Genomic DNA, 55,848 nt, shown 5'->3' on the forward strand with positions numbered 1-55,848 from the left:
GCCCTGTGCCATAGTCACCCCCAAGCACGGCCGGCTGCGGGCTTTCCGCAGCGCTGCCCCCTCCACCACCACCGGCCCCGCCGAACGGGCCGGACCATGTCAGATGAGGATCCCAGACCATGGCCTCCCGTCGTTCCTTCCTGGCCGGCGCCGCGGCGCTTTCCGCCGCCCCGCTGCTGCCTTCCGCCCCCGCCATCGCCCAGGGCAGCGCGGCGCACACGCTGCGCTTCATCCCCCAGGCCGACGTGACCGTGCTGGACCCGCTGAGCACCACCTCCTACGCGGTGCGCAACCACGGCCATCTCTGCTGGGACACGCTCTACGGCCTGGACATCGACTTCCGCCCGCAGCCGCAGCTGGCCGAGGGCCATGTGGTCGAGGATGACGGCAAGCGCTGGACCTTCACGCTGCGCGACGGCCCGACCTTCCACGATGGCGAGAAGATCCGCGCCAGCGACGCCGTCGCCTCGATCAAGCGCTGGATGACCCGCGACACCCATGGCCAGACGCTCGCCGCGCGCCTCGACGAGATCAGCGTCATCGACGACCGCCGCTTCGTGCTGCGCCTCAAGCGCCCCTTCGGCGCCATGCTCGACGCGCTGGGCAAGTCCTCCTCCTATCCCTGCTTCATCTATCCGGAGCGCTTCGCCAGCACCCCGGCGACGACCCCGCTGAAGGAGGTGGTGGGCAGCGGCCCCTACCGCTTCGTCGCCAATGAATGGCAGTCGGGCAGCCAGGTGGTCTACCAGAAGTACGACCGCTACTCGCCGACGCCGGTCGGCGCGCCGGGCGTCACCGCCGGGCCGAAGATCGCCGGCTTCGAGCGGCTGGAATGGCGCATCATCATGGACCCGGCGACGGCCGGCGCCGCGCTGCAGTCCGGCGAGATCGACTGGTGGGAGCGGGTCGCGCCCGACCTGCGCGACGTGCTGGGCCGCCGCCGCGACGTGGTGGTCGACCGCGTCGAGACCAATGGCACCGTCGCCATGCTGCGCCCCAACCACCTGACCGCGCCCTTCAACGACCCGGCGGTGCGCCGCGCCATCTGGCCGGCCCTGACCCAGTCGGACTTCATGAGCTCGATCTTCAGCGATCGCAGCCTGTGGAAGGACGGGCTGGGCGCCTTCCCGATCGACACCACCTTCGCCAGCGACGAGGGCATGTCGGCCATCACCAGCCCGCGCAACCTGGAAGCCGCGCGCAAGGCCCTGGCCGCCACCGGCAAAGCCGGCGCCAGGACCGTGGTGCTGCATCCGGGCGACCAGATCAACAACAGCGCCCTGACCACGGTCGCCACCGACATGCTGAAGAAGGTCGGGCTGGCGGCCGAGGACGCCGTCTCCGACTGGGGCACCATGCTGCAGCGCCGCGCCAAGAAGGAGCCGCTGGAGCAGGGCGGCTGGAGCGCCGTGGTGGTGCTGTTCGGCGGCGAGGACCTGGCCAATCCGGGCGGCCATCCGCTGCTGCGCACCAACGGCCAGGATGCCTGGTTCGGCTGGCCCAGCAGCAGCGAGATCGAGGGCCTGCGCGACGCCTGGTTCGAGGCGCCGACCGTCGACGCGCAGAAGGAAATCTGCCGCAAGATCCAGGCGAAGTTCTTCGAGGAGGTGCCTTACTTCCCGCTCGGCCAGTACTTCGTCGACAGCGCCTATCGCCGCAACCTGAAGGTCGAGCGCCGCGGCCTGTCGCTGCCGCTGAACGCCCGCCGCGAGGCTTGACGTCAAGGGGGGGAGCCTCGTTGGGCTCCCCCTTCCGCTACCGCGTCTCGATGCCCCAGAAGGTCGGAAAGCCGGGCTGCGGGTCGGAAAGGCGGCTGCCGCGATAGGCGGTGCGCGCCATCAGCTGCCCCAGCGGCAGATAGGGCAGGTCTTCGAAAGCCTGCCGCTGCATCTCCGCCGCCAGCGTCTTCTGCTCGGCTTCCTCGCCGCTGCGCATCCACTGGTCGCGCAAGGCCTCCAGCGCTGGGCTCTGCGGCCAGCCGCGTCCCTGGCCATTCGCCCGGATCGAGGCGTTCACCGCCGGATCCAGCTGGTCCAGCCCCGACCAGAACGTGCAGAAGACACTCCAGCCGCCCTGCTCGACCGGCTCCGGACGGTTGATCCGCGACAGGGTCGAGCCCCAGTCCAGCGCCTGGTAATCCACGTTGAAGCCGATGCGCTGGAGCAGGTCGGCCGCCACATCGGCCAGCGCCTTCAGGGTTGGCAGGTCGGTCGGCGCCAGCACGACGATGCGCTGGCCCGTGTAGCCGGCCTCCGCCAGCGCCCGCTTCGCCGCGGCCAGGTCGCGCGGGCCGGTCAGCGCCGCCATGCCGGCATCGCTCGCCATCGGCGTGCCGGGGCAGAAGAAGCCGACGCCGCCATGCCAGGAATCCGGCGCGTCGCCGGCGCTGGCCTGCATGAAATCCGATTGCGCCAGCGCCGGCAGGATCGCCCGCCGCACCGCCGGATTGTCGAAGGGCGGCTGCCGGTGGTTCAGCCGCATGCAGCCGATGAAGCCGGTGCGCTCCATCACCGCCACGCGGATCTGCCGGTCGCGCGCCAGCAGCGGCAGCTGGTCGAAGGTCGGCGCCTCCCACCAGTCGACCTCGCCGGCCCTGAGCGCCGAGGCCGCCGTCGCCGGATCGGGCAGCACCTGCCATTCGATGCGCTCGATCGACGCGCGCTTGCCGCCGGCGGTGAAGCTGGGCGGCTCCTGCCGGGGCTGATAGGCTTCGTTGCGGGCATAGGCGACGCGGGCGCCGGCCAGGCGTTCCTCGGCCAGGAAGCGGAAGGGGCCGCTGCCGACCATCTCGCGCACCTGCTGGAAGGGGTCGGTCTGCGCCAGCCGCTCCGGCATGATGACGCAGACCGGCGAGCCCGGTTTTCCGAGAGCGTAGCGCAGCAGCGGGAACTTCTCTTTCAGCCGGAACACGATGCTGCGGTCGTCGGCCGCCTCCAGCGACGCCGTCGCCGCCAGCAGCGACTGCCCCAGCCCGTCCCGCGCGCCCCAACGCCGGATCGAGGCGACGCAGTCCCGCGCCAGCACCGGCGCGCCGTCATGGAAGCGCAGCCCCTCGCGGAGCGTCAGCCGCCAGGTCAGCCCATCGGCCTCGACGCTGTCGCCCGCGACCATCTGCGGCCGGATGCGGTACTCGGCATCCATGCCATAGAGCGTGTCGAAGACCATCAGCGCGTGGTTGCGCGTCACATAGGCGCTGGTCCAGACCGGGTCGAGCACCGCCAGATCCGCCTGCGGCACGAAGCGCAGCGGCGTCGCGGCCCGCGCCAGGCGCGGCGCCGCGAGGCTGAGGGGCGCGGCCAGGACCAGGCGACGGGAAAGGCTCATGGCAAGCGGGCTCCTTCAGGCGGACGTCTTGCCGCCATCAATCCCGCTGCGCCCACCCCTTGTCAAAGCGCGGCCGCCGCCGCCGCCGGCGCCCCGATAAAAAATGCGTGGAGGCACCACGTTTACCACTGTGAAAGGAAGCTCCCGCAATAGTGAGCCCACGCCAAACACGGCGCCACCAACGCCACCGCAGGACGCAGCCATGACCCTCTCCCTCGCCCCCGCCGCCACCGCCGCCCGCGCCAACGAAGCCGCTGCCTTCGAGAAGGTGCTGGGCCTGCTGACGGCGGCGCATCGCGGCGGCGAGGCCGCCCGGGCCCAGGCGCTGCGGATGAACGACAAGCTCTGGCAGGCGATCCTGCAGGCGGTGGCCCGCGCCGACAGCGCGCTCGCTCTGCCGATGCGCCAGGGCCTGGCGGCGCTGGGTGTCGCCGTGCTGCGCGAGCAGGGCCGCGCCCAGCCCAACCTGGACCTGCTGGTCGCCATCAACCAGCGCGTCCTGGCCGGCCTCGCCACCCGCCACTGATTTCTTCCCGACGACCGTCCTGCACCTGGCCCCGGGGCATCGCCTCGGGGCCTTTTTCATGCCCGCAGCCCGGCCCTGACAGAAAACCGATAAGAACTGCGTGGAGGCACCACGTTTACCACCGCGAAAGGAAGCTCCCGCAATAGTGAGCCCACGCCGAACGTGGCGCCGAACCCGAAACGCAGGACGCCGCCATGACCCTCTCCCTCGCCCCCGCCGCCATCGCCGTCCGCGCCAAGGAGGCCGCTGCCTTCGAGAAGGTGCTGGGCCTGCTGACGGCGGCGCATCGCGGCGGCGAGGCCGCCCGGGCCCAGGCCCTGCGGATGAACGACAAGCTCTGGCAGGCGATCCTGCAGGCGGTGGCCCGCGCCGACAGCGCGCTCGCCTTGCCGATGCGCCAGGGCCTGGCGGCGCTGGGTGTCGCCGTGCTGCGCGAGCAGGGCCGCGCCCAGCCCAACCTCGACCTGCTGGTGGCCATCAATCAGCGTGTCCTGGCCGGCCTCGCCACCCGCCACTGAGACCATTCCGGCGGGCGCCATGGAACCAAAGGCCCCGCCCGAGCATTGCCGTCTCGCCCCCAGCAGGGCTCAGCGCGGGACCCCGGACATGCTCACCCTCATCGACAAGGCCATGCTGGCCAGCCGCCATATCCTGACGGTCTTCTTCCTGGGCCTGGTGGTCGCCCTCGGCCTCTACGCGCTGCGCTTCGTCACCAAGCTCTGGGAATTCGCCAGCCGGCTGTTCACCATGGCCGAGAATGACGACCTGCTCGAGCTGCTGCACCTGGCGGATTCCGCGCTGGTCGCCTCGATGGTCGCGATGGTCGCCATCTCCTCCTATGACAGCCTGGTCTCGCGGCTGAAGGAGGATGCGGCCGCCGAGCGGATGCATTGGGTGGGCGGGCTCGACACCGGCGACCTGAAGCTGAAGCTGGCCACCAGCATCGTCGCCATCTCCTCCATCCAGCTGCTGCAGATGTTCCTGCGCCCCGGCGGCTATGACGACCGGGAGACGATGTGGGCCCTGGTCATCCACGGCACCTTCCTGGCCGGCGCCCTGACGCTCGGCCTGCTGGAGCGGCTCGGCGCCGGCAAGGCGGCCGCCGCGCATGGCGACCGCAAGGAAGTGCACGACCCGGCGTCGAAAGAAGACCGCCAGGAAAAGGAATAGGGCGCCCGGCTCAGGGCAGCAGCAGGAAGGGCGCGCCGGAGTCGCGGCACACTTCCCGCACCTCCTCGATCAGCGTCGGCGTCATCGGGATGCCGGAGACGCTGCGCTCGGCGAAGGCGGCATATTCCGGGTCGCCCGGCACCAGCACCTTCTGCGCCGCATCCGCCGGGGTGGTGGCGCGCATCCGGTCGGTCAGCCCGTCGAGCTCGGCGCGGAAATCGCCGGCGTCGCGGAACGCCCCCGGGTCGATCACCAGGAAGAAGTGGCCGGTGATGCGGTCCTCGGCCGAGGCGCCGGTCAGCGTGGCGCAGAGAATTTCCACCATCAGCGCCAGGCCGTAGCCCTTGTGGCCGCCCAGCGTCCGCGTGCCGCCCAGCGGCGCCAGCAGCTTGGTCTCGGCGGCGATGGCCGAATCCTGCTCGGGTGTGCCCTCGGTGGTCAGCGCCCAGCCTTCCGGCAGCCGCTTGCCGGCGCGCCGCGCGATCGAGACCTTGCCGTAAGCCACCGTCGTCGTCGCCATGTCGAGCGAGACCGGCGGATGCCGCTGCCCCGGCGCCGAGAAGGCGATCGGATTGGTGCCCAGCTGCGGCTGCCGGCCGAAGACCGGCACCAGGAAGGGGGTGAAGGCATTGGTCAGCGACAGGCCGATCAGCCCTTCATAGGCCGCCATCTGCGCGTAGTAGCCCGCCGCGCCATAGTGGTTGGAGCCGCAGACGCCGACCACGCCGACGCCGGTGTCCTTCGCCTTGGCGATGGCCAGCCGCATCGCCAGCAGCGCCGCGGTGTGGCCGATGCTGTGATGCGCATCGACCAGCGCGGTGGACGGCCGCTCCTGCCGGATGCTGGGCACCGCGCGGGGGTCGAGCTCGCCGCTGGCGAAGAAGCGCTGGTAGTGCGGCAGCATGCCGATGCCATGCGAATCGACGCCGCGCAGGTCGGTGTCGACCATGACCTCGGCGGCCTCCTCGGCGGCCGGCAGGGCCATGCCCCATTGGGTGAAGACGGCGACGATCTGCCGGCGCAGCAGCGGCGCGGCGATCAACGGCAGGTGCTCCATGGCGCGGACCCCTTTTTTCCAGACCTTGACCGCATTCATCGGCCCGAAGCGGGGACCTGTCCATGCCACCACTGCTGCCATCTGCTATTGCAGATAGGTGTCGCAAACTGCTATGGCGGATGCCATGTCCAGCGCCCATGCCGTCGCCGCCTTCGCCTCCGAGGAAATCCTCTCTTTGGCCGAGCGGGCCTATCGGCGGCTGCGCGACGCCATCGTCGACGGCTCGCTGCCCGGCGGCGGCCGCGTCTCGGAACGCTCGCTGGCGCTGTCGCTGGGCATTTCCGCCCAGCCGGTGCGCGAGGCGCTGCGCCGGCTGGAGGCCGAGGGCATGGTCATCACCAGCCCGCGCCGCGGCACGCTGGTCGCCGAATTCGGCCCCGAGCGCCTGGCCGAGATGGGGCTGGTGCGCATCGCCCTCGAGGGCGCCGCCGCGGCGCTGGCCGCCCGCCGCGCGACGCCCGCCGATATCGCGGCCCTGCGCCGGCAATTGAACGAAATGGCGCCGGCGACGGCGGCCGGCGACATCGTCGCCTTGGCCGAGGCCAATGAGCGCTTCCACGACCTGGTCAACGCCATCGCCGGCAACAGCCTGGTGGTGCGCTCGCTGGAGGCGATCCGCGCCTATGACCATTTCGGCCGGCTGCGCGCGCTGCGCAGCTCGCCGCGCGAGCCGGCGGTGGCGTTCCGCGAGCATGCCGGCATCGTCGCCGCCATCCGCCGCGGCGCGCCGAAGCAGGCGGAGGCGCGGATGCGCGCCCATGTCGAACGATCCCTGGTGGCCAGCGGCATCATCCGCGCCGACGGCACCAGCGATCCCATCAACCCGAAGGAAACGACGCCATGACCACCGAGATCTCGCCGACGCTGCGAAAGGCCCTGGGCGGCATTTCCGGCATCCTGGTCACCCCCTTCAACGCCGATGAATCGCTGGCCCTGCCGAAGCTGAAGCCGGTGATCGACCGCGCGGTGAAGGCCGGCGTGCATGTGCTGGTGGCCAATGGCAACACCAGCGAGTTCTACGGCATGACCACGGCCGAGGCCGAGGCCGCCGTCCACGCCGCCGCCGAGCAGGTGGCCGGGCGCGTGCCGCTGCTGGCCGGCGTCGGCCGCAGCATCAACGACGCCGTGGCCCTCGCCCGCGCCTCGCGCGCCGCCGGCGCCAGCGCGCTGATGGTGCACCAGCCCCCCGACCCCTTCGTCAGCCCGCGCGGCATTTTGTCATACGTCCAGCGCATCGCGGAGGCGGGCCAGGGCTTGCCGGTCGTGCTGTATCTTCGCGACGACGGCATCGGCAATGACAATATCATCGCCCTCTGCCAGATCCCTGGCGTCGTGGGCGTGAAGTGGGCGGCGCCGACGCCGCTGCGGCTGGGCGAAATCATCCGCGCCACCCGCGGCAGCGGCATCGCCTGGATCGGTGGCCTGGCCGAGACCTGGGCGCCGCCTTTCTATGCCGTCGGCGCCCGCGGCTACACCTCCGGCCTGATCAATGTCTGGCCCGAGCACAGCGTCGCCATCCACACCGCGCTGGAGGCCGGCGACTATCCCCGCGCCGCGCAGCTGATCGAGACCATGTCCGCCTTCGAGGCGCTGCGCGCCGAGGAGCGCAACGGCACCAATGTCTCCGTCGTCAAGGCGGCGCTGCAGATGCTGGGCGATGATTGCGGCCCGACCCGGCCGCCCTCGGCCTGGCCGCTGACGCCGAAGGCCGAGGCCGAGCTGCGCCGCCGCCTGACCGAATGGGGCCTGATCCGCCCCCTCGCCGCCGAATAGTTTTGCCGGTTTGCCGGGCGGCCGATGGCCGCCCGGCGCGTTCCGCCGTGCCGTGCCGTGCCCGCCCAAGAACGAAGAATCACGGGAAGAAAACGATGGAAAGAATGACACGCCGCGCGGCGCTCGCCGCGCCCCTGGCGCTGGCTGCCCTGTCCTCCGCCCGCGCCCAAGCCCAGACCCAGGCGCCCTGGCCCAGCGCCTCGGTCCGCATCATCGTGCCCTATTCCCCCGGCGGCGCCTCCGACATCGCGGCGCGGCTGCTGGGCGAGCGGCTGACCCCGCTCTGGGGCCAGTCGGTGGTGGTGGAGAACCGCACCGGCGCCAATGGCATCATCGGCACCGACGTGGTGGCGAAATCCGCCCCCGACGGGCTGAACCTGGCCTTCGTCTCGGTCAACCACGCGGTGAACGCCGCGCTCTACACGACGCCCTTCGACACGCTGAAGGATTTTTCGGTCCTCAGCCTGATCTATTCGGTGCCGCTGGTGCTGGTGGCCGCCGCCGATTTCCCGGCCAACACGGTGTCCGAGCTGATGGCCATGGTGAAGGCCAAGCCCGGCGAGATCACCTTCGCCGGCACCGGCGGCGCCGTGCATCTGGCGGCCGAGATGTTCGCGCATCGCGCCGGCGGGCAGATGACCCAGGTGCCCTATCGCGGCAGCACCGCCGCCCATCCCGACCTGATGGCGCGCCGCGTCGACGTCATGTTCGACACCCTGCCCGCCGTGCTCGGCCATGTGCAGGGCGGCAAGCTGAAGGCCATCGCCATCACCAGCGCCGAGCGCTCCGCGGTGCTGCCGAACCTGCCGACCATCGCCGAATCCGGCCTGCCCGGCTTCGAGGCGGCGACCTGGGGCGCCATCATCGGCCCGGCCCGCCTGCCGCCGGCCATCGCCACGAAGATCTCGACCGACGCCAATGCCCAGCTGCAGGTGCCGGCGATGCGCGAGCGGCTGGTCTCGCTCGGCGCCACGCCGGTCGGCACCACCCCGGAGACCGCCCAGACCTTCGTGCGTGACGAGGTCGCCAAATGGCAGGCCGTCGTCACCCAGGCCGGCATCCAGAAGCAGTAGCTACGAAAGCCCGGCGGCCTGCAGCGCCGCCGCGACTTCTTTCCGCGCCTCGTCTTGCAACGGCAGGATGGGGCGCGGCGGGGCGCGGTCGGTGATGCCCAAAAGCGCCGCCGCCGCATAGACGCAGCGCAGGCTGGTGTGGCGGCGGAACACCGCCCAGAGCGGCTGCAGCCGGTCATCGGCCTGCCGCGCCTCGGCCGCGCGGCCTTCCTTGGCGGCGCGGGTGATCGCCAGGCAGGCCTCGGGGAAGAGGCCGCCAGCGACGCTGTACCAGGCGGCGGCGCCGGCCAGCAGCGCCTCAGCCGCGTGCCAGTCGCCGCTGACGCCGACCGAGAAGTCCTCCGGCACGCCGGATTTCAGCGTCGCCAGATGGGCCGCCACCGCATCGGCCGCCGGCGCCAGCCCCTTCACCGCCACCACCTGCGGCAGCGCGGCCAGCCGCGCCACCAGCGCCGGGCTGAAGCTGAAATGCGTGGTGCCGGGATTGTCGTAGATCACCAGCGGCAGCTCGCTCGCCGCCGCCACCGCCTCGAAATGCGCGAAGACCTCGTCGTCCAGCAGCGGCGTGTAGGAGACCGGCGCCAGCAGCCCGGCCTGGGCGCCGGCGGCGAAGGCGTCGCGGGCCAGCGCCACCGCCTCGTCGGTGCGCAGCGCGCCGATGCCGGCCAGCACCGGGATGCCCTCGGCCATGGCCACCGCCTGCTCGATCGCGCCGCGCCGCTCGGCCCGCGACAGATAGGGGTAGGAGCCGGTGCTGCCCAGCAGCCCGATGGAATCGACGCGCGCCGCCACCAGCCGCGCCAGCAGCCGGCCGAGCCCGGCCTGGTCGACGCGCCCCTCGGGGTCGGCCGGGGTGATGGGGAAGGCGGACAGGCCCTGGAGCAGCATGGCGATGATCTTCCGGTCGGGAATGGCGGGTCGGAAGTGGCATAGCATGTTTTGCGGATTCGCGATAGAAATCTGGTCCAGTCTAGCGCAACCCCGGCAGGCTTGAGGCGCGGGCCTCGGCATGCTGCATTGCAGCGAATTCCCAGCGCCGAGACCTGCCCGATGAAGCCAGTGATCCTGACCGCCATGCCGGTCCCCGCCCGCCTGCTGACCATGCTGGAACCCCATGTCACCGTCCTGCCGCCGCTCTCGGCGCCGGTGCCGGAGGCCGTCCCGCCCGAGGGCCGCGACGCCCGCGTGCTGATCACGCTTGGCGGCATCAAGACCAGCGCCGCGCTGATCGAGGCGCTGCCGCAGCTCGGGCTGATCTGCTGCTACGGCACCGGCTATGAGAGCGTCGACCGGGTCGCTGCCGCCGCGCGCGGCATCAAGGTGACCAATGCGGCGGATGCGAACGCCGCCGCCGTCGCCGAATTCGCCATGGGCCTGGCGCTGGCGGCGACGCGCGACATCCTGCGCGGCGATGCCTGGCTGCGCGCCGGCCACTGGCAGAACAAGGCGATCGAGCGGCTGCCGCTGGCGCGCGGGCTGCTCGGCCGCCGCATCGGCATTTTTGGATTGGGCGCCATCGGCGTCGAGATCGCGACGCGGGCGCGGGCCTTCGGCATGGAGGTCGCCTATCACAACCGCCGCCCGCGCGCCGACCTGCCCTACACCTATATCGACAGCCTGCAGGGCCTGGCGGCATGGTCGGATGTGCTGATGGTCGCTGTCCGCGCCAGCGCCCAGACCGAGCATGCCGTCAGCACCACAGTGCTGGAGGCGCTCGGCCCGGAAGGCGTGCTGGTCAACATTTCTCGGGGTAGCGTGGTCGATGAAGCCGCGCTGATCGCGGCGCTGGACGGGCAGAAAATTGCCGGCGCCGCGCTGGATGTCTTCGAGCACGAGCCGAAGATCCCCGCGCGCCTCACGGAATTCCCGAACGTCGTGCTGACGCCGCATATCGCGGCGCTGGCGGTGACCGCGCAGCACGCCCAGCAGCAGCTGATGGCCGACAATATTTTTGCCTATTTCGCCGGCCAGCAGCTGCTGTCGGAAGTGCCGGCGCCGTAGCGCCGGTTACTTCGGCGCGGCGGCGAGGCCGGCCTGGGCGATGGCCTCGTCATGCTGCGGCGTGTCGGCCGAGACGCCGATGCCGCCCACCACATGCCCGCCCACCGTGATCGGCAGCCCGCCGCGCATCGGCGTGAAGCCGCGCGCGGTGATGACGGCCGGGCGATTGCTGTTGATGGCATCCTCCAGCGCGCCGGTCGGGCGGCGGAACAGGGCCGCGGTGCGCGCCTTGCCCGGGGCCAGCTCGACGCCGGCCGGCACCATCGCCTGGTCCATGCGCAGCAGCAGCAGCGGCAGCCCGGCATCGTCGGTGATGGCGATCACCGCGGGCCAGCCCTCGGCGCGCGCCTTGGCCTCGGCGGCGGCGGCGATGCCGCGCGCGGCCTCCAGCGTCAAATAGGGTTTCTGCGGCAGGTCGGCGGCGAAGGAGGCGGTGGTGGCGAGCGCCAGGGCGGCGCCGAGGGCGAGACGCTTCATCATGGGGAGAACTCCGGCAGGGGTTGGTCGCCCCAAAGCTGGGGAGCGCGGCCGCAACGGTCCATTGCCGGGATGCGTTGAAACAATTAGGCAGGACCTCATGAAGCCCGGCATCGAGCTGCGCCATCTCCGCTATTTCCTCGCGCTCGCCGAGGCGCTGCATTTCACCCGCGCGGCCGCCGGGCTGGGCATCGCGCCGCCGACGCTGTCGGTGCAGATCCGCGAGCTGGAAACCTTCCTCGCCGCCGAGCTGTTCATCCGCGCGCAGCGGAGCGTGCGCCTCACCCCCGCCGGCGAGGCTTTTCGCGCCGAAGCCCAGGCCACGCTGGAACAATTCGAGCGCGCCGAGAGCGTCGGCCGCCGCGCCGGGCGGGGCGAGCTCGGCCGCATCGAGCTCGGCTATGTCGGCTCGGCCGCCTATGCGGGCGTGCTGCAGGACCAGGTGGCGCGCTTCCGCGCCCGCCACCCGGCCGTGGCGCTGAACTGCCGCGAGCATCCGATGGAGGCCCTGCCGCGGCTGATCGACGAAGGCCGGCTCGACATCGCCTTCCTGCGCCCGCCGCTGGCGCTGCCGCCCGGGCTGCGCAGCCACGTCCTGCTGCGCGACGTCTTTTGCATCGCCCTGCCGGAGGCGCATCCGCTGGCCGCCGGCGACGGGCCCATCGCCGCGCGGGCGCTGGCCGCCGAGGGCTTCCTGCTGCCCGAGCAGGCGCTGGGCACCGAGACCATCGGCCGCCGCGGCCGCTTCACCCCGCGCATCCTGGGCCGTCCCGGCAGCCTGATGGAAGTGCTGACGGCGGTGTCGCTCGGCCAGGGGCTGGCGGTGGTGCCGAGCGTGCTGGTGGCGGTGGTGCGCCTGCCCGGCATCCGCTTCCGCCCGCTGGGGGGCGCGGCGATCGCTTCCGAGATCGCCGCCGCCTTCCGCCGCCACGAACGCTCGCCGGCGGCGCGGCTGCTGATCCGCCAGATCGCCGACACACCCGAGCGGAAAGCGCTCCCGCTGGTCTGAGCGGGCGATTCACGCCTGTCGACGATGGCGGCTCCGGCGATCGCGCGCTAGTTCGAGGTGATGTTCGCCGCCCGCACCAGCGGCTCCCATTTCGCCATCTCGGCCGCCAGCCATTGCGCCGCGCTGTCGGGCGTCGTGTCGCTGCGCGGCTCCATGGTCATCTCGTCGACGCGGCGGCGCATGCGCTCGTCGCCCATCACCTTGTTGGCCGCCTGGTTCAGCCGGCGCACGATCGGCGCCGGCGTGCCGGCCGGCGCGAACAGCATGTGCCAGGTATAGGCCTCGTAGCCCGGCAGGCCTGATTCGTTGAAGGTCGGCACATCGGGCAGTTGCGGCATGCGCTTCGCCGAGCTGATCGCCAGCCCCCGCGTGGCGCCGCGCTGCACGCTGGCGACCCCGTCGGAGGCGACGTTGAGCATCATCACCAGGTTGCCGTTCAGCAGGTCCGGCATGGCCGGCGCCGAGCCGCGATAGGGCACGTGGTTGACCTTCAGCCCGCCGGCCTGGTGCAGGAACAGCTCGGTCGCCAGATGCACGGCGCCGCCATTGCCGGAGCTGCCGTAATTATACTTGCCCGGGTCGCGCTGGAACATCTGCACCAGCTCGCGCAGGTTCTCGGCCGGGACTTCCTTGTTGACCATCAGCAGCATCGGGATGACGCCGACCAGCGCCACCGGCTGGAAGTCGCGCACCGGGTCGAAGGGCAGCGTGGCGAAAAGCGGCCGCAGCACCGAATGCGCCACCGTGCTGTAGAGGAAGGTGCTGCCATCCTTCGGCGCCTTGGCCACCGCCTCGGTGCCGACGACGACGCCGGATCCGGTGCGGTTCTCCACCATGAAGCGCTGGTTCAGCTCGGCCGACAGCGCGTCCGCCAGCAGCCGCGCCATGACGTCGGTGGGCCCGCCGGCGGCGAAGGGGCAGACCAGCCGGACCGGCCCGTTCGGCCAGCTGTCCTGCGCGCCGGCGGCGGCCGGCAGCAGCGGCGCGGCGGCCGCGGCGCCCAGCAGGGCACGACGTTGGATCATAGACATGCGCTTCCTCCCCCGATGCTTGCTGCATCTTGCGAGGAAGTCTTCCATCGCTGCCGATCCGGAACAACCCAAAAGCGAAATCAACCAGGGCGTGCCGGCGGGGGATGCCGCACAACCATCCGGTGGGATCGGTCATCGCAGTTCTGTGTGCTGCATGCCGCTTGCGGCGCTGCAGAATATATCCGATGTGCAGCGCCGAACGGAGGCGGGAACAGCGATGATGTCCAGCGTGACAAAGCTGCCTGACCAGAACAGCCGGGTCGGGCGCGAGCCCGGGACGGCCGTGCCTCGGCCTGCGACTGATGGCGCCTCGGGTGGCGGCGCCTCGGGTGGCAGCGTCGTGCTGCGGCAGGCCCGCTTCACCGCCGCGATGATCAGCCGGCTGCGCCGCCGCCTGGGCCTGACCCAGGATGGCTTCGCCGATCGCTACCGCATTCCGCGGCGCCTGCTGCAGCGCTGGGAGGCGGCGGAGCTCGGTCCTGACGGCCAGGCGCTGGCTTATCTGCGCGCCATCGCCCGCGAGCCCGCGGGCTGAGGCATCCCGCGACGCCTGCGACGTAGAGCCTGCTGTCCTCAGCCAGAAGAAGACAGCAGGCCTTGGCGCGGGCGGCTGACCGGTGCCCCCCGCGCCCTCAGGTCAATGGCCGCTCAGCGGCCGCGCGACGGCGGGCGGGCGCCGCCACGGCCGGCACCGCCGCCCGGCGGCGGGCCACGCCGCGCATCGCGGTTGCGGCCCGGCGCGGCCCCGGCCCCGGCATAGCCACCGCCACCCCCGGCGCGCTGCGGCGCGCGATCGCCACGGCCCTGGCCATTGCCGCCGCCATGCGCGGGCTTGGCCGACTGGCCCTGGCGCTGGCCGCCACCGCCATGCGGCGGGCGCGGCCCGCCACGATGGCCGCCGCCGCCCAGCTTCGGCGCCGGCTTGGTCGAGTTCTCCGCCGCCTCGGAATGCCAGGGATGGCTGCTGAAGACGGTGATCGGCTTGCCGATCTCCTTCTCGATGTCGCGCAGCCAGGCGCGCTGATCCTCGTCGCACAGCGAGATGGCCCAGCCGTCGCGCCCGGCCCGCGCGGTGCGGCCGATGCGGTGGACATAGCTGGCCGGCTCGTTCGGCAGGTCGAAGTTGAAGACATGGGTCACTTCGTCGACATCGATGCCGCGCGCGGCGATGTCGGTGGCCACCAGCACCTTGACCTCGCCGGAGCGGAAGCCGTTCAGCGCCGCCTCGCGCCGCGCCTGCGATTTATTGCCGTGGATCGCGGCGGCGACCACGCCGGCCTCGTTCAGCGAGTCGGCGACCTTGTTGGCCTCGTGCTTCATCAGGGTGAAGACGATGGCCTGGCCCACGCTGGGCTGGCCGACCAGGTGCAGCAGCACCTGCTTCTTCGCCGCCGCCTCGACGAACATCACCGTCTGGCGGATGCGCTGCACGGTGGTGCTGGGCGGCGCCACCTCGACCCGCTCGGGGTTGTGCAGCAGCGAGCCGGCCAGCTGGGCCACGGTCGCCGGCATGGTGGCCGAGAACATGATGGTCTGGCGCTGCTGCGGCAGCATGGCGACGATGCGGCGGATGTCGCGCACGAAGCCCATGTCGAGCATGCGGTCGGCCTCGTCCAGCACCAGCACCTCGACCTTGGACAGGTCGCACAGCCCCTGGTTGCAAAGGTCGAGCAGGCGGCCGGGGGCGGCGACCAGCACGTCGACGCCGGCGCGCAGCGCGTCCGCCTGGCGGCCCTGGCCGACGCCGCCGAAGATCACCGTCTTCGACAGCTTCAGGTGGCGGCCATAGCTGGTGAAGCTGTCGCCGATCTGCGTCGCGAGCTCGCGCGTCGGCGCCAGCACCAGGACCCGGGCGCCGAGGCGCGGCGCCGGCTTCTTGTCCTGCATCAGCCGGTGCATGATCGGCAGGGCGAAGGCGGCGGTCTTGCCGGTGCCGGTCTGCGCCAGCCCGACCAGGTCGCGCCCCTGCATCAGATGCGGCAGGGCGGCGGCCTGGATCGGGGTCGGCGTCGCATAGCCTTCCTCGGTCAGGGCACGCTGGATGGGCTCGGCCAGGCCGAAGCCCGTGAAATCGGTCATACGAGAAAAATTCCGGACTGGCGCGCGGAGCGCCGTAGGGGAAGCCGCGCCAGGGGCCGGCCAGGGACGATGGCGGCCCGGGCAGGTGAATGCCGAGGCCGCTGGGCTCGAAGGTTGTAGAGGACGCGCTTCCCTGGGGTCCCGCCGCGCCGGGGGACCTTATGCCATGGGGCCGCCGGGGGTTCGGTCCCGGGGGCACGCAGCGCGCGCGGAGCGCTGCCGGCGCTTCCTTACAGCCAAGCGGGGCGGCTGGTCAAAGCTTCTGCGACCGCAACAGTGTCGGGACCGCCCCATGGCCCTGGCTGGCCCCCCTGTTCTATAGCTGTCACCGTCCGGCAACAGGGGGGCGAGCGGGATGGCGACAGGACGGCAGATGCGGCTGGTGGCCTATCTGAAGACCGGGCCGACTGCGCTGCATGTCGGCGGCTGGCGCCACCCGGAATCGACGCTGGACGACATCCTGTCGCCGCAGCGCTACCAGCAGATCGCCGTGCTGCTGGAGCAGGCCTGCTTCGACGCCTGCTTCTTCGCCGATCTCTTCGGCCTCTACGACCTGCATGGCGGCAGCTTCGATGCCTATCTGCGCCGCGGCGGCCAGATCAGCTTCCTCGACCCCACCGTGGTGCTGCCGGTGATGGCGGCGGCGACGCGGCATATCGGGCTCGGCGCCACGCTGTCGACCAGCTTCCACACCGCCTATCACCTGGCGCGCTGGCTCGGCTCGCTCGACGCCATGAGCGGCGGCCGCGTCGCCTGGAACGTGGTGACCTCGGCCACCGACCTCGAGGCGCAGAATGCCGGCCTCGAGTCCCTCCCCCCGCGGGAGGAGCGCTACGACCGCGCCGACGAGGTGCTGGAGGCCTGCTGCGCGCTGTGGGAAGGCTGGGACCCCGACGCCATGGTGCTGGACAAGGCGGCCGGGGTGCTGGCCGACCCGTCCAAGGTCCGCTACGCGCATTATGCGGGGAAATGGGTGAAGACGCGCGGGCCGCTGTCGATCCCGCGCAGCCCGCAGGGGCGGCCGGTGATCATGCAGGCCGGCAGCAGCGACCGCGGCCGCGACTTCGCCGCCCGCTGGGCCGAGCTGGTCTTCACCACCCAGCGCGACCCCGCCGACATGCGCGCCTTCCGCGACAACCTGCATGGCCGCATGGCCGCGCGCGGCCGGGCGCCGGGCGACTGCGCCATCCTGCCCGGCATTTCCGTGGTCCTCGGCGAGACCGAGAGCATCGCCCGCGAGCGCGCCGACTATCTCAACGGCCTGATCGATCCCGAGCTGAACCTGGCCGCCTCCTCCTCCAGCCTCGGCGCCGACCTGACGAAGCTGCAGGAAGGCGGCAGCCTGGAGGCGCTGCAGGGCAACCAGGGCATGCAGGGCACCCGCGACGTGCTGGAGCAGACGATGAAGGCGGAAGGCCTGACGCTGCGCCAGGCCGCCCAGCGCCGCAACACCGGCCGCGAGATCGTCGGCACCGCCACCCAGGTCGCCGACCGGCTGGAGGCGATCTTCACCAGCGGCGCCTGCGACGGCTTCGTGCTGGCGCCCACCATGTTTCCCGGCATGTTCGAGCAGTTCTGCCGCTCGGTGGTGCCCGAGCTGCAGCGGCGCGGGCTGTTCCGCACCCGCTATCCGGGCACCACGCTGCGCGACACGCTGCGCGGCTGAGCCCGAAGAGGAGAGCGCCATGACCAAGACCTCCCGCCGCCGGCTGCTCGCCGCCGCCGCCGGCCTGCCGATGGCGACCGGCGCCCTGGCGCAGCCGGCCAGCCTGCGCGGCACCACCCTGGTCTTCGCCAGCTGGGGCGGCGCCTATCAGGAGGCGCAGCGCCGCGCCTATTGCGACCCCTTCGCCGCCGAGACCGGGGCGCGGGTGGTGCAGGACGGGCCGATGAACGCCGCGCGCTTCCGCACCATGATCGAGGGCGGCGCGCCGGATTGGGATGTCGCCGACATCACCCTCGATTTCCTCTATGCCGGCGCCAAGGACAATCTGTTCGAGCCGATCGACAAATCGGTCGTCGACACCAGCCGCATCGACCCGAAGTTCGTCCACGCGTTCGGCGTCGGCTGCATCGTCTGGTCCTACAACCTGGCCTTCAACACCCAGACCTTCCCCGGGGCGAAGGCGCCGAAGACATGGGCGGATCTGTTCGACCTGCAGCGCTTCCCCGGCAAGCGCTGCCTGCTGGACAATGCGGTGGCCAATTTCGAGGTGGCGCTGCTGGCCGATGGCGTAGCGCCCGAGGCGCTCTATCCGCTCGACATCGACCGCGCGCTGCGCAAGCTCGACACCATCCGCGCCCAGACCATCTTCTGGTCGACCAACAGCCAGGCGCAGCAGCTTTTCGTCGACGAGGAGGTGGGGCTCGGCCTGATCCTCAACGGCCGCGCCTATGACGCAGCGAAGAAGGGCGCGCCGATCGCCGTCAGCTGGGCGCAGAACATCCAGTCGGTCGACTATCTGGTGGTGCCGCGCGGCGCCAAGCAGAAAGCGGCGGCGATGCGGCTGATCGACACCATGACGCGGGCCGAGAACCAGGCGAAGCTCGCCAATATAATCGCCTATTCGCCGACCAACCCGGCGGCTTTTTCCGCGATCGACCCGGCCATCGCGCCCTGGCTCTGCACCGCGCCGGAGAATGCGCGGCAGGGCTTCGTGGTGAATGCCGAATACTGGCGCGACCACCAGCGCGCCGCCCTCGAACGCTGGACCGCCTGGAAGCTGAAGTGACGACACGACGCCTCGGCCCCTGGCTGCTGCTGGCCCCTGCCCTGCTGGCGCTCTTTGTCGCGTTTGCCCTGCCCGTCGGGATGCTGCTGTCGCGCGCCTTCACCGAGCCGGGCAGCTTTTCCACGCTTTGGGAAAGGCCGGTCTATCTGCAGGTGCTGGGCAACACGCTGCTGATCAGCGCGGTGGCCACGCCGATTGCCCTTCTATTGGGCTTCCCCGTCGCCCATGCCATGGCGCATGGCAGCGCGCGGGTCCGGCGGCTGCTGCTGTTCCTGGTGCTGCTGCCCTTCTGGACCAGCCTGCTGGTGCGCAGCTTCGCCACCATCATCCTGCTGCAGCGGCGCGGGCCGGTGAACGCGCTGCTGCTCAACCTCGGCATCACCGAAGCGCCGCTGCCGCTGCTGCACAACCTGGCCGGGCTGATGATCGGCGCCATCCAGCTGCTGCTGCCCTTCGTCATCCTGCCGCTCTACGCGGTGATGCGGCGGATCGAGCCCGGCTACATGCGCGCCGCCATCAGCCTGGGCGCCGCGCCAGCCCAGGCCTTCTGGCGCGTCTACATGCCGCTCTGCCTGCCCGGGGTGATGACCGGGGGCGCGCTCGTCTTCATCTCGATGCTGGGCTATTTCGTGACGCCGGCGCTGCTCGGCGGGCCGCGCCAGACCATGGTGGCGCAGCTGATCCAGGACCAGGTCGCGCAATTCGGCAACTGGGGCCTGGCCGGCGCGCTGTCGCTGCTGTTGCTGGCGGCGGTCTTCCTGCTGCTCGGTATCGCCTGGCGCGCCACGGCGGCGCGGAGCGTCACGCCATGACCGCCTGGCGCTGGCTGCGCGGCGCCGTCTGCGCTTTGGTCGGCCTCTATCTGCTGGCGCCGCTGCTGGTGGTGCTGGTGATTTCCTTCAGCTCGGGCGCCTTCCTGCGATTTCCGCCGCCCGGCCTGTCGCTGCAATGGTACCGGAACCTCGTCGCCGACCCGGCCTGGCTCGACTCGCTGGCGGTCAGCCTGCAGGTCTTGCTGCCGGCCGCGCTGATCGCGACGGCGCTGGGCACCGCCGCGGCCCTCGCCCTGGTGCGCGGGAAAATCCGCGGCGCCGCGTTTCTCGCAGCCTTCCTGCTGTCGCCGCTGGTGGTGCCGGGCGTCATCACCGCCGCCGGCCTGTTCCTGGCGTTCCGCCTGCTGGGATGGAACGGCACCCTGGCCGGGCTGGTGATCGGCCATGTCGTGCTGACGGTGCCCTATGTCGTGGCCACCGTCGGCGCGGCGCTGCGGGTCATGGACCCGGCGCTGGAACGCGCCGCCGCCGGGCTGGGCGCGCCGCCCTGGATGACCTTCCGCCGCGTCACCCTGCCGCTGCTGGCGCCGGCCGTCGCCTCCAGCCTGCTGTTCGCCATGGTGCTGTCCTTCGACGAGCTGATGGTCTCGCTGTTCAACGGCTCGGCCACCCTGCGCACCGTGCCGGTGCAGATGTGGTCCAACCTGCGCGGCGACTTCGACCCGACCATCGCCGCCATCGCCGCGCTCTGCTTCCTGGTGGCGCTGACGGCGCTGGCGGCGGAAGCGTTGCTGCGCCGGCGCGGCTAAGGGCGTGACCGCCTGCGCCGCGACGGTCCGGAAGGCGGGATCACGCGGCCGGACGAAGGCCGGGGCCGGCACCGCGATTTTGCAGCGCGAGACATCGTTTTTCGCCATTAACAATTGACTGTCCAGCCAGATGAAAGCGAAGCAACACGCTGTGCAAGACAATTCCTTCCGGCGCATTTTCATGCTAGGTCGGTAGTCTTCACACAAAAGTGCGCGCCCCTGCGGGGGCGACGGGACAGGCCGGCGATGATGGTTGAGCGTCTCCCTTCCGGGGGCGAACAGGCGGGCGGGCGGGCCGCGCATTGGCGCAGCCTGCGTCCGGCGGCGCTGCTGCTGGTGGCCAGCCTCGTCGGCACCGCCGCGCTCGGCATCGTCGCACCGCGTCCCGCCGCCACCATGGCCGTCATCGGCGCGCCCTGGTGGGACGCGCCCCGGATGGCGGCCATCGCCATCGCCGCCGGCGCCCGGCTGGTCGATGCCGGCCGCTTCGGCAATGTGCTGATCGTCCGCCGCGGCGAGGGCGAGGACACCGACCTGGCCGCCGCCCTCTACACCGCCGGCGCCTGGCTGGTGCTGGACGCGCCCGGGCCGCGCGGCTGCCTGGCGGGATTTTCCGGATGACCGAGCTCGACCGTCTGCGCGCCGGCTTCGCCCGGCTGCTGGTGCCGATGCTGTGGCTGCATGTGCCGCTGATCTGGCTGGTGGCCGAGATCCTGGGCCGCCCGGTGCTGCCGCCGATGATGGTGGCGGTGGTGCTGGCGGCGACGACGCATCTAGCCTGGCGCAAGCACGGCATCGCGCCCGCCACCCGCTATGTCTCCGCCGTCGCCCTGATGGGCGAGCCGGCGCTGCTGGTCTGGCTGCTGGCCGGGGTCGGCTGGCAGATGGACATGCACATGTACTTCTTCGCCGCCCTCGCCCTGATGATGGCCTGGTGCGATGCCCGCGCCATCCTGGTCGCCGCCTTCGCCATCGCCGCGCACCACCTGGTGCTGAACTACGTCATGCCCTCCGCCGTCTTCGCCCAGGGCGCCGATTTCGGCCGCGTGCTGCTGCATGCCGGCATCGTCGCCTTCCAGACCGCGGTGCTGGTCTGGCTGAGCGAGATGGTCGCCGGCGCCTTCGGCCGCATCGAGGCAATGCAGCGCGAGATCACCCAGCAGAACGAGAACCTGGAGATCCGCGTCGAGCAGCGCACCCGCGAGGCCGAGCAGGCCAATGCGGCGAAAAGCCTGTTCCTGGCCAATATGAGCCACGAGATCCGCACGCCGATGAACGCCATCCTCGGCTTCAGCCACCTGATGCTGCGCACCGGCCTGACCGAGCGGCAGCACGACTATGTCTCGAAGATCCGCGCCGCCTCGGCCACGCTGCTGAACCTGCTGAACGACATCCTCGACTTCTCCAAGATCGAGGCCGGCAAGCTGGCGCTGGAGAGCGCCCCCTTCGACCCGCGCGAGCTGGTCGAGCGCACCATGGGCATCGCCATGGTGCGCGCCCAGGAGAAGGGGCTGGCGCTGCGCTGGGATGTCGATGCCGGGCTGCCGGCGCGGCTGATGGGCGACGAGCTGCGGCTCAGCCAGGTGATGCTGAACCTGGTCAGCAACGCGGTGAAGTTCACCAGCGTCGGCGAGGTCGCGCTGCAGCTGCGGCTGCGCGAGCGGCAGGGCAGCCGGCTGGTGATCGAGGGCATCGTGCGCGACAGCGGCATCGGCATGTCGGCCGAGCAGCAGGCGCGGCTGTTCGAAAGCTTCTCCCAGGCCGACAGCTCGACGACGCGGCGCTTCGGCGGCACCGGCCTCGGCCTCGCCATCAGCCGCCAGCTGGTCGAGCTGATGCAGGGCTCGATCGCGGTGGAGAGCGTGCAGGGCGCCGGCAGCACCTTCACCTTCACCCTGCTGCTGGCCGAGGCCGAGGCGCGCGACGCGCCGCGCGGGCTGAACCCGGAGGCGCTGCGCCGCCTGCGCGTGCTGATCGTCGACGACAACCAGGCCTCGCGCGAGATCCTGCACGGCTATTTCCAGTCCTGGCTGGTCGGCGCCGACCTGGTCGCCTCGGCGCGCGAGGGCATCTCCGCCCTGCAGGCCGCGGTCGCCGAGGGCCACCCCTACGACCTGATGCTGCTCGACTGGAAGATGCCCGGCATGGACGGCATCGAGGCGATGCGGGCGATGCGCGCCATGCTGCCCGAGGCGCAGTGGCCGGCGGTCTTCATGATCTCCGCCTATGGCCAGGACCGCGCCATGGGCGAGGCCGAGGCGGTCGGCATCGCCGGCTTCCTGGCCAAGCCGGTCACCGCCTCCTCGCTGCTCGAGGCGCTGCAGCGGCAGTTCGGCGGCCAGACCCCGGATTCGCTGCCCGGGCCGAAGGGCGAGGCCATCGCCGGCCCGCCGATGGTGGCGCCGTCCCGCCGCGGCGCCCGCGTGCTGCTGGTCGAGGACAACGAGATCAACATGGAGCTGGCCGTCGCCATCCTGGGCGATGGCGGGCTGGTGGTGGAGACCGCCGAGAACGGCCGCATCGCCGTCAACCGCCTGCTGCAGGCCGGCGAGGTCTTCGACGCCGTGCTGATGGACGTGCAGATGCCCGAGCTCGACGGCGTCGCCGCCACCCAGGAGATCCGCGCCGCGCGGCCCGGATCCAGCCTGCCGATCATCGCCATGACCGCGCATGCCTATGCCGCCGAGCGGCAGCGCTGCCTGGAAGCCGGCATGAACGACCATGTCGCCAAGCCGGTCGACCCTTCGGCGCTGATGCGCACGCTGGACCGCTGGATCCGCCTGCCGCTGGTGGCCGGCCCCGGTGGCGCCGGCACGGTCGCCGCGGTCCGCGCGCCGGTGGTGCTGCCCGACAGCCTGCCGCCCTTCGACCTGGCCTCGGCGCTGGCCCGCGTCAACGGCAAGTCGGCCCTGCTGCACAAGCTGATCGGCGATTTCGGGCGGAAGTTCCCCGACGCCATCCCGCAGCTGCGGCAGCAGGCGGCGGACAGGAAATACGCCGAGGCGCGGATCCTGGCGCATACGCTGAAGGGTGTCGCCGGCTCGCTCGGCCTCGCCGAGGTGGCGATGCGCGCCGGCGAGGTCGAGCTGGTGCTGACCACCGGCGAGACGCCGCCGGAAGCGCTGCTGGTGGCGCTCGACGCGGCGCTGCAGCCGGCGCTGGCGGCGGCCGCCTCGCTCGGCATGGCGGCGGTCGCTGCGCCGGCCGCCGCCGCCAGCTTCGACCGCGCGGCCGCGGCCGCCCTGGCCGGCGAGCTGGAGGACCTGCTGGCGCGGCGGAGCCTGCGCGCCCGCCGCGTCTTCGAGGCGCTGGAGGCCGCGCTGCAGGGGCAGGGCGGCGCCGAGATCGGGCCGCTGCGCGACGCGCTCGGCGGGCTCGACTATGCGGCGGCGACCCTGGCTCTCACCGCGCTGGCGGAGAAGCTGGCGCTGGTCAAGGAGAAGACCGCTTGAGGCGTCCGAACATCCTGATCGTCGATGACGAGGTCTCGAACATCGAGATCATCAGCGCCATCCTGGAGGACGATCACGAGGTCTGCTTCGCGACCTCCGGCGAGGAGGCGCTGCAGATCGCCCGCGCCGAGCTGCCCGACCTGATCCTGCTCGACGTGCTGATGCCCGGCCTCGACGGCTACGAGGTCTGCCGCCAGCTCAAGGCCGATGCGGTGCTGTCCGACGTGCCGGTGATCTTCACCACCGCGCTCGGCGACCAGGAGGCCGAGGTGAAGGGCCTCGAGCTCGGCGCCATCGACTATGTCACCAAGCCGGTGGCCCCCGTCATCCTGCGCGCCCGCGTGCGCAACCACCTCGACATGAAGCGGATGCGCGACGAGCTGGCGGAGCTCGCCGTCACCGACGCGCTGACGGGCCTGGGCAACCGCCGCTGCCTGGAGACGCGGCTGGCGCAGGAGGCGGCGCGGCTGGCGGCGCGCGGCGAGATGCTGTCGATCATCATCCTCGATGTCGACTTCTTCAAGCGCTTCAACGACCTCTATGGCCATGCCGAGGGCGATCGCTGCCTGACCATGGTGGCCTCGGCGCTGAACCGCGCCATGCATCGCAGCAGCCACCTGGCGGCGCGCTATGGCGGCGAGGAGTTCGCCTGCATCCTGCCGGGCCTTGGGCATGAAGATGCGATGGAGATGGCGCAGTCGATCCTGACCCGGATCCAGGCGCTGGGCATCCCGCATTCGGCCTCCGACGTCGCGCCGTATGTGACGGTGACGGCGGGCGTGGCCACCGCCGCCTGCCGCGCCGAGGTCGAGCCGCAGCGCTGGATCGTCGCCGCCGACCGGCAGCTCTATGCCGCCAAGGCCGCCGGCCGCAACAACGTGGTCGGCCGCTTCTACGACGCCATGGCCCTGGCGGATCTGTAGGGCCGCCTCAGCCGGCCGCCCGCGGATGCGGCGGCCGGCGCAGGCCCAGATTGTCCCGCAGCGTGCGCCCCTCGTAGACGCTGCGCATCAGCCCGCGCCGCTGCAGCTCCGGCACCACCAGGTCGACGAAGGCGTCGAGGTCGCGCGGCAGCAGGTTGAACATCAGCATGAAGCCGTCGCAGGCGCCGGCCTCGAACCAGGCCTGCATCTGGTCGGCGACCTGGACCGGCGTGCCGCGGATCGTCTTGTTGCCGCGCTCGTAGCGCAGGTAGAGCTGGCGCAGCGTCAGCTTCTCGACGCGGATCATCTGCACGATATGGTTGAAATACGCCTGGTGGAAATTGGCCGAGGCCGGGATGCGCTCCTCCGGGATCGGCTGGTCGAGGTCGAGGCCGGACAGGTCGGCCTCCAGGTCCATCGCCAGCCGGCTGCGCCCGACATCGGGGTGGATCAGCGCCTGCAACTCCGCATGCATGTCCTCCGCCTCCTGCGCGCTGGCGGCAACCAGCACCGGCAGCCCGGCCAGCAGCTTCAGCTGGTCCGGGTCGCGGCCATGCTTCGGCATCCGCCCCTTCAGGTCGCGGTAGAAGCGGACGCCGTCCTCGATCGTCGATTCCGAGCCGAACACCACCTCCGCCGTCTCGGCCGCCAGCTCCTTCCCCGTCTCCGAGGCGCCGGCCTGGATGATCACCGGCCGGCCCTGCGGCGGCCGCGCGATGTTCAGCGCGCCGTTGACGCGGAAATTCGCCCCCTCATGCGCCACGGCATGCTGCTTGGCCGGGTCGAAGAACAGCCCCTGGGCGCGGTCGCGGATGAAGGCGTCATCCTCCCAGCTGTCCCAGAGCTTGCTGACCACCTCGACGAACTCGCGCGCCCGGGCATAGCGGTCGCCATGCGCCGGCAGCTTGTCCAGGCCGAAATTCTTCGCGGCGAAGTCGTTGGCCGAGGTCACCACGTTCCAGGCCGCGCGGCCCCGGCTCAGATGGTCGAGCGAGGCGAATTGCCGGGCGATGTTGTAGGGCTCGCTGAAGCTGGTGCTGGCGGTGCCGCCCAGCCCGATATGCCGCGTCGCCCCCGACAGCGCCGAGAGCAGCGTGATCGGCTCGAAGACATTCATGAACAGCGGCATGCGGCTGAAGGCCGTCAGGTTGCTGGTGCGCGCCGCCGGCGTGTCGGCGATGAAGAACAGGTCGAACAGCCCGCGCTCGGCGGTCTGCGCGATGCGCTGATAATAGTCGATGCTGGTCGAGGCATCGGCCTGGGCCTCGGGATGCAGCCAGGAGGCGACGTGATAGCCGGTCGGATGCACCAGCGTCGCCAGCGCCATCTTCTTGTCGGTTGTCGCCATCGCCCGGGCCCCCGCTGATCGAGCGAGCTTTGTCCCAGGCGGCGGCGGCGCTGTCCAGACGGCGGCGCGGGTCAGCCGCCGGCGAGGAAATCCGTGATCAGCTTCAGGTTCAGCGCCACGATCAGCAGCGCGATGGCCCAGCCCAGCCAGAGCTGCCAGCGCGGCGCCGCCAGCCCGCCCAGCCGCGCCCGGTCCGAGGCGAAGAACATCAGCGGGATCACCGCGAAGGGCAGCTGCAGCGACAGCACCACCTGGCTGAGCACCAGCAGCTGCGCCGTGCCGCTCTCGCCCGAATGCCAGGTCACCAGCACGGCGGGGACGATGGCCACCGACCGCGTCGCCAGCCGCCGCCAGAACGGCGGCAGGCGGAAGCGCAGGAAGCCCTCCATGACGACCTGGCCGGCCAGCGTCGCGGTGACGGTCGCGTTCATCCCGCACAGCAGCAGGGCGACGGCGAAGAACGTCGCCGCCAGCCCGCTGCCCAGCAGCGGCGCCATCAGCTGGTAGGCGTCCTGGATCTCCGCGACCTCGGTGTGGCCGCCGGCATGGAAGGTCGCCGCCGCCAGGATCAGGATCGCCGAATTGACCAGCAGCGCCAGCCCCAGCGCCACGCTGCTGTCGATCGAGGCGAAGCGCACCGCCTCGCGCTTCTCCGCCAGGCTGTCGCCGACATCGCGCGACTGCACCAGCGCCGTGTGCAGGTACAGGTTGTGCGGCATCACCGTGGCGCCGATGATCCCCATGGCGATATAGAGCTGCGCCTTGTCGGTGGCGATCGAGGCCGCCGGCACATAGCCGCGCAGCACCGCGCCCCAGTCGGGATCGGCCAGCGCGATCTGCAGCCCGAAGCAGCCGACGATCAGCAGGATCAGCCCGAAGACCAGCGCCTCCAGCCAGCGCATCCCCTTGTGCTGCAGCCAGAGGATGGCGAAGGCGTCGAGCGCCGTCAGCATCACGCCATAGAGCAGCGGGATGCCGAACAGCAGTTCCAGCGCGATGGCGGTGCCGATCAGCTCGGCCAGGTCCGTGGCGCAGATGGCGATCTCCGCCAGCAGCCACAGCGGATAGGCGATGGGCTTCGGAAAACGCTCGCGGCAGAGCTGCGCCAGGTCGCGCCCGGTGGCGATGCCGACCCGGATGCACAGCGCCTGCAGCAGGATCGCCATCAGCGACGAGGCCAGCGCGACCGAGAGCAGCGTGTAGCCGAAGGCCGAGCCGCCGGCCAGCGCCGTCGCCCAGTTGCCCGGATCCATGTAGCCGACAGCGATCAGATAGCCCGGCCCAATGAAGGCGCCCAGCCGCTTCAGCCAGCCGGCCGCATGCGGCACCCGCACGCTGCGATGCACCTCCGGCAGGCTGCGGACGCCGTCCATGCCGATACTCCGAAAAATGTAGCCTGTGCTATGATACGGGGGAGAGGCTACGGTGCAAGCCTGCCGCCCAGTAAAAGAAAGCGGCGGGGGGAGGTATCCCCCCGCACCCCCTTCTATTTCTGTTCCTTGGCACCCACGGCAAAGGACACCCATGGCTGGCACGCGATACGGCGTCGATCTGCGCGGCATCCAGGGCAACGATGCCCAGGACCTCGCCACGCTGCTCGGCACCACGCCAGAAAAAATGAGCCCGCGCATCGAAGCCCTGCTGCGCGATCCGGCGGCAACGGCGCTCGTCGCCACGGGGTGGAACGGCACGGTCATCGGCGTCGTCGCGCTGCGCTGGGGAAGCGACCTGCTCGCCGATCGCGGCGGCGCCAGCATCACGGCGCTGGTCGTCGCCAGCGACGATCGGCGCAGCGGCATCGGCAGGCTGCTGCTCAAGGCCGCCTCCCAGGCGGCACGCCAGCATGGCTGCGACCAGATCGACATCGCCCTGCCGCCAGACGCCGAGGCCGCGGCCGCCTTCTGCGCGGCCCTCGGCTTCACCCCCGTGGGCCACAGCCTCAGCCGGCCGCTGCGCAAGCGCAGCGACAGCCGCTGAAGGCTACTCCGCCACCCCGCCCAGCTGCGGGAAACGCCTGATCAGGTCAGCGAAGATCGCCTCCAGCTGCGCGCCGGGCGAGGCCCCGCCATGCTCGCCGGCCTCGACCGCGGTGAAGATCGCCTTCTTCACCCAATGCCGCCAGGTGACCGCGGTGCCTGCCAGCAGCCGCGTCAGCACGGCATAGCGCTCGGCGCTCCACACCACCTCGAAGGCGGCGCGGCCGGGCCCATAGTCGAACAGCGCGGCCGCGGTCCGCGGCACGGCGCGCAGCCCGGCGGTCGCCTGCGCATCGACGATGCCGTCGCGCAGCACGACGCCATAGCCCATCTCCGCCTGCGCCTCGGAGACCAGCCCCGCCGCCACGTCGCGCGCCACCAGCGCCGGATCGCGCGCGAAGGCGTCGCCCCAGCCGCCGGCGCCGGGGCCGGTGACGCGGATCACGTCGCCCGGCTGGCACAGCACCACGTCGCGATTGCCGAGCTCCTCCGGCGCCACGCCATCGGGGTTGCGGGTGAAGCGTGAATTGGCCCCTGCCCCGCCGCCGCGCAGCCCCCAGCAGCCGAAGCGCGTGCGGTCGCGGTTGCGCGCGGTGATCATGGTCTGCGGCGCCGAGACCGAGAATTCCATGAACACCGCAGCACCACCGCGCCGCAGCCCGGGCCCGCCGCTGTCGCGCGCCAGGCCATAGCCGTTGAAAAGGACATTGACCTCCGCTTCGTTGATCTCGACGGGCGTGTTCTTCAGGAAGCTGGAATTGGCGCCGCAGCCATCCATGCCGTCATGCGCCGGCTCGCCGCCCGCGCCGCCGCCCACCGGCCCGATGGAGGCCATGATCGGCCGCCCGCGCCGGTCCATGGTGCGGACATTCATGATGGTCATGCCCGCCGCCGGCGAGGCCGGCATCCGCTCCGGCAGCGCCTTGGCGAAGACGCCGAGCGTCGCCACCTGCGTCACCGAGCAGGTCAGGCTGCGCATGCCGACGGCCGCCGGCGGCAGCGGATTGACCACGGTGCCGACCGGCAGCACGGCCGTCGCCACCCGCAGCAAGCCGGCATTCAAGGTCAGGCTGCGATCCAGCGAATAGAGCACATAGCCGAGGCCCACCATCACCAGCACATGCCGCTCGCGCCCGCCGGTCGGCATGTTCAGCGAGGAGACCAGCTGCGGGTCGCTGCCGGTATAGTCGAGCACCAGCTCATCCCCGCGCACGCGCAGCGTGATATGGATGCGGCAGGGCGGGCCGCCTTCGCTGTCCTCGTCGGCGAACTCGCTGTGCTCGTAGTCGCCATCGGGGATGGCCGCGACGATGCGCCGCGCCTGCGCCTCGGCATAGTCGAGCAGGTCGGCGATGCCGTCGCGAAACGCCTGCAGCCCGAAGCGCGCGACGATCTCCTTGACCTTGCGCTCGCCGACGGCCAGCGACGCGATCTGCGCGTTCAGGTCGCCCCAGTTCTGCTCCGGCAGGCGGACATTGACCGCCATCAGCCGCAGCAGCTCCTCGTTGAACACGCCCTCGCGCAGCAGCTTGCAGGGCGGGATGCGCAGGCCTTCCTGCTGGATCTCCGTCAATGTGCGCGACAGGGTGGCGGGCACGGCGCCGCCCATGTCGGTGTTGTGGATATGGCCGGCGACAAAGCAGACCAGCTGCCCCTCGACGAAGACCGGCTTCCAGATATGGATGTCCGGCGTGTGCGTGGCCACCGACCCGCTATAGGGATCGTTGGTGATGCAGACATCGCCTTCGCGATAATCCTCGATCAACCGGATCGCCGGGCCATAGTCCAGCCCGATATACCAGGTGGCGCCCAGCGTCTTCGGCGAGGCGAAGGTCACGCCATCCGGCGTCAGCAGCCCGCAGGAAAAATCCTCGGTCTCCTTGACGAAGGTGGAATGCGCGGTGCGCATCAGCGTGTAGGCCATGGCCTCCGCCGCCGCGGCGGCATAGTCGGCCAGGATCTGCAACGACAGCCGATCGGTCTTCATGCCGCGCGCTCCCCCACCGTGATGCGCAGATTGCCCAGCTCATCCACCCGCACCGTGCAGCCCGGCGGCACCACGGTGGTGCAGTCGTCCTGCGCGATCACCGCGGGTCCTGGGAAAGCATGGCCGGCGCGCAGGTCGCGCCGATGGTGCAGCGGCACGCGCCGCATCGCGCCATCCAGCCAGGCCTCGATGCTGGCCGAGGGCACCGCCTCACCGTCGGCGGCCGGCAGCCGCGGCAGCACCGGCTTCGGCGTGTCGCCCTGCGCCACCAGCCGCAGGTTGATCAGCTGCACCGCCGCCTTGCGGTCTGCATGGCCGAACAGCGCGGCATGGCGGTCGTGGAACGCCTCGCGCAGCGCGGCAAGATTTCCCGCCGCGATCCAGGCCGCCTGCAGCGGCACCTCGATCTCGAAGGATTGCCCCTGGTAGCGCATATCGGCGGTGACCAGGGTGTCGCCCGCGGCGCCTTCGCCCTCCAGCCAGGCGCGGCCCTGCGCCTGCAGCGCGACCAGCGTCTCCTGCAGCACCGGCACCGTGGCTGCATCGAGATCGCTGTAGATGGTCCGGATGAAATCGTTCTTCAGGTCGGCGACCAGGCCGCCCAGCGCGCTGAGCACGCCCGGCGTCGGCGGCACCAGCACCTCCGCCATGCCCAGGCTGCGCGCCAGCATCGGCGCCAGCATCGGACCGGCGCCGCCGAAGGCGATCAGCGTGAACTCGCGCGGATCGATGCCGAAACGCGAGACCAACGCGCTGATGCCCGTATACATGCCGGAGACGCAGATCTGCTGCACCGCCTCGGCCACCGGCTCGATATCGGCGCCGAGCTTCTGCGCCAGCGTCGCGAAAGCCGCGCGTGCCGCGACGATGTCGACGCGCACGGCATTGTAGCCGAGCTCGCTGGCGCCGATCAGGCCGCAGGCGACGAAGCTGTCGGTCACCGTGGGCTTCTGCCCGCCGCGCCCGTAGCAGACCGGCCCCGGGCTGGAGCCGGCGCTCTCCGGCCCGACCTTCAGCACGCCGAGACTATCGACCCAGGCGACCGAGCCGCCGCCCTCGCCGATCGAGCTGACCGAGACGGAGGGTATATAGATCTGGAACTCGCCGATGGTCTCGCCGACGCCATATTGCGGCTGGCCGTCGATGATCAGCGCGACGTCCGCGCTGGTGCCACCGATGTCGAGCGACAGTGCCTTCTTCAAGCCGGCACTGCGGGCAACGAAGGCGGCGCCGATCACGCCGGACGCCGTGCCCGACAGGATCATCTGGATGCAGTCGGCCTTGCCCTGCTCGGCCGCCATGACCCCGCCATTCGACTTGGTGATGCGCGGCTCGGGCGCGACGCCGGCATTCTTCAGCGCCTGCTGCAGCGAGGTCAGGTAGTGGGCGACGCGCGGCTGCACATAACCGCCGACGACGGCCGTCACCGTGCGCTCGTATTCGCGGATGATCGGCCAGGTCTCGCAGGAGAGGAAGACCGGCAGTTCGGGCGCCGCCTCGGCCAGGATCGCCTTGACCGCCTGCTCATGCGCGGGGTTGCGATAGCTGTGCAGCAGCGAGACCACCAGCGCCTCGCAGCCCGTCGCCTGGGCGCGCTGCAACGCCGCCAGCACCGAGGCGCGATCCACGGCGCGAAGCTCCGCACCATCCGGCCCGATGCGGCCGCCGATGCCGAAGACGCGCTCGCGCGGCACCAGCGGGTCCGGCCGGCGCGAGAACAGGTCGTACATGTCGGCGATCTTCAGCCGCGCCAGCTCGAGGACGTCGACAAAGCCCTCGGTGGTGATCAGGCCGAGGCGCAATCCGCGCCGCTGGATCACCGCGTTTACGCCGACCGTGGTGCCATGGGTGAAATAGCTGATCGCCGAGGGCGGAATGCCATGTCGCGCCTCGAGCTGGCGCAGGCCTTCCATCACCTCCTGCCCTGGCTGGTCGGGCCGGCTGAACACCTTCAGCGCGCGGACGCTGCCATCGGCCTCGTCCAGCACAGCGAAGTCGGTGAAAGAGCCGCCGATATCGACGCCGACGCGGATGCCCATCTCAGCCCTCCCCTTCCGGTGACGTGGCAGGAGGAGGTATCGCTGCAGGCATCCGGCAGTCCTTTCGCATCCAGGGCGCGGAACGCTACACCGCGGTTCCGGCGGCGCGCAAGTCGCCGCCGGATCGCGTCAGCGCTGCGGCCAAGGCTGCTCGCCCAGATCCCAGAACAGGCCGGCGGCGATCTCCAGCCCTTCGCGCATCAGCGGCAGCAGCGCATGCTCGTTCGGCGCATGCTGCGAGCAGCCGCTGTAGGAATGCGGGATATAGACGGTGGGCAGGCCCAGCGTGATGGCGAAGCTGTCATTCGGCAGCGAGCCGCCAGCATTGGGGATGATCATCGGCGCCTTGCCCACGCTGCGCTCGATCGAGGCGGCGACCATTGTCGGCCAGGGCCCTTCCGGATCCATCCGCGTCGCCGCCCAGTCGGCGCCTTCCTTGATCTCCACGACCTCGACATCGTCGAAGCCCTGCGCCGCGAGATGCGCGCGAATGGCGGGCACGAAGCTCTCCACCGGACGATCGACGGTGTAGCGGATCTGGCAGCGCGCGAAGGCTTCCGGCGGCACCGCATTGACCGGCGCCAGCGGATTGCCGGTGCTGAAGGCCAGTACCTCGAAGGTGTTCCAGCTGAAGACCTTCTCCGCCGCGGACAGGCCGGGCTCGCCCCACCAATGGTTGATCTCGGGCCCGGTGGCGCCGCCATCGACACGGCATTTCGCCAGCGCCCGGCGGATGCTGTCGGGAATCGCCTCCGGCACCAGGTCGCGCACCAGCACCTTGCCGTCACGATCGATGATGCTGGCCAAAGCATGCGCCAGGCGCACGCCGGGATTGGCCAGCAGCCCGCCCCAATTGCCGGAATGATGCCCGCCTTCGCGGTAGCGCACGCGCAGGTCGAAGCTGATGGCGCCGCGCGTGCCGAGGCTGAGCGTCGGCACCTCCGGCACCAGCCGCGGCCCGTCGGAGGCGATCAGCACATCCGCCGCCAGTTCTTCGCGATGCGCGGCGCAGAACTCGTTGATGCCGGGCGAGCCGACCTCCTCGCTGGTCTCCAGCAGCACCACGACATTGTAGCCGAGCTTGCCGCGGATCTGCCGCACCACATCGAGCGCCGCGAGATTGCCGGTGAACTGGCCTTTGTTGTCGACGATGCCGCGGCCATAAAGGCGCTCGCCGCGCTGCGTCATCACCCAGGGCGACAGGCCTTCGAGCCAGTCGCCGTCCATGCCGAGCACCGTGTCGCCATGGCCATAGGTCAGCAGCGTCGGCAGCGCCGGATCCTCGATGCGGCGGCCGATCAGGAAGGGACCACCCTTCCCCATCGGATTCGCATGCACGCTGCAGGCGAAGCCCATGCGCTCAAGGTCCGGCGCGATTTCCTGCTGCAGATAGGCCCAAAGATGCGGACCGCTCGCAGGGTCCTGGCTGGCGGTCGGATAGGCCACGCGCCGGGCGAGAACCTCCAGCAGCGACCCGTCGTCGAGCAAGGCGCGCGCGGCGGCAATGGCGGCGTCACGGCTCATCTGTCTTCTCCCCCTGTCGGCTTGCGGCGCAGGATCAGCGCGCCGGAGCCATGCATCTCGCCCATCCAGCCGGGCGGCACAAGGGTGGTGGCGTCAAGCTGGGTGACGATGGCGGGGCCGGCGAAGCGATCGCCGGCGCCGAGCGTGGTGCGGTCATACAGCGCCGCCTGCTGCTCGCCATCGGGGAAGCGCACCGCATGCTGGCCGACGGGCTGCGCACCCTTGCCCTCCGGCAGCGTGGTGGTGATGCGGCCGGCCAGGGCGCCGGTGGCCTCCAGCCGCAGCGTCACCAACTCCACTGCCGCATCGGGCAGGTCGAAGCCGTAGAGCGCGCGATGCTGCGCGGCAAAACCCGAGGCTGTCGCTGGCATGTCGCCCGCCCAGGCGACCGCGAGCTCGCCGCCCTGCCCGGCATAGCGCAGCAACGCCATGCGGCGCGTCGCGCGAGCGGCGTCGGGCACTTCTTCCTCGGCGAACCAGGCCAGCGCCTCGGCTTCGAGCCCGGCATAGGCGGCATCGATCGCTTCCAGCGCGGGGGCCGCCGCATTGTGCAGGCTGCGGCTGAACTCCGCCTTCAGGTCAGCGGCGAGCAGGCCCTGAGCGCAAAGCACGCCGGGCGATGACGGCACCAGCACGGTGCGGATGCCGAGAAGATCGGCCAGGGCACAGCCATGCAGCGGACCGGCGCCGCCGAAGGGGACGAGCGCGAAGTCGCGCGGATCGTGGCCGCGCTCGACCGAGACGACGCGCACGGCGCCGACCATGTTGCTGTCGGCGATGGCCAGGATGCCGCGCGCCGCTGCCTCCAGCGACAGGCCGAGCGGTGTCGCGGCATTCTCTTCCAGCGCCTGCGCCGCCGCCGCGACGTCGAGCTGCATGCGACCACCCAGCAGGCTTGGCGGCAGATGGCCGAGCACGACATGCGCATCGGTCACCGTCGCCTGCCGCCCGCCACGGCCATAGCAGGCCGGGCCCGGCGTGGCGCCGGCGCTTTGCGGACCCACGGCCAGCGCGCCGGCCGGCGTGACGCGCGCCAGCGAGCCACCGCCGGCGCCGATCGTCACCATGTCGACCATCGGCAGCGGCAAGGGCCAGTCGCCGACCTTGCCTTTCTGCGTCAACGAAATCTCGCCCGACTTCATCAGGCAGATATCGGCGCTGGTGCCGCCGATATCGACCGTGATGATGTCCGGGAAGCCCGCCGCCGCGGCGATGGCGCGGGCGCCGACGACACCCGCGGCAGGCCCCGACAACGCGGTGACGGCGGGGGCGCGGCGGATGGCGGCGGCACCGGCGACGCCGCCATTCGACTTCATCAGCAGCAGCGGTGCCGCGATCTTCTCCTCCGCCAGCCGCGCTTCCAGCCGGCCGACATAGGTGGAGACCGCGGGCATCACCTGCGCGTTCAGGATGGCAGCCAGGCTGCGCTCATATTCGCGCACCACCGGCAGCACCTCGGTCGAGGCGGTGACAGCGATGTCCGGCAGCGCGGCGCGCAGCGCGGCGGCGACGCGCTGCTCATGCGCCGGGTTGGTGAAGGCATGCAGCAGGCAGACGGCGACGGCCTGCACGCCGATGGCGCGGCAGGCGGCGATGGCGCGCTGCAGGCTGTCCTCGTCGAGCGCGACCAGCACGCTGCCATCGGCTGCGATGCGCTCGGCCACCTCGAAGACATGGGCCGGCGGCACCGGGCGCGCCGGCTTGATCCAGCTATAGAGATTGGCGCTGCGCGGAATGTCCTGGCGGCCGATCTCCAGCACATGGCGGAAGCCGGCGGTGGTGATCAGCGCGGTGGTCGCGCCCTTGCCTTCCAGGATCAGGTTGGTCGCGACCGTCGTGCCATGCAGCACGCGGCCGATGCCATCGGCGGCGCGGCCCGCGGTGTCCAGCACCAGCTTCACGCCGGTGAGGAAAGCCTGCGACGGATCGGCCGGCGTGCTCGGCGTCTTCGCGGTCCAGGCCTCGCCGGTCGCCGCATCCTGCAGGGTGATGTCGGTGAAGGTGCCGCCGATATCGACGGCGACCAGCAGGTCGCGCGGCAGCGTCTCAGTCGAGGACATTGGTGTAGCTCCCGCGATGGAAGGCGAGGGTTGCGGGACGATCGGCGCGCCGCGCCGCGGTGGCCTCGGCATCGACGGCATCGTCGCGCAGGACGACACCATAGTCGCGCGCGGCGGCCTCGGCGCCGACCATGCCGCCGAGCACATCCTGCAGCACCAGCGCGGCCGGACGGTCATAGGGATGGCCGCGACCGCCGCCGCCGCCGGTCTCGATGCGCAGCACATCGCCGCGCTTCAGCCGGTTGCCGTCGGACAGCGGGTTCAGCACCTGCTCGCGCGCCGTTCCGGGATTGACGGTGACGCGGCCGGGGCCGGCGGCCAGCCCGCCATCGGCGCCCCAGGGCGGGTTCTGCACACCGTCGATGCGCACGGCGAGCATGGCCTCGTCGGCCATCACCTCGTATTCGCGCACCACGCCGCAGCCGCCGCGGAAGCGCCCGGCGCCGCCGCTGTCGCGGTTCAGCGCGTAGTGGCGCAACCGCACGGGATATTCCAGCTCGAGGAATTCCACCGGGTAGTTTTCCTGCGCGACGAAATAGACCGCGTCGATGCCATCGGCATCGGGACGCGCGCCATAGCCGACGCCGATGCCGTCGCTCATCAGGAAATTCTTCCCGCCCGCCGAGCCGCGCAGCAGGATGATGACATAGGCGGAATGCGCGGCGGGCGCCTTGCCGCCGGCGACGGCGACCAGCCCGTTCAGCGCCGCCAGCAGCCGCATCATGGTCAGGCCGCGCATGCCCAGCGGCGCCGGGAAGCGTGGCTGCAGCAGCGATCCCTCGCGCAGCCGCACCTCGTCCAGCGCGCGGGAGCAGCCAGCATTGACCACCTGCGTCGGATCGCCGCCGAGGAAGGACAGGCCCAGCGCCATGCCGGGCACATCCGGGTTCATCAGGAAATTCACCGGGCCGGGCGACTGGTCGTCGGTCTCGGTGGCGTCGAGGATGAAGCGGTCATCCTCGGTGCGGGTCAGCGCCAGGCGGATGCGGAAGGGGCCATTGCCGTGGCCGTCGCTGTCGATGCGATCGGTGAAGCGATGCGTCCCCACCGCGAAGGTCTTCTTCAGGTGCTCGCGCACGGTGGCTTCAGTGCGGGCCAGCAGCTGCGACAGCGCATCGGACAGGACATCGGCGCCGAAGCGGGCGGCGATCTCGCCCAGCCGCGCCACGCCGAGCTCGACGCTGGCCATCAGCGCCCTGGTGTCGCCGCGCGACAGGCGCGGATAGCGCGAGTTGCGGTAGAATATCTCGAGCGCCGCGGTATTGACCTCGCCGGCGCGGATCAGCCGGGTCGGCGGGATGATGATGCCTTCCTGGAAGATGTCGGTGGTGTCGGGGCTGATCGAGCCCGGCCGCAGCCCGCCAATATCGGCGAAATGCGCCCAGCCCATGACGAAGCCGACGCGACGGCCCTCGAGGAAGACCGGCGCCAGGAAGACCTGGTCGTTGGAATGGCTGACGGCGCCACGGCTTTCGTAGCAGTCGCTGTACCAGTAGAGGTCGCCCGGCCCCATCTCAGCCGCAGGGAAATGCTTGAAGACGGGGCCAGCGATGTCGCCGAAGACCGGCACGTTGGAGCCCACCGCCATCACGCCATCGGCGTCGAAGACGGCCGTGTAGAAGTCCTTCTTCTCGCGGATGAAGGCGGACATGGCGGTGCGCTCGATCAGCGCCTCCATCTCCGCCTGGGCGGCGCGGATGGCGCCGCGCAAAATTTCCAGCGTCACGGCGTCGCAGCGGCGCGGGGCCAGGCTGTCCATCGGCTTTCCTCCGGTCTTGGTCTTGCTGGCCGTCACGCGACGGGGGCCAGTTGTGTCGCCAGTTCCTGCCAGCGCCAGCAGGCGGTGGCATGCGTGCCCTGCTGCGTCAGCGGCGGATCCTGCGTCTTGCAGGCGGCCACGGCATGGGCGCAGCGCGGCGAGAAGGCGCAGCCGGGCGGCAGGCGCGCCGCGCTCGGCGGCTCGCCCTGCGGCACGGCGGCGGGCGGTCGGTTCTCCGGCTCCAGGCTCGGCGAGGCCGCCAGCAGCGCGCGGGTATAGGGGTGGCGCGGGTTGGAGAAAATCTCGGCGGCGGGGGCCTGCTCGACGACGCGGCCGAGATACATGATGGCGACGTTGTGACAGAAGCGCCGCACCACCGAGAGGTCGTGCGAGATGAAGATGTAGCTCAGCCCATAGCGCCGCTGCAGGTCACGCAGCAGGGTCAGCACCATGGCCTGCACCGACATGTCGAGGCCCGAGGTCGGCTCGTCCAGCACGACGATGCGCGGCCGCAGCGCCAGGATTCGCGCCAGAGTCACGCGGCGCAGCTGGCCGCCAGAGAATTCATGCGGGTAGCGCGGCCGCGCCGTCGCGTCGAGGCCAACCGCGGCCAGCACCTCGTCGATGCGGGCGCGGCGCTCCTCGGCGCTGGCGACACCCTGGATGACCAGGGCTTCTTCCAGCGTGCGGCCGATATTCCACCAGGGGTCGAGCGCGGCGCCGGCATCCTGGTGCACGTAATGGATGGCGCCCCGCGCGGCGCGCGCCGCCCGTGGGTCCAACCCGCTGACCGTCGCGCCATCCAGAAGAATCTCGCCGCCGCTTTCGCGCTGCAGGCCGAGGATGGTGCGGCCCAGCGTCGTCTTGCCGCAGCCGGATTCACCGACGACGCCCAGGATCTCGCCGGGCGCGAGCGTCAGGGAGACGCCGCGCACGGCGCGCACCGGCGGAATATCGGCGCGCAGCCAGCGCTTGCGGCCGCCGAGCGAGACGGACAGGTCGCGCAGTTGCAGCATCGTGGTCATCGCCCGCCATCCTGCGCGTCATAGAGGATGCAGTCCACCGCATGGCCGGGCGCGGCGTTCCGCAGCGCCGGGTCGCGCAGGGTGCAGGCCGGCTGCGCCTGGGCGCAGCGCGGCGCGAAGCGGCAGCCGGGCGGCGCGCGCAGCGGCGACGGCACGCTGCCGGGGATGCCGACGAAATCGTCGCTGCGATCCGGGTGGCAGGCCAGCAGCGCCGCCGTGTAGGGGTGCATCGGCGCGCGCAGAAGGTGGCGCGCCGGGCCATTCTCCACCGATTGCCCGGCATAGATGACGCCGACACGGTCGCAGAGCTCGGCGACGACGCCGAGGTCATGCGTGACGAACAGCATCGACAGGCCCATATCGTCGACCAGCTCACGCAACAGGACAAGGATCTGCTGCTGGGTGGTGACGTCGAGGGCGGTGGTCGGCTCGTCGGCGATGACCAGCTTCGGCCGGCAGGCGAGCGCCGCCGCGATCAGCAGGCGCTGGCGCTGGCCGCCGGAGAACTGGTGCGGGTAGCGGTCCAGCGCCAGCTCGGCATCCGGCAGCTGCACGCGCCGCAGGATTTTTGTCAGCTGCTCGCGATGCTCGCGCGGGGTGCCAGGGAGATGGCGGCGCATGCTTTCCAGCAGCTGCGCGCCCACGGTGAAAAGCGGGTTCAGCGCCAGATAGGGATCCTGCGGGATGAAGCTGATGCGGCTGCCGCGCACCGTGCGGTCGAGCTCGGCCTCGCTGAAGGCCAGGAGATTTTCGCCTTCGAAGCGGATCTCGCCGGCGCCGATGCGGGCGCCGCGCGGCAGGATGCCGAGGATGGCGCGGATCAGCGTCGACTTGCCGCAGCCGGATTCGCCGACGATGCCGAGGATTTCTCCCTGCGCCACACTGAAGGAAACATGGTCCAGGATGCGGGCCTCGCCCTCATCCCCGCGGATGGCGAGGCGCAGCCCCTCCACCGCCAGCACCGGCACAGCCATCAGCGCGACCTTCTCAGGCGGGGATCGACCAGGTCGCGCAAGCCGTCGCCCAGCAAATTGAAGCCGAGCACGGCGAGCAGGATGGCAAGGCCGGGGAAGGTCGCGAACCACCAGGCGTTGGGCAGGTAGGTGCGGCTCTGCGCCACGGCCAGGCCCCAATCGGGATCGGGCGGCGTCGCGCCCATGCCGAGGAAGCCGAGCACGGCGGCGACCAGGATGGTGAAGCCCAGCCCGATGGTGGCGCGGACGATGATCGGCGACAGCGCGTTGGGCAGGATGTGGAGGAACAGGATGCGCGGGGTGCCGGCGCCGATGCCCTGCAGCGCGTCGACGAACAGCGCGTTGCGCAGCCGCGCCGTCTCGGCATGGACGATGCGGGTGAAGAAGGGCCAGTAGGTCAGCGACAGCGCCAGCATGGCGCTTTCCACCGAGGGTCCCATCAGCTGGGCCAGCGCCAAGGCCAGGATCAGCTGCGGCAGCGCCAGGAAGACATCGGTGACGCGCATGATGGCCTCGGAGAGCCAGCCGCGGTTGTAGCCGGCGATCAGCCCCAGCGGCACGCCGATGGCCATGGCCAGCCCCACCACCACCAGCGACACCTTCAGCGCGCCGCGCGCGCCGAGGATCACGCGGGAGAAGATGTCGCGGCCGAGATTGTCGGTGCCGAAAGGAAAGTCGAGGCTCGGCGGGCGCAGCCGGCGCAACAGATGCGAGGCCGAGGCGTCCTGCGGATAGGGCGCGATCCAGGGCCCGAAGATCGCCAGGAAGACGACGAGAAGGACGATCGCCGCGCCGATCACCGCCGGGATATCCCGGAGAAATTTTCGGAAGACAAGCATCAACGGCTCTCCCGCAGGCGCGGGTCGATCAGCGCATGCACCACGTCGGTCAGGATATTCACCGCGGCATAGATCAGGCCGATCAGCAGGGTGACGGCCAGCATCACCTTGGAATCCGCGGTCAGGATGGCCTGCACCGTGTAGCTGCCGATGCCGGGCCAGTCGTAGATGGATTCGACCACCACCGCGCCGGCCATCAGCCCGCCGAAGAGCAGGCCGATCTGCGTCACCGTCGCGACGACGGAATTGCGCAGCACATAGACCCAGATCAGCCGGCCGCGCGGGAAGCCCACCGCGCGCTCGTAAGTCACAAAATCCTTCTGCAGCGTGTCGAGCACGCCGGCGCGGGTGAAGCGGGTGATGGTGGCGAGCCCGCCCAGCGACAGCGTCACCGCCGGCAGCACCAGGTGCCGCGCCGCATCGAGGAACAGGTCGAAACGCCCGGCCAGCAGGCAATCCGTCAGCAGGAAGCCGGTGGGGCCGGCCGGCGGTGTCAGCCCGGCGCTGAGCTGCCCGCGCAGGGGCAGCCAGCCCAGCTTCATGGCAAACAGCATCTGCAGCATGATCGCCAGCCAGAAGGCGGCGACGGCGATCCCCGCCACCGAGCCGATGCGCAGCAGAAAATCCGGCCAGCGATTGTGGTGCATCGCCGCCACCACGCCGAGCGGAATGCCCAAGCCTATGGCGATGACAAGTGCGGCGAAGGTCAGCTCCAGCGTCGCCGGCAGGCGCTGCGCGATGTCCAGCGCGACGGGGCGGCCGGAATATTGGCTCTCGCCAAAATCCAGCCGCGCCACGCCGCGCAGGTAGCGCAGGAACTGCACCGGCAGCGGCTGGTCCAGCCCGTAGCTTTCGCGGATGGCGGCGATCTGTGCCGGCGTCGCATTGTCGCCGGCCAGCGCCACCGCCGGATCGGCCGGGATGGTGCGGATCAGCAGGAAGGTCACCACCAGCAGCCCGAAGAGCGAGGGCAGCACCAGCAGCATGCGGCGCAGGACGAAGCCCGCCATGGTGGCGTCCTCAGCCCTTCAGCTGCAGCCAGCGCAGCTCGGCGCCGCCGCCGGCCGGGCAGAAGCGGTAGTTGGACAGGCGGTTGGAGACGCCGCGCAGCTCGACCGTGTTGTAGACCCAGATATCGGCGCAATCTTCCATGATCTTGCGCGTCGCCTGCTCGTAGAGCGGGGCGCGCTCCTCCTGGCGGACCAGGTCGCGGGCGCGGCCGAGCAGCGCGTCGACCTCGGGGTTCTTGTAGAAGGAGGACGCCTTCCAGGTGCCGTGGAAGCGGCTGTCATACATCTGGCCGACCCAGTTCTCCGGGTCGACGAAATAGGTGCTGACCCAGTGGATCCACATGTCCGGCGAGGTCTCGGGCTTGGCCGTCGCGGTGACGATGTTCGCCCAGGTGTCGGCGACGATGCGCAGGTTGATGCCGATCGACTGCAGGTCGGACTGGAACAGCTGCGCCGCCTGGTTGGTCTGCTCCAGCTGCGACTGGATATGGATGCGGATCGGCTGGCGGGTGTTCACCCCCTCGGCCTGGGCCGCCTTGACGAAGGCGCGCGCCTTGTCGAGGTCGTAGCTGTAGCCGGCCGCATCTTTCGGCGCGCCCCAGAGCGGGTTGGGCATCGGGCCGGTGTTGCGGTCGGCATAGCCCTTCAGGATCTCGGTGATGAAGCCGTCATAGTTGAAGGCATGCGCCATCGCTCTGCGATAGTTGGCATTGTTGAAAGGTGCCCGCGCATTGTTCATACGGATAATAAATGTGCGAAGCGAGCTGTGCTTCTCCACCCGGGCGGCGCGGCTGGACTGGATCTGCTCGACCTGGTCGGTGGGCAGGTAGCTGTCGGTCCAGTCGATCGAGCCGTTCATCAGCCCGAGCACGCCGGTCGAGGTCTCGCGCGCAGTGCGCATCGCCACCCGCTCGACGGGGGACGGGTTGTCGGCCCAGCCCATGAAATGGCCGGCGAAGCGCTGCAGGTCGAGCCGCTCGGCCGGGGTCAGGCTGCCGGCGACGAAGGCATAGGCGCCCGAGCCCGCCTCGTTCGAGGACAGCCAGGCGGCGCCGTGGTCGCCATCCTTCACATTGGCCTGGACCAGCTTGGCATTGACGATGGCGACGATCGGGATGGCCGCCAGGAAGGGGCCATAGGCGCGCTCCAGCTTGAAGCGCACGGTCTGCGCATCGGGCGCGGTGATGCTGTCGGGCTTCAGGATCGGCAGGAAGGCGCTGGCCGGCGCCTTGCCGAGGGCGAGGACGCGGCGGAAGCTGTAGACCACGTCATCGGCGGTCAGCGCCGTGCCGTCATGGAACTTGACGCCGGCGCGCAGCTTGAATTCCCAGTCGAGGCCATCGGCCGAGGCGGTGTGGCTCTCGGCCAGCCAGGGCCGCAGCACCGCCGGATTGTCCTGGTAGCGGTAGAGCCCGTCATAGGCGTTCAGCGAATAGCCCATCATCGGCACGTCGAAGACCTGGTGCGGGTCCAGGCTCTGCGGCTGGCCGTCGGAGCGGACCATCAGCCCGGGGGTGGCGGCATGGCCCCGCATGGGGCCGGCCATCAGCGCGGCGAAAGCCAGCGCCGCAGTGTCACGACGGGTAATGCGCATCGACCGCTCCTGCACCAATTGCGTGTCACGCCAGCGCAACGGCCGGCCTTCGCCGATCTCTCCAGCAAATGGCGGGCCAGTTTTCTTCCGCTTGCGAATTTTCCAGTGGCTGGAAGGGATCCGACTTGGCACGGCGTTCGCAGGCAGAGGCGGCGACACAGGGGAGGAGCGACGCATGGCGTCCCGGCAGATGCATCTTGGCGTGTTCGTCCTCGGCACCGGCAACCACATCGCCGGCTGGCGCTATCCGGGGGCGGCGGACAGCTTCCAGGACCTCGGCGTCATCCAGCAGATCGCCCGCACGGCGGAGCGCGGCCGCTTCGACCTGATCTTCCTGGGCGATGGGCTGAGCGCCGGGCCGGACGACCACCCTTCCTTCACCGCGCGCTTCGAGCCGATCACCATGCTGGCGGCGCTGGCCGCGACGACCACGCATATCGGCCTGGGCGCGACGGCCTCGACCACCTATGGCGAGCCCTTCAGCGTGGCGCGCGCCTTCGCCTCGCTCGATCATCTTTCCTCGGGGCGGGCGGCCTGGAACGCGGTGACCAGTTCCAACGGCCGGGCCGGGGCCAATTTCGGCCGCGCCCATCCGCCGCATGCCGAGCGCTATGCCGTGGCGGAAGAATTCGTCGACGTGGTGCGCGGCCTCTGGGATTGCTGGGAGGATGGGGCGATCCTCGCCGACCGCACGACCGGCCGCTACATCGATGCCGGCAAAGTCCACAAGCTGCGCCACAAGGGCCGCTATTTCGAGGTCGAGGGGCCGCTGAACATCGGCCGCTGCCCGCAGGGCCAGCCGGTGGTGCTGCAGGCCGGCGCCTCGGCCCCCGGCCAGGCGCTCGCCGCCCGCACCGCCGACGTCGTCTTCGCCGTCGTCCAGGATCTGGAAGAGGCCCGCGCCAGCTATGCCGGGTTCAAGGCGCTGCTGCCGCGCTACGGCCGCGCGGCGGAAGACGTCGCCATCCTGCCCGGCGTCATGCCGGTGCTCGGCGCGACCCAGGAGGAGGCGCTGCAGAAGCTCGCCGTGCTGCAGAGCTTCGTCGACGAGAGCAATGCGCTGTCGATGCTGTCAGGCCGGCTCGGCACCGACATGTCGGCCTATCCGCTGGACGGGCCGGTGCCCGACCTGCCTTTGCCCGACAGCAGCCATGGCTTCGCCCGCACCATGCTGGCCAAGGCCCGGCGCGACGGCATGAAGCTGCGCGACCTCTACAACCTGACCGCGGCGGCGCGCGGCCATTGGGTGCTCTGCGGCACGCCGGAGACGGTCGCCGACACGCTGGAAGAATGGTTCGCCACCGGCGCGGCGGATGGCTTCAACATCCTGCCGCCCTACTTCCCCGGCGGCTTCGACGATTTCGTCGACCAGGTGGTGCCGCTGCTGCAGGCGCGCGGGCTGTTCCGCCACGACTATGCCGGGCGGACCCTGCGCCAGCATCTCGGCCTGGCCCGCCCCGCCTGCCGGCCGCCGGTCCTCGCCGACTAGCTGTCGCCGGCCGCCCAGCTGGCGAGCGCGTCATGCGGGCGCTCGCCGGCGATGGTGGCGGCGACGCCATCGCCGATCAGCGCCCCCAGCTTGAAGCCATGGCCCGAGCAGGCGCTGACCGCCCAGCCCGCCTTGCCCAGCGGGCGCAGCAGGAAGCGCTCATCCTCCGTCACCGTGTAGTAGCAGGCCTTCTTCTCGAGCACCGCGTAGCGGTCCGCATCGCGGAAGGTCTTCTTCAGCTCGGGCCAGAGGCGCTCGAGATCCTGCTCGGTGGCCATGCGGTCGGCATCGGCGTCGCCGCGGCGGGAGAAATGATGGTCGCCGATCTTCAGCCGGGTGCCCCAGCGCGGCGGCAGGATATAGAGCCCGCCCTCGGCGCTGCGGTCGAGCAGCACGGGGGCGCGCGACCAGGCCTCGGCCAGCTCGGCCGGCGGCGCCAGGTAGAGCACCGCCTGGCGCGAGGGCACGGCGACGCCCTTCAGCCCCGGCACCAGCCGGTCGGCCCAGGCGCCGGCGGCGACCACCACGGCGTCGCCGGCATACCGCTTGCCGTCGGCGACCAGCCAGCCGCCCTCGGGATCGACCTCGGAGACCTGGGAATAAGCGCGCATCGCGACGCCGCGGCGCGCCAGCATGGCGACCATCGCGGTCAGGATGCGCACCGGGAACAGCATGCCGGCGCCGTCGGTCTCGACCAGCCGCTGGATGCCCTGCGGCGCCAGGTAGGGGAAGCGCGTCGCCAGCTGGTCGAGCGGCAGGTCGCGGAAGCCGATGCCGAGCTCGCCCAGGCTCTGCGCGGTGGCATCGTGCCAGCCATCGTCGTGGCGCAGCACATAGGTGGCGCCGGTGGCCAGGTAATGCGTCTCGCCCAGATCGGCCCAGAGCCGGTCCCAGGCGGCGAAGGCCTGCGGCATCAGCCGGGCATAGCCGGTCATGCGGCCATAGGCGTGGCGGGTGATGCGGTGCTCGTCATGCGAGGAGGCGCGCGGATTGGGCAGCGCGCCCTGCTCGAACAGCGTCACCTGCCAGCCGCGGCGCCGCAGCCCCCAGGCGGCCGAAAGCCCGGCGATGCCGCCGCCCACCACCAATGCATGCCCCGCCATCCGCTCGGCCATCCGCCCCGCCCTCCGCGCTGTCGCGGCGGCAGCGCAGCATGGAAATCCCGGCGCGGCAAGGTCAGCGGCGGCGCTTCGCCTCCTCCGCCTCCATCGCCAGCAGGTCGAGCGACCAGAGCTGCTTCATGGTCAGCGCGGTGACGGCGACGATGCCCAGCGTGACGACGCCGCCCGACCAGATGGCGGCGGTGACACCCAGCAGCGAGGCGGCGATGCCGCTTTCCAGCGCGCCGAGCTCGTTGGACGAGCCGATGAAGACCGAGCGCACCGCGGCGATGCGGCCGCGCATCGCCTCGGGTGCGGCGAGCCGCATGATGGCGCGGCGGATCACCACGCTCATGCCGTCGCAGAGGCCGGCGACGAAGAAGGCCGCCAGCGACAGCCAGAGCGAGGTCGACAGGCCGAAGATGATGATGGAGACGCCGAAGCCGGCGATCACCCCGTGCAGCACCTGCCCCGCCCGGTGCATCGGCAGGAAGCGGGCGCCGAAGAGGGCCGCCAGCAGGGCGCCGGCGCTCATCGAGGCGCGCAGGAAGCCCAGGCCCACGGCGCCCACCCCCAGCACGTCGGTGGCGATGGCCGGCAGCAGCGCCACCGCCCCGCCGAAGAACACCGCGAAAAGGTCGAGCGCCATCGAGCCGACCAGCAGCTGGTTGCGGAAGACGAAGGTGACGCCTTCGCCGATGCGGCGCAGCACGCTCTCGCCGGCGGCGATGGCATGGCGCGGCGGATGCTCGGCGACGCCCAGCGCCAGCAGCGCGAAGGAGGCGGCGAAGACCAGGGTCAGCCCGGCATAGGTGACGCCCGGCCCGAAGGCGGCCCAGGCGAAGCCGGCGATGACCGGGCCCAGGATATCGGCGCAGCGGCCGGTGGTGGCCAGCAGCGAGACGCCGCGCAGGATCTGGTTGGGCGGCACCACCTGCGCCTCCAGCCCCGAGGCGGCCGGCACCTGGAAGGCCTTGGCGATGCCGTAGAGCAGGGCGATGCCATAGAGCAGCGGCAGCGAGGCATGGTCCGAGGACAGCAGCGACAGGCTGGTGGTCAGCAGCCCGAGCGCGGCGGCGGTGCCCAGCATGATGCGCCGGCGGCTGCGCAGATCGGCGATATGCCCGCCATAGAGCACCAGGGTGACGCCGGGGATGGCCTCGATCAGCCCGAGCAGGCCGAGATCCAGTGGATTGCCGCGCACCTCATAGACCTGCAGCCCCAGCAGCACGGCGATGGCCGAGGCCGCGAAGCGCTCCAGGTTGCTGGACAGCATGAAGGACAGGAATTCGCGGTTGCGCAGCAGGGAGGAGGTGGTCATGGCGTCCTGGAATCGGGGGCGGGCTCCGTCCCCTCCAGGATAGGCCAGGGCCCGCGGCGCCACACCCCGCGCCGGGGGCGGAGCTGGGGCGCGGCCGGCGCCTTGGCGGGCGGTCAGGTGCGGCGCTGTGGCCGGCCGCTGCCGCCATTCGGGCCGCTGGGGCCGGGGGTGGCGTCATCCACCCGGTCCTCCAGCGCGCCGGTCTTGCCGGAGGGGGCGCCCGCCGAGGGGCCGCCCGGGGGCGGGCTGGTATCGCGGCGCGACGGGCCGTCATAGGACGGGCCGCCGCCGCCCTTGCCGGCGCTGCCGGTGTTGTTGTCGGGGCCACCGCCGCCGCCGCCACCGCCACCGAAGGGCTGCGTCGGCGGCCCGGGCGGCGCCGGCTGGCCGGGGCGGCCGTCGCGCGGGGTGGCCATGGCCTCGCGGCCGGAGAAATTGGCCATGCAGCTGACCAGGTGGGTGCTGATCTCGCTGGAGCCGGCCAGCGCCGTGGTCCAGGCACCCTCGTTGCCCTGCAGGAACTGCACCTGCATCCGCGCGCCATTGCGGAAGATGTTGAGGAATTCCTTCACATCGGCCAGCTCGGCATCGCTGTCATTGCCGATGCTGATGCTGATCAGGCTGTCATCGATGGCGCGGGCATTGGCGCGCCAGGGATTGGCGCGGTCGATGCTCAGCCGCACCGGCACCGGCGTGCCGCGCGGAATGGTCCAGCCGACCTTGCCCAGATGCAGGGTCAGGTGCCGGGTGCCGGCGAAATGCTTGATGGCGAAGTAGCGCCCGCCGCCGCGGATGCTGACGCCGCAGACGCGGATGCCGTCATTGGCGACGCCGCGAAAGGCGGTCCAGCCGTTGGACCGGGCATATTCCTGCACCTCGGCCCGCGCCGGGGCGGCGGCCAGCAGCCCCGCCAGCAGCAGGCCTGCGCCGAGCACGGCCTGGCGCGTCATCGATCCCTGTCCCGGCACTCCGCGCATCCCTTCAGCTCCGCAGCATGACCGTCACGGTAACCCGGCGGCCTGCAGCGTCAACGCCCTTGCCCCGGTGGAAGCCGGCTGGCACAGGCTGCTCACGATGATTTTCGCCCCGGAGGGCGCAGGAGAAGACCGGTTGACCGATCTGTTCGAGCTGCCGCTGGTGCTGGGCGATGGCACCACGACGACGCTGCAGCCCTGGCGCGGCCAGGTGCTGCTGGTCGTGAACACCGCCAGCCGCTGCGGCTTCACCCCGCAATATGAGGGGCTGCAGGCGCTGCAGCAGGCGCTCGGGCCGCGCGGCTTCAGCGTGCTGGCCTTCCCCTGCAACCAGTTCCGCGGCCAGGAGCCGGGGACGGATGCCGAGATCGGCGCCTTCTGCGCCAGCCGTTTCTCCGTGAGCTTCCCGGTCTTCGCCAAGGTCGCGGTGAACGGCGCGGCGGCGCATCCGCTGTTCGCGGCGCTGAAGGCGGCGCAGCCCGGGCTTCTCGGAACCCGGTCCATCAAGTGGAACTTTTCCAAGTTCCTGATCGACCGGGAGGGCCGCGCCGTGGCGCGGTTCGCGCCGACGACCCGGCCGGCGGCGCTGCGGGGCGCGATCGAGCAACGGCTCTAGCACCCCGCCCGTCGCCGCCCACCGGGCGGCGACCGCCGAAAAAATCAGCCGTCGGCGCGGATATTGGCGGCGCGGGCGACGTCGCCCCAGCGGGCGTGGTCGCGGCGGACGCGCTCGTCGAACTCGGCCGCGGTGCCGCCGCCCGGCTCGTCGCCCTGGCCGGTGATGCGGTCGCGCACGGTGGCATCGGCCAGCGCCGTGTTCAGCGCGGCATTGATGCGCTGGACCAGCTCGGCCGGCGTGCCGCGCGGGGCGGACAGGCCGATCCAGCTGGTGATCGAAAAATCCTTCACGCCCTGCTCGAGGGCGGTGGGGATGTCGGGGAAGGCGGGCGCGCGCTTGTCGCCGGTGACCAGCAGGCCCTTGATCTGTCCGGCCTTCAGGAAGGGCGCCACCACCGAGGCCGCGTCGAACAGCATCGGGAAGCGGCCGGCGATGAAGTCCTGCATGGCCGGGCCGCTGCCACGATAGGGCACGCTTTCCATCTGCGGATTGCCGATGCGACTGCGGAACAGCTCCATCGCGCAATGCGACATGCTGCCGGCCGCCGCGGTGCCGTAGTCGACGCCCTTGGGCTGGCTGCGGATCCAGGAGGCGAGCTCGTCGACATTCTTCGCCGGCACGGAAGGATGCAGGCAGAGGATCAGCGAGCTCTGCAGGGCGAGCCCCACCGAGACCAGCTCCAGCGGGTTGATGGTCATGCCCGGGAAGGTGTGCGGGTTGATGGCCATGGAGCTCGAATTGGCGGCGAGCAGGGTGTAGCCGTCGGGGCGGGCGCGCAGCACGGCCTCGGTGCCGAGGTTGCCGCCGGCGCCGCCGCGATTCTCGATGACCACGGTCTGGCCGAGGGCGGTGGACATGCCCTGCTGGATGACGCGGGCGGCGAAATCGGTCTGCCCGCCGGGCGGGAAGCCGACCACCAGGGTGATCGGGCGGGCCGGCCAGGCGGCCTGGGCGGAAGCGATGCGGGGGGCGGCCAGCGGGCCCACCAGGGCGCCGGCACCCAGCGCCAGGCCACCGGTCAGCAGCGCGCGGCGGGACGCGGCGGGAATGCGGGTCTTGGTCATTTTTCCTCGGTCTTTCTTGGGCAGGTTTCTTGGCAGGCCGACGTGACCGCGCCGGGGACCATGCACTGGGCGCGCGCGGTCCGGCCGGGGTGGAGGGGCACCCTCGGCAGACGTCGTCATCCCGGCATGGCGGTCCCTGGCAGCGGGCCGTCTGGTTAACGGAATGGTTAGAGGTGCCGCGCCATGACCGTCCAGCGCATTCTTCCGCGCCCGGCATGACGAATCTGGTATGGTAACGCCATGCCCAAGCCTGCCACCCTGCTCCGCCCCCTGACCCCCGACTGGTTCGCCCGCGCCCGGCTGAAGCTGCGGCACCTGCAGCTGCTGGTGGCCCTCGACGAGCTGCGCAACCTGAACCGGGCGGCGCAGAGCCTCGGCCTGACCCAGCCCGCCGCCTCCCGCCTGCTGGCCGAGGTGGAGCAGATGGTGGGTGGCCCGGTCTTCGAGCGCCGTCCGCGCGGGGTCGAGCCGAACGGCCTGGGCGAAGTGCTGCTGCGCCGGGCGCGGATCGTGCTGGTCGAGCTGCAGCAGGCGGCGACCGAGCTGAACGGGCTGCGCTCCGGCAGCGGCGGCGCGGTGGCCATCGGCGCGGTGACGGCGCCAGCGGTCGATTGCGTGATGCAGGCGGTGGAGGCGATGCAGCGCGACACCCCCGGCCTGCAGGTGACGGTGGAGGTGGAGCCCAGCGCCCGGCTGATCGAGGGGCTGCGGCGCGGGCGCCTCGACCTGGCCCTGGCCCGCATCCCGGCCGGCGTCCAGGCGGGCGAGCTCGACTACCGCGAGGTCGGCGAGGAGGAGCTGTGCTTCCTGGTGCGGGAGGCGCATCCGCTGCTGGGCCGCGACAGCATCGCCCTGAAAGAGCTGCTGCCCTTCACCTGGCTGCTGGAGCCGGCGGGCAGCCTGCTGCGCCAGGCGGTGGAGATGCTGTTCGCCCGGCACGGGCTGCCAATGCCGGGGCGGGTGATCAACACCGCCTCGATCCTGCTGAACCTGGCGGCGCTGGGCCAGGGCGACGCGGTCTCCGTGGTCAGCGCGCCGGTCGCCGCCATGCTCGGCGCCCAGGGGCGGTTCCGCCGGCTGCCGCCGCTGCAGGAGGCGGAGCGCTTCGCGGTGTCGCCCTATGGGCTGATCCGGCTGCGCGACCGGCCGCTGTCACCGGCGGCGGCGCGGCTGCAGGCGGTGCTGGAGCCGATGCTGTTTCCGGCATGACATACCAGGAACGTCATGTCGTCCGGATAATCTATGATTGGATCGATATGCCACACCGTGCCTAGCTTGCGGCCCCGCGCTGCTCCCCTGCCGCGCGGGGTGTCGATCCAGCGGGATGGGAAACGTCAATGGCCGAAGAACAGGCGAAAAAAAAGCTGCGCAGCCAGGAGTGGTTCGGGCGGCAGGACAAGATGGGCTTCTACTACCGCTCCTTCCTGAAGAATCGCGGCTTTCCGCAGGACCAGTTCGACGGCCGGCCGGTGATCGGCATCTGCAACACCTGGTCCGAGCTGAACCCCTGCAACAGCCACTTCCGCACCATCGCCGAGCATGTCCGCTACGGCGTGCTGGAGGCGGGCGGGTTTCCGCTGGAATTCCCGGTCTCGTCGCTCGGCGAGGTGACGATGCGGCCGACCGCCATGCTGTACCGCAACCTGGCGGCGATGGATGTCGAGGAAGGCATCCGGGCGCATCCGCTGGACGGCGTGGTGCTGCTGATGGGCTGCGACAAGACCACGCCCGCCTTGCTGATGGGGGCGGCCAGCGCCGACCTGCCGGCGATCGGCGTCTCCGGCGGGCCGCAGCTGCGCGGCGTTTATCGGGGGCAGATCATCGGCTCGGGGACCAACATCATCTCGATGAGCGAGCAGCTGCGCGCCGGCGAGATCACGCTGAAGGAGTTCCATGAGGCGGAAGCGGGGATGAACCGCAGCCATGGCTCCTGCATGACCATGGGCACGGCGTCGTCGATGGCGTCCATGGTCGAGGCGCTGGGCATCGGCCTGCCGACCAACGCCGCCATCCCCGCGGTGGATGCGCGCCGCAACGAGCTGGCCCGGCTGTCCGGCCGCCGCATCGTGCAGATGGTGCATGAGGACCTGACGCCCACGAAGATCCTGACGCGCGAGGCTTTCGAGAACGCCATCCGCACGCTGGCGGCGATCGGCGGCTCGACCAATGCCGTGGTGCATCTGATCGCCATCGCGCGGCGGATCGGCATCGACCTGACGCTCGAGGATTTCGACCGGCTGGGGCGCGGGGTGCATTGCCAGGTGAACCTGATGCCCTCCGGCCAGTATCTGATGGAAGACTTCTACTATGCCGGCGGGCTGCCGGTGGTGCTGCGCGACCTGGCCGAGGCCGGGCTGCTGCACAAGGAGGCGCTGACGGTCAATGGCCGGACGATGTGGGAGAATGTGCGCGAGGCGGAATGCTGGAACCGCGAGGTGATCACCAGCATCGCCGAGCCGTTCAAGCCGGATGCCGGCATCGCCATCCTGCGCGGCAACCTGGCGCCCAAGGGCGCGGTGATCAAGCCGTCGGCGGCATCCCCTCACCTGCTGAAGCACACCGGGCGCGCGGTGGTCTTCGAGAATATCGAGGACCTGCATCACCGCAAGGACGACCCCGATCTCGACATCGATGCCGACTGCATCATGGTGCTGCAGAATTGCGGCCCGCGCGGCTATCCCGGGATGGCCGAGGTCGGCAACATGCCGCTGCCGCAGAAGCTGCTGAAGGAGGGCGTGCGCGACATGGTCCGCATTTCCGACGCGCGGATGTCGGGGACGGCCTATGGCACGGTGGTGCTGCATGTGGCGCCGGAGGCCGCGGCTGGCGGCCCCCTGGCGCTGGTCCGCAGCGGCGACCTGATCACGCTGGACGTCAAGGCTGGCTCGCTGCATCTGCATGTCGACGATGCCGAGCTGGCGATCCGCCGCGCCGCCTGGGTGGCGCCCGAGCCGCCGATGGATCGCGGCTACACGCGCATGTATGTCGAGCATGTGCTGCAGGCCGACGAAGGTGCCGACTTCGACTTCCTGGTCGGCAAGAGCGGCTCGCCTGTCCCTCGCGACAATCACTAATCTGACAGAAAAAAGATGGGGGTCTGGGGGAATTCATTCCCCCAGCCTTCCTTCCTATTGGGGAGGTTTTTTTCATGCCCTATCGCGGCATTTTCCCGGTGGTCCCGACGATCTTCGACGAGCGCGGCGCCCTCGACCTTGAGGGCCAGAAGCGCTGCATCGACTTCATGATCGATGCCGGTTCCGACGGGCTTTGCATCCTGGCGAATTTCTCCGAGCAGTTCGTGCTGTCGGATGATGAGCGGGCGTTGCTGACGCGGGAGATCCTGGCGCATGTGAAGGGCCGGGTGCCGGTGATCGTCACCACGACGCATTTCAGCACCCGCATCTGCGCCGAGCGCAGCCGCGAGGCGGAGGCGCTGGGCGCCTCGATGGTGATGGTGATGCCGCCCTATCACGGCGCCACCTTCCGCGTGCCGGAGGGGGCGATCTTCGATTTCTTCCAGGGCGTGTCGGATGCGATCGGCATTCCGATCATGATCCAGGACGCGCCGGTGGCGGGGACGCCGCTGTCGGCGGCCTTCCTGGCGCGGATGGCCCGCGAGATCGCGCAGGTCCGCTACTTCAAGATCGAGACGGCGGGGGCGGCCAGCAAGCTGCGCGCGCTGATCGCGCTGGGCGGCGATGCGGTCGAGGGGCCGTGGGATGGCGAGGAGGCGATCACCCTGCTGGCCGATCTCGATGCCGGGGCCACGGGCAGCATGACCGGCGGCGCCTTCATGGACGGCATCCGGCCGATCATCATGGATCACCTGGCCGGGCGTCGCGAGGAAGCCGTCGCCGGCTATGCGCGCTGGCTGCCGCTGATCAACTACGAGAATCGGCAATGCGGGCTGCTGGCGGCCAAGGCGCTGATGCTGGCCGGCGGCGTGATCCGTTGCGACGCGCCGCGGGCGCCGCTGGCGCCGATGCACCCCGCCGTGCGCGAGGGGCTGCTGGATGCGGCGCGCCGGCTGGATCCGCTGGTGCTGCGCTGGGGCCAATGAGCGAAACCCCGGGGGCATCGCCCCCGGGACGGGACGTTACGCGGGTTCCTTGGCGCGATCGGCCGCCATCCGCTGATGCGCCGGACGCGCCTGGGCGGTGGCCAGCCAGGACGAAATCGCCGGGAATTCGGCGAAGAGCGCCTTGCTGGCCGCGGCGTAGCGGACGATCTCGGCGACCATGATGTCGGCGACGGTGAAGCGGCCGCCGAGGACGAAGCCGCCACCGGATTTCAGCTGCTGCTCCAGCACGGCGAAGGGGCGGCGCAGGCCAGCGCTGCTGGCCTCGACCTCGACGCCGCGCAGGATGGACAGGCTCTTCGGCTCGACCTCGGTGGCGGCCCAGAGCGCCCATTGCGTCATCAGCGCCTCCTCCTGGCTGTCGCGCGGGGCGAGCTCGCCGCCGGCCTTGCGCGCCAGGTAGAGGCAGATGGCCAGCGACTCGTGCAGGACGAAGTCGCCATCCTTCAGGCTGGGCACCAGCCCGTTCGGATTGACCGCCAGGAAGTCGGGCGAGGCGGTGTTGAGCGGCGCGCCCGGCGCCGCGGCATCGGCCAGTCGGTAGGACTGGATCACCGGCACGTGCTGGAAATCGAGGCCGAGCTCATGGGCGAGCCAGATCGGCCGCGAGGCGCGCGAGCGCAGGACACCGTAGATGGTCAGCGACATGGGTTTGTCCGTGGTCAGGAGAGGCCACGATCAGCTTATGCCGGGGCAGGCTTGTCAAGCCGGCCGGACCGCCGCGGGGCCAGGGCGTCGGCACAGGGGGCATCAGGCTGCTGGCGATGCCACCGGTCGGGCCCGTGCGACACCTTCGCCCCCCGCGAGCGGAGGGGCGATCTTCAGGCCGGTCATCCCCCAGGCCTGGCCGGCAGGTTTTCGTGCGATCGTGCAGCTCAGGCTTTTCGACGATCCATCGCAGGCCAGCGCGCTCCGGCCGCCGGACGGGCCCGGCCGTGCTGGCACCTGCCCCGCCATGGCGGGGGCGGAAGGCGATGCTGCAGGCGCGACCCGGGCCTGCCGCCCGGGCCGCCGCGCCGTCAGGCGGCGATCAGCTCAGGAGAAGAACGGCCGGGCCAGCAGGAAGATGCCGGTCCAGAGCAGGGCGGAAAGGCCGAGCCCGATCATGATGCCGCGGGCCGGGCTCAGGGCGGCGGAGCGCGCCACGGCGGGCTGCTGCGCCGGGATCGCGCCGAAGGAAGCCTGATGGGAATGCGACATGATTGTGCCCCTGCTGGACCAGGCGCTCAGCTAACCGGCAAATTCTCACTATTTTGTTAACGGCCGACGGACCACCGGAAGAGCGGCCTGCCCGCTGCGCGACGGGCAGGGCGGCGGCGCCGCGCCGCGCCCCGGCGCTGGTGGAACCCCGCGATCAGCTTCCCGCGAGCAGCCCGCGCAGCCGCGCCGCCAGCGCCTCCAGCGAGAAGGGCTTGGTCAGCAGCTGCATGCCGGGGCCCAGGTCGCCATGGCTCAGCACGGCGCTCTCGGCGAAGCCGGTGATGAACAGGATGCGCAATCCCGGCCGCAGCCGCCGCGCCGCCTCGGCCAGCTGGCGGCCGTTCATGCCGCCCGGCATGCCCTGGGGCAGGCCGACATCGGTGACCAGCAGGTCGATCCGCGCCGGCGACCGCAGGATGCGCAGGCCGGCGGGGCCGTCCGCCGCCTCCAGCGCGGCATAGCCCAGGTCTTCCAGCACCTCGGTCACCAGCAGCCGGACGCTGGGCTCGTCATCGACCACCAGCACCCGCTCGCCCTGGCCGCGCGGCACCGCGACCGCGGCCGGCGGCAGCGGCTCGGTCACGGCCGGCCCATCATGCCGCGGCAGGTCCAGGCACAGCCGGCTGCCCTCGCCGGGGGTGGAGGCGATGCGCACCGCGCCGCCCGACTGGCGGACGAAGCCATAGATCATGGACAGCCCCAGCCCGGTGCCCTGGCCCTGCGGCTTGGTGGTGAAGAAGGGGTCGAAGGCGCGGGCGATCACGTCCGGCGTCATGCCGCTGCCCGTGTCGCCGACGCAGAGGGTGACATAGTCGCCCGCCAGCAGCCCGCTGGCGGCCGCCGCCTCGGCGTCCAGCCGGTGGTTGTCGGTGGCGATCTCCAGCCGGCCGCCCTGCGGCATGGCGTCGCGCGCGTTGATGCACAGGTTGAGCAGCGCGTTCTCCAGCTGCGGCGGATCGACCAGCACGGTCCAGACCCCCGGCGTGGCGGTGATCTGCAGCGCGATGGAGGGGCCGATGGTGCGGCGGATCAGCTCCTCCATGCCGGCCACCAGGCGGTTGGCGTCGGTCGGCCGCGGGTCCAGCGTCTGCCGCCGCGAGAAGGCCAGCAGCCGGTGGGTCAGCGCCGCCGCCCGCTGCGCCGCGCCGCGCGCCGCGTCGGCATAGCGCGGGATCTCGGCGTGGCGGCCCTGCGCCAGGCGGCGGGTCAGCAGCTCCAGGCTGCCGGTGATGCCAGTCAGCAGGTTGTTGAAGTCATGCGCGATGCCGCCGGTCAGCTGGCCCACCGCCTCCATCTTCGAGCTCTGCCGCAGCTGGTCCTCGAGCTCGTGCTGGCGCGTCGTCTCGACGCCGACGCCGGTGCGGCGCAGCGGCTGGCCGTCGGCGGAGAAATAGGTATGGCCGCGCGACAACACCCAGCGCACCCGGCCATCCGGATGGCACAGCCGGTATTCCAGCTCCAGGTCGCCGCCATGCTGCAGCCCGCCGGCCATCACCGCGCGCAGCCGCGCCCGGTCCTCGGGATGGACATTGGCCAGGAAGCGGGCGCGGAGAATGCCGGCGGCGGCCTCGGCCGGGTCCAGGCCGTAGAGGTCGGCCACCGCCGCATCCGCGGTGAAGCGGTCGCTGGCGACGTCGAAGGTCCAGACCCCCACCCCCT

48 protein-coding genes (1 of these 48 only partly in view) are annotated in these 55,848 nt (G+C 71.0%); 23 read left to right on the forward strand and 25 right to left on the reverse strand.

Going from position 1 to position 55,848, the window contains the following annotated elements; genetic code table 11:
• Window positions 1-119 precede the first annotated feature (119 nt).
• Window positions 120-1,718: an ABC transporter substrate-binding protein gene (locus tag GVN67_RS04110; protein ID WP_159993087.1), complete on the forward strand. Its 1,599-nt coding sequence runs from the start codon at window positions 120-122 to the stop codon at window positions 1,716-1,718.
• A 37-nt stretch (window positions 1,719-1,755) separates the two neighbouring features.
• Here GVN67_RS04110 and GVN67_RS04115 read toward each other — a convergent pair whose 3' ends face one another.
• Window positions 1,756-3,324 (reverse strand): ABC transporter substrate-binding protein, encoded by a 1,569-nt coding sequence (locus GVN67_RS04115; RefSeq protein WP_159993089.1) that lies wholly within the window; start codon window positions 3,322-3,324, stop codon window positions 1,756-1,758.
• A gap of 202 nt (window positions 3,325-3,526) precedes the next feature.
• On the opposite strand from GVN67_RS04115, the gene GVN67_RS04120 reads away from it, so the two are divergent.
• The 3 genes from GVN67_RS04120 to GVN67_RS04130 all read left to right on the forward strand — a co-directional run bounded on the left by GVN67_RS04120 (window position 3,527) and on the right by GVN67_RS04130 (window position 5,020).
• Entirely contained in the window at window positions 3,527-3,850 is a 324-nt protein-coding gene (locus tag GVN67_RS04120) for a flagellar biosynthesis regulator FlaF (RefSeq protein ID WP_159993091.1), read from the forward strand.
• Window positions 3,851-4,044: 194 nt separating this feature from the next.
• Complete coding sequence (locus GVN67_RS04125) at window positions 4,045-4,368, forward strand: flagellar biosynthesis regulator FlaF (RefSeq protein WP_159993093.1); 324 nt, start codon at window positions 4,045-4,047, stop codon at window positions 4,366-4,368.
• Window positions 4,369-4,456: 88 nt separating this feature from the next.
• A complete protein-coding gene (locus tag GVN67_RS04130; protein WP_159993095.1) occupies window positions 4,457-5,020 on the forward strand; it encodes a YqhA family protein in 564 nt (187 codons plus the stop codon).
• Between the two features lie 10 nt (window positions 5,021-5,030).
• Here GVN67_RS04130 and GVN67_RS04135 read toward each other — a convergent pair whose 3' ends face one another.
• Window positions 5,031-6,077 carry an Ldh family oxidoreductase gene (locus GVN67_RS04135; RefSeq protein ID WP_159993097.1) on the reverse strand — a complete coding sequence of 349 codons (1,047 nt, stop codon included), beginning with the start codon at window positions 6,075-6,077 and terminating at the stop codon, window positions 5,031-5,033.
• 124 nt (window positions 6,078-6,201) lie between these two features.
• Between GVN67_RS04135 and GVN67_RS04140 the strand changes: the two genes are divergently transcribed.
• From GVN67_RS04140 to GVN67_RS04150, 3 genes are all read left to right on the forward strand, one after another.
• The gene (locus GVN67_RS04140; protein WP_235034941.1) at window positions 6,202-6,921 is read left to right on the forward strand and encodes a GntR family transcriptional regulator; all 720 of its coding nucleotides are present in this window, start codon (window positions 6,202-6,204) and stop codon (window positions 6,919-6,921) included.
• Window positions 6,918-7,850 carry a dihydrodipicolinate synthase family protein gene (locus tag GVN67_RS04145; protein ID WP_159993101.1) on the forward strand — a complete coding sequence of 311 codons (933 nt, stop codon included), beginning with the start codon at window positions 6,918-6,920 and terminating at the stop codon, window positions 7,848-7,850. The genes GVN67_RS04140 and GVN67_RS04145 overlap by 4 nt, the downstream gene beginning before the upstream one ends.
• A 104-nt stretch (window positions 7,851-7,954) precedes the next feature.
• Window positions 7,955-8,923, forward strand: a complete 969-nt coding sequence (locus GVN67_RS04150) for a tripartite tricarboxylate transporter substrate binding protein (RefSeq protein ID WP_235034942.1) — start codon at window positions 7,955-7,957, stop codon at window positions 8,921-8,923.
• On the opposite strand, the gene GVN67_RS04155 is transcribed toward GVN67_RS04150, so the two are convergent.
• The gene (locus GVN67_RS04155; RefSeq protein ID WP_159993105.1) at window positions 8,924-9,811 is read right to left on the reverse strand and encodes a dihydrodipicolinate synthase family protein; all 888 of its coding nucleotides are present in this window, start codon (window positions 9,809-9,811) and stop codon (window positions 8,924-8,926) included. It lies immediately after the preceding gene.
• Window positions 9,812-9,973: 162 nt separating this feature from the next.
• On the opposite strand from GVN67_RS04155, the gene GVN67_RS04160 reads away from it, so the two are divergent.
• Window positions 9,974-10,924, forward strand: a complete 951-nt coding sequence (locus GVN67_RS04160; RefSeq protein WP_159993107.1) for a 2-hydroxyacid dehydrogenase — start codon at window positions 9,974-9,976, stop codon at window positions 10,922-10,924.
• A gap of 6 nt (window positions 10,925-10,930) precedes the next feature.
• Here GVN67_RS04160 and GVN67_RS04165 read toward each other — a convergent pair whose 3' ends face one another.
• Window positions 10,931-11,404 carry a heme-binding protein gene (locus GVN67_RS04165; protein ID WP_159993109.1) on the reverse strand — a complete coding sequence of 158 codons (474 nt, stop codon included), beginning with the start codon at window positions 11,402-11,404 and terminating at the stop codon, window positions 10,931-10,933.
• A gap of 97 nt (window positions 11,405-11,501) precedes the next feature.
• Between GVN67_RS04165 and GVN67_RS04170 the strand changes: the two genes are divergently transcribed.
• A complete protein-coding gene (locus GVN67_RS04170; RefSeq protein ID WP_235034943.1) occupies window positions 11,502-12,410 on the forward strand; it encodes a LysR family transcriptional regulator in 909 nt (302 codons plus the stop codon).
• A gap of 47 nt (window positions 12,411-12,457) precedes the next feature.
• Here the strand turns inward: GVN67_RS04170 and GVN67_RS04175 are convergent, their stop codons facing one another.
• Entirely contained in the window at window positions 12,458-13,435 is a 978-nt protein-coding gene (locus tag GVN67_RS04175) for a tripartite tricarboxylate transporter substrate binding protein (protein WP_159993111.1), read from the reverse strand.
• A gap of 235 nt (window positions 13,436-13,670) precedes the next feature.
• On the opposite strand from GVN67_RS04175, the gene GVN67_RS04180 reads away from it, so the two are divergent.
• Complete coding sequence (locus tag GVN67_RS04180) at window positions 13,671-13,976, forward strand: DNA-binding transcriptional regulator (protein ID WP_159993113.1); 306 nt, start codon at window positions 13,671-13,673, stop codon at window positions 13,974-13,976.
• 113 nt (window positions 13,977-14,089) lie between these two features.
• Here the strand turns inward: GVN67_RS04180 and GVN67_RS04185 are convergent, their stop codons facing one another.
• Window positions 14,090-15,520 (reverse strand): DEAD/DEAH box helicase, encoded by a 1,431-nt coding sequence (locus tag GVN67_RS04185; RefSeq protein ID WP_159993115.1) that lies wholly within the window; start codon window positions 15,518-15,520, stop codon window positions 14,090-14,092.
• 355 nt (window positions 15,521-15,875) lie between these two features.
• Between GVN67_RS04185 and GVN67_RS04190 the strand changes: the two genes are divergently transcribed.
• From GVN67_RS04190 to GVN67_RS04220, 7 genes are all read left to right on the forward strand, one after another.
• Complete coding sequence (locus GVN67_RS04190; RefSeq protein ID WP_159993117.1) at window positions 15,876-17,186, forward strand: LLM class flavin-dependent oxidoreductase; 1,311 nt, start codon at window positions 15,876-15,878, stop codon at window positions 17,184-17,186.
• A gap of 19 nt (window positions 17,187-17,205) precedes the next feature.
• Window positions 17,206-18,252, forward strand: coding sequence for an ABC transporter substrate-binding protein (locus GVN67_RS04195; protein WP_159993119.1), 1,047 nt, complete (start codon window positions 17,206-17,208; stop codon window positions 18,250-18,252).
• Window positions 18,249-19,064, forward strand: coding sequence for an ABC transporter permease (locus GVN67_RS04200; protein ID WP_159993121.1), 816 nt, complete (start codon window positions 18,249-18,251; stop codon window positions 19,062-19,064). Before GVN67_RS04195 ends, GVN67_RS04200 begins: the two co-directional genes overlap by 4 nt.
• Window positions 19,061-19,834: an ABC transporter permease gene (locus GVN67_RS04205; protein ID WP_159993123.1), complete on the forward strand. Its 774-nt coding sequence runs from the start codon at window positions 19,061-19,063 to the stop codon at window positions 19,832-19,834. The genes GVN67_RS04200 and GVN67_RS04205 overlap by 4 nt, the downstream gene beginning before the upstream one ends.
• A gap of 249 nt (window positions 19,835-20,083) precedes the next feature.
• The gene (locus GVN67_RS04210) at window positions 20,084-20,455 is read left to right on the forward strand and encodes a hypothetical protein (protein ID WP_159993125.1); all 372 of its coding nucleotides are present in this window, start codon (window positions 20,084-20,086) and stop codon (window positions 20,453-20,455) included.
• On the forward strand, window positions 20,452-23,286 hold the full coding sequence (locus GVN67_RS04215; protein WP_159993127.1) for a response regulator: 2,835 nt from the start codon (window positions 20,452-20,454) through the stop codon (window positions 23,284-23,286). Before GVN67_RS04210 ends, GVN67_RS04215 begins: the two co-directional genes overlap by 4 nt.
• Window positions 23,283-24,209, forward strand: coding sequence for a diguanylate cyclase domain-containing protein (locus tag GVN67_RS04220; protein ID WP_159993129.1), 927 nt, complete (start codon window positions 23,283-23,285; stop codon window positions 24,207-24,209). The genes GVN67_RS04215 and GVN67_RS04220 overlap by 4 nt, the downstream gene beginning before the upstream one ends.
• A gap of 7 nt (window positions 24,210-24,216) precedes the next feature.
• Here the strand turns inward: GVN67_RS04220 and GVN67_RS04225 are convergent, their stop codons facing one another.
• Together GVN67_RS04225 and GVN67_RS04230 are read right to left on the reverse strand one after the other, a co-directional pair.
• A complete protein-coding gene (locus GVN67_RS04225) occupies window positions 24,217-25,557 on the reverse strand; it encodes an LLM class flavin-dependent oxidoreductase (protein ID WP_159993131.1) in 1,341 nt (446 codons plus the stop codon).
• Window positions 25,558-25,628: 71 nt separating this feature from the next.
• Window positions 25,629-26,930, reverse strand: a complete 1,302-nt coding sequence (locus tag GVN67_RS04230; RefSeq protein ID WP_159993133.1) for an Nramp family divalent metal transporter — start codon at window positions 26,928-26,930, stop codon at window positions 25,629-25,631.
• Window positions 26,931-27,081: 151 nt separating this feature from the next.
• On the opposite strand from GVN67_RS04230, the gene GVN67_RS04235 reads away from it, so the two are divergent.
• Window positions 27,082-27,534: a GNAT family N-acetyltransferase gene (locus GVN67_RS04235; protein ID WP_159993135.1), complete on the forward strand. Its 453-nt coding sequence runs from the start codon at window positions 27,082-27,084 to the stop codon at window positions 27,532-27,534.
• 3 nt (window positions 27,535-27,537) lie between these two features.
• Here GVN67_RS04235 and GVN67_RS04240 read toward each other — a convergent pair whose 3' ends face one another.
• From GVN67_RS04240 to GVN67_RS04285, 10 genes are all read right to left on the reverse strand, one after another.
• Complete coding sequence (locus GVN67_RS04240) at window positions 27,538-29,520, reverse strand: hydantoinase B/oxoprolinase family protein (protein WP_159993137.1); 1,983 nt, start codon at window positions 29,518-29,520, stop codon at window positions 27,538-27,540.
• Window positions 29,517-31,559, reverse strand: a complete 2,043-nt coding sequence (locus GVN67_RS04245) for a hydantoinase/oxoprolinase family protein (RefSeq protein WP_159993139.1) — start codon at window positions 31,557-31,559, stop codon at window positions 29,517-29,519. Before GVN67_RS04245 ends, GVN67_RS04240 begins: the two co-directional genes overlap by 4 nt.
• A gap of 129 nt (window positions 31,560-31,688) precedes the next feature.
• Window positions 31,689-33,083: a M20 family metallopeptidase gene (locus GVN67_RS04250; protein WP_159993141.1), complete on the reverse strand. Its 1,395-nt coding sequence runs from the start codon at window positions 33,081-33,083 to the stop codon at window positions 31,689-31,691.
• Window positions 33,080-35,143, reverse strand: a complete 2,064-nt coding sequence (locus GVN67_RS04255; protein WP_159993143.1) for a hydantoinase/oxoprolinase family protein — start codon at window positions 35,141-35,143, stop codon at window positions 33,080-33,082. The genes GVN67_RS04250 and GVN67_RS04255 overlap by 4 nt, the downstream gene beginning before the upstream one ends.
• Window positions 35,130-36,902: a hydantoinase B/oxoprolinase family protein gene (locus GVN67_RS04260; protein ID WP_159993145.1), complete on the reverse strand. Its 1,773-nt coding sequence runs from the start codon at window positions 36,900-36,902 to the stop codon at window positions 35,130-35,132. The genes GVN67_RS04255 and GVN67_RS04260 overlap by 14 nt, the downstream gene beginning before the upstream one ends.
• Window positions 36,903-36,934: 32 nt before the next feature.
• Window positions 36,935-37,927, reverse strand: a complete 993-nt coding sequence (locus GVN67_RS04265; RefSeq protein WP_159993147.1) for an ABC transporter ATP-binding protein — start codon at window positions 37,925-37,927, stop codon at window positions 36,935-36,937.
• Window positions 37,924-38,901, reverse strand: coding sequence for an ABC transporter ATP-binding protein (locus GVN67_RS04270; protein WP_159993149.1), 978 nt, complete (start codon window positions 38,899-38,901; stop codon window positions 37,924-37,926). Before GVN67_RS04270 ends, GVN67_RS04265 begins: the two co-directional genes overlap by 4 nt.
• Window positions 38,901-39,740, reverse strand: a complete 840-nt coding sequence (locus GVN67_RS04275) for an ABC transporter permease (RefSeq protein WP_159993151.1) — start codon at window positions 39,738-39,740, stop codon at window positions 38,901-38,903. Before GVN67_RS04275 ends, GVN67_RS04270 begins: the two co-directional genes overlap by 1 nt.
• Window positions 39,740-40,750 carry an ABC transporter permease gene (locus tag GVN67_RS04280; RefSeq protein ID WP_159993153.1) on the reverse strand — a complete coding sequence of 337 codons (1,011 nt, stop codon included), beginning with the start codon at window positions 40,748-40,750 and terminating at the stop codon, window positions 39,740-39,742. The genes GVN67_RS04275 and GVN67_RS04280 overlap by 1 nt, the downstream gene beginning before the upstream one ends.
• 10 nt (window positions 40,751-40,760) lie before the next feature.
• A complete protein-coding gene (locus GVN67_RS04285; RefSeq protein WP_159993155.1) occupies window positions 40,761-42,344 on the reverse strand; it encodes an ABC transporter substrate-binding protein in 1,584 nt (527 codons plus the stop codon).
• Window positions 42,345-42,519: 175 nt separating this feature from the next.
• Here GVN67_RS04285 and GVN67_RS04290 point away from each other — a divergent pair, with 175 nt between their 5' ends.
• Entirely contained in the window at window positions 42,520-43,833 is a 1,314-nt protein-coding gene (locus tag GVN67_RS04290; RefSeq protein ID WP_159993157.1) for an LLM class flavin-dependent oxidoreductase, read from the forward strand.
• On the opposite strand, the gene GVN67_RS04295 is transcribed toward GVN67_RS04290, so the two are convergent.
• The 3 genes from GVN67_RS04295 to GVN67_RS04305 form a co-directional block, all read right to left on the reverse strand.
• On the reverse strand, window positions 43,830-44,948 hold the full coding sequence (locus GVN67_RS04295) for an FAD-binding oxidoreductase (protein WP_235034944.1): 1,119 nt from the start codon (window positions 44,946-44,948) through the stop codon (window positions 43,830-43,832). The two genes, GVN67_RS04290 and GVN67_RS04295, sit on opposite strands and share 4 nt — an antisense overlap.
• Window positions 44,949-45,009: 61 nt before the next feature.
• Window positions 45,010-46,254 carry an MFS transporter gene (locus GVN67_RS04300; RefSeq protein ID WP_159993159.1) on the reverse strand — a complete coding sequence of 415 codons (1,245 nt, stop codon included), beginning with the start codon at window positions 46,252-46,254 and terminating at the stop codon, window positions 45,010-45,012.
• A gap of 113 nt (window positions 46,255-46,367) precedes the next feature.
• Window positions 46,368-47,204 carry a hypothetical protein gene (locus GVN67_RS04305; RefSeq protein WP_159993161.1) on the reverse strand — a complete coding sequence of 279 codons (837 nt, stop codon included), beginning with the start codon at window positions 47,202-47,204 and terminating at the stop codon, window positions 46,368-46,370.
• A gap of 124 nt (window positions 47,205-47,328) precedes the next feature.
• Between GVN67_RS04305 and GVN67_RS04310 the strand changes: the two genes are divergently transcribed.
• Window positions 47,329-47,844 carry a glutathione peroxidase gene (locus tag GVN67_RS04310; protein WP_159993163.1) on the forward strand — a complete coding sequence of 172 codons (516 nt, stop codon included), beginning with the start codon at window positions 47,329-47,331 and terminating at the stop codon, window positions 47,842-47,844.
• 44 nt (window positions 47,845-47,888) lie between these two features.
• Here GVN67_RS04310 and GVN67_RS04315 read toward each other — a convergent pair whose 3' ends face one another.
• Window positions 47,889-48,911, reverse strand: coding sequence for a tripartite tricarboxylate transporter substrate binding protein (locus GVN67_RS04315; protein WP_159993165.1), 1,023 nt, complete (start codon window positions 48,909-48,911; stop codon window positions 47,889-47,891).
• A 240-nt stretch (window positions 48,912-49,151) separates the two neighbouring features.
• Here GVN67_RS04315 and GVN67_RS04320 point away from each other — a divergent pair, with 240 nt between their 5' ends.
• From GVN67_RS04320 to GVN67_RS04330, 3 genes are all read left to right on the forward strand, one after another.
• On the forward strand, window positions 49,152-50,120 hold the full coding sequence (locus GVN67_RS04320; protein ID WP_159993167.1) for a LysR family transcriptional regulator: 969 nt from the start codon (window positions 49,152-49,154) through the stop codon (window positions 50,118-50,120).
• Window positions 50,121-50,248: 128 nt separating this feature from the next.
• Entirely contained in the window at window positions 50,249-51,985 is a 1,737-nt protein-coding gene (locus GVN67_RS04325) for an IlvD/Edd family dehydratase (protein WP_159993169.1), read from the forward strand.
• Between the two features lie 74 nt (window positions 51,986-52,059).
• Window positions 52,060-52,971 carry a dihydrodipicolinate synthase family protein gene (locus tag GVN67_RS04330; protein ID WP_159993171.1) on the forward strand — a complete coding sequence of 304 codons (912 nt, stop codon included), beginning with the start codon at window positions 52,060-52,062 and terminating at the stop codon, window positions 52,969-52,971.
• Window positions 52,972-53,007: 36 nt separating this feature from the next.
• Here GVN67_RS04330 and GVN67_RS04335 read toward each other — a convergent pair whose 3' ends face one another.
• From GVN67_RS04335 to GVN67_RS04345, 3 genes are all read right to left on the reverse strand, one after another.
• Window positions 53,008-53,637 (reverse strand): glutathione S-transferase family protein, encoded by a 630-nt coding sequence (locus GVN67_RS04335; protein WP_159993173.1) that lies wholly within the window; start codon window positions 53,635-53,637, stop codon window positions 53,008-53,010.
• Window positions 53,638-54,024: 387 nt separating this feature from the next.
• A complete protein-coding gene (locus GVN67_RS04340; RefSeq protein WP_159993175.1) occupies window positions 54,025-54,189 on the reverse strand; it encodes a hypothetical protein in 165 nt (54 codons plus the stop codon).
• A 154-nt stretch (window positions 54,190-54,343) separates the two neighbouring features.
• A protein-coding gene (locus GVN67_RS04345; RefSeq protein WP_159993177.1) for a PAS domain S-box protein crosses the window boundary here: on the reverse strand, window positions 54,344-55,848 show its final stretch. 1,837 nt of this gene lie beyond the right edge of the window; 1,505 of the gene's 3,342 nt are visible here — the last part of the coding sequence; the start codon falls outside the window, past its right edge; it ends in the stop codon at window positions 54,344-54,346.

This window comes from Roseomonas sp. 18066, from assembly GCF_902706185.1.
Lineage (GTDB): Bacteria > Pseudomonadota > Alphaproteobacteria > Acetobacterales > Acetobacteraceae > Pseudoroseomonas.

Excerpts from the sequence above, each read along its gene's own strand:
- GVN67_RS04110 (WP_159993087.1), top strand. The coding sequence starts at position 120 with ATGGCCTCCCGTCGTTCCTTCCTGGCCGGCGCCGCGGCGCTTTCCGCC.
- GVN67_RS04115 (WP_159993089.1), bottom strand. The coding sequence starts at position 3,324 with ATGAGCCTTTCCCGTCGCCTGGTCCTGGCCGCGCCCCTCAGCCTCGCG.
- GVN67_RS04120 (WP_159993091.1), top strand. The coding sequence starts at position 3,527 with ATGACCCTCTCCCTCGCCCCCGCCGCCACCGCCGCCCGCGCCAACGAA.
- GVN67_RS04125 (WP_159993093.1), top strand. The coding sequence starts at position 4,045 with ATGACCCTCTCCCTCGCCCCCGCCGCCATCGCCGTCCGCGCCAAGGAG.
- GVN67_RS04130 (WP_159993095.1), top strand. The coding sequence starts at position 4,457 with ATGCTCACCCTCATCGACAAGGCCATGCTGGCCAGCCGCCATATCCTG.
- GVN67_RS04135 (WP_159993097.1), bottom strand. The coding sequence starts at position 6,077 with ATGGAGCACCTGCCGTTGATCGCCGCGCCGCTGCTGCGCCGGCAGATC.
- GVN67_RS04140 (WP_235034941.1), top strand. The coding sequence starts at position 6,202 with ATGTCCAGCGCCCATGCCGTCGCCGCCTTCGCCTCCGAGGAAATCCTC.
- GVN67_RS04145 (WP_159993101.1), top strand. The coding sequence starts at position 6,918 with ATGACCACCGAGATCTCGCCGACGCTGCGAAAGGCCCTGGGCGGCATT.
- GVN67_RS04150 (WP_235034942.1), top strand. The coding sequence starts at position 7,955 with ATGACACGCCGCGCGGCGCTCGCCGCGCCCCTGGCGCTGGCTGCCCTG.
- GVN67_RS04155 (WP_159993105.1), bottom strand. The coding sequence starts at position 9,811 with ATGCTGCTCCAGGGCCTGTCCGCCTTCCCCATCACCCCGGCCGACCCC.
- GVN67_RS04160 (WP_159993107.1), top strand. The coding sequence starts at position 9,974 with ATGAAGCCAGTGATCCTGACCGCCATGCCGGTCCCCGCCCGCCTGCTG.
- GVN67_RS04165 (WP_159993109.1), bottom strand. The coding sequence starts at position 11,404 with ATGATGAAGCGTCTCGCCCTCGGCGCCGCCCTGGCGCTCGCCACCACC.
- GVN67_RS04170 (WP_235034943.1), top strand. The coding sequence starts at position 11,502 with ATGAAGCCCGGCATCGAGCTGCGCCATCTCCGCTATTTCCTCGCGCTC.
- GVN67_RS04175 (WP_159993111.1), bottom strand. The coding sequence starts at position 13,435 with ATGATCCAACGTCGTGCCCTGCTGGGCGCCGCGGCCGCCGCGCCGCTG.
- GVN67_RS04185 (WP_159993115.1), bottom strand. The coding sequence starts at position 15,520 with ATGACCGATTTCACGGGCTTCGGCCTGGCCGAGCCCATCCAGCGTGCC.
- GVN67_RS04190 (WP_159993117.1), top strand. The coding sequence starts at position 15,876 with ATGGCGACAGGACGGCAGATGCGGCTGGTGGCCTATCTGAAGACCGGG.
- GVN67_RS04195 (WP_159993119.1), top strand. The coding sequence starts at position 17,206 with ATGACCAAGACCTCCCGCCGCCGGCTGCTCGCCGCCGCCGCCGGCCTG.
- GVN67_RS04205 (WP_159993123.1), top strand. The coding sequence starts at position 19,061 with ATGACCGCCTGGCGCTGGCTGCGCGGCGCCGTCTGCGCTTTGGTCGGC.
- GVN67_RS04210 (WP_159993125.1), top strand. The coding sequence starts at position 20,084 with ATGGTTGAGCGTCTCCCTTCCGGGGGCGAACAGGCGGGCGGGCGGGCC.
- GVN67_RS04215 (WP_159993127.1), top strand. The coding sequence starts at position 20,452 with ATGACCGAGCTCGACCGTCTGCGCGCCGGCTTCGCCCGGCTGCTGGTG.
- GVN67_RS04225 (WP_159993131.1), bottom strand. The coding sequence starts at position 25,557 with ATGGCGACAACCGACAAGAAGATGGCGCTGGCGACGCTGGTGCATCCG.
- GVN67_RS04230 (WP_159993133.1), bottom strand. The coding sequence starts at position 26,930 with ATGGACGGCGTCCGCAGCCTGCCGGAGGTGCATCGCAGCGTGCGGGTG.
- GVN67_RS04235 (WP_159993135.1), top strand. The coding sequence starts at position 27,082 with ATGGCTGGCACGCGATACGGCGTCGATCTGCGCGGCATCCAGGGCAAC.
- GVN67_RS04240 (WP_159993137.1), bottom strand. The coding sequence starts at position 29,520 with ATGAAGACCGATCGGCTGTCGTTGCAGATCCTGGCCGACTATGCCGCC.
- GVN67_RS04245 (WP_159993139.1), bottom strand. The coding sequence starts at position 31,559 with ATGGGCATCCGCGTCGGCGTCGATATCGGCGGCTCTTTCACCGACTTC.
- GVN67_RS04250 (WP_159993141.1), bottom strand. The coding sequence starts at position 33,083 with ATGAGCCGTGACGCCGCCATTGCCGCCGCGCGCGCCTTGCTCGACGAC.
- GVN67_RS04255 (WP_159993143.1), bottom strand. The coding sequence starts at position 35,143 with ATGTCCTCGACTGAGACGCTGCCGCGCGACCTGCTGGTCGCCGTCGAT.
- GVN67_RS04260 (WP_159993145.1), bottom strand. The coding sequence starts at position 36,902 with ATGGACAGCCTGGCCCCGCGCCGCTGCGACGCCGTGACGCTGGAAATT.
- GVN67_RS04265 (WP_159993147.1), bottom strand. The coding sequence starts at position 37,927 with ATGACCACGATGCTGCAACTGCGCGACCTGTCCGTCTCGCTCGGCGGC.
- GVN67_RS04270 (WP_159993149.1), bottom strand. The coding sequence starts at position 38,901 with ATGGCTGTGCCGGTGCTGGCGGTGGAGGGGCTGCGCCTCGCCATCCGC.
- GVN67_RS04275 (WP_159993151.1), bottom strand. The coding sequence starts at position 39,740 with ATGCTTGTCTTCCGAAAATTTCTCCGGGATATCCCGGCGGTGATCGGC.
- GVN67_RS04280 (WP_159993153.1), bottom strand. The coding sequence starts at position 40,750 with ATGGCGGGCTTCGTCCTGCGCCGCATGCTGCTGGTGCTGCCCTCGCTC.
- GVN67_RS04285 (WP_159993155.1), bottom strand. The coding sequence starts at position 42,344 with ATGCGCATTACCCGTCGTGACACTGCGGCGCTGGCTTTCGCCGCGCTG.
- GVN67_RS04290 (WP_159993157.1), top strand. The coding sequence starts at position 42,520 with ATGGCGTCCCGGCAGATGCATCTTGGCGTGTTCGTCCTCGGCACCGGC.
- GVN67_RS04295 (WP_235034944.1), bottom strand. The coding sequence starts at position 44,948 with ATGGCCGAGCGGATGGCGGGGCATGCATTGGTGGTGGGCGGCGGCATC.
- GVN67_RS04300 (WP_159993159.1), bottom strand. The coding sequence starts at position 46,254 with ATGACCACCTCCTCCCTGCTGCGCAACCGCGAATTCCTGTCCTTCATG.
- GVN67_RS04305 (WP_159993161.1), bottom strand. The coding sequence starts at position 47,204 with ATGACGCGCCAGGCCGTGCTCGGCGCAGGCCTGCTGCTGGCGGGGCTG.
- GVN67_RS04310 (WP_159993163.1), top strand. The coding sequence starts at position 47,329 with ATGATTTTCGCCCCGGAGGGCGCAGGAGAAGACCGGTTGACCGATCTG.
- GVN67_RS04315 (WP_159993165.1), bottom strand. The coding sequence starts at position 48,911 with ATGACCAAGACCCGCATTCCCGCCGCGTCCCGCCGCGCGCTGCTGACC.
- GVN67_RS04320 (WP_159993167.1), top strand. The coding sequence starts at position 49,152 with ATGCCCAAGCCTGCCACCCTGCTCCGCCCCCTGACCCCCGACTGGTTC.
- GVN67_RS04325 (WP_159993169.1), top strand. The coding sequence starts at position 50,249 with ATGGCCGAAGAACAGGCGAAAAAAAAGCTGCGCAGCCAGGAGTGGTTC.
- GVN67_RS04330 (WP_159993171.1), top strand. The coding sequence starts at position 52,060 with ATGCCCTATCGCGGCATTTTCCCGGTGGTCCCGACGATCTTCGACGAG.
- GVN67_RS04335 (WP_159993173.1), bottom strand. The coding sequence starts at position 53,637 with ATGTCGCTGACCATCTACGGTGTCCTGCGCTCGCGCGCCTCGCGGCCG.
- GVN67_RS04340 (WP_159993175.1), bottom strand. The coding sequence starts at position 54,189 with ATGTCGCATTCCCATCAGGCTTCCTTCGGCGCGATCCCGGCGCAGCAG.